Annotated in this window: 48 protein-coding genes and 1 tRNA gene (1 of these 49 cut by a window edge); 25 read left to right on the forward strand and 24 right to left on the reverse strand. The window is 69.1% G+C overall.

What is annotated here, in order from left to right; translation table 11 throughout:
• Positions 1-743, reverse strand: the 5' portion of a protein-coding gene (locus ACTWQN_RS26740) for an ABC transporter ATP-binding protein (RefSeq protein WP_443206334.1). The gene continues 352 nt to the left of window position 1, outside the view; 743 of the gene's 1,095 nt are visible here — the first part of the coding sequence; it begins with the start codon at positions 741-743; its stop codon lies beyond the left edge, outside the window.
• Positions 744-930: 187 nt separating this feature from the next.
• Between ACTWQN_RS26740 and ACTWQN_RS26745 the strand changes: the two genes are divergently transcribed.
• Positions 931-2,031 carry a LacI family DNA-binding transcriptional regulator gene (locus tag ACTWQN_RS26745; protein WP_443206335.1) on the forward strand — a complete coding sequence of 367 codons (1,101 nt, stop codon included), beginning with the start codon at positions 931-933 and terminating at the stop codon, positions 2,029-2,031.
• 199 nt (positions 2,032-2,230) lie between these two features.
• Here the strand turns inward: ACTWQN_RS26745 and ACTWQN_RS26750 are convergent, their stop codons facing one another.
• From ACTWQN_RS26750 to ACTWQN_RS26785, 8 genes are all read right to left on the reverse strand, one after another.
• Positions 2,231-3,874: a polyamine aminopropyltransferase gene (locus tag ACTWQN_RS26750; protein ID WP_443206336.1), complete on the reverse strand. Its 1,644-nt coding sequence runs from the start codon at positions 3,872-3,874 to the stop codon at positions 2,231-2,233.
• 13 nt (positions 3,875-3,887) lie between these two features.
• On the reverse strand, positions 3,888-4,313 hold the full coding sequence (locus ACTWQN_RS26755; RefSeq protein WP_443206337.1) for a DUF350 domain-containing protein: 426 nt from the start codon (positions 4,311-4,313) through the stop codon (positions 3,888-3,890).
• Positions 4,314-4,346: 33 nt separating this feature from the next.
• Positions 4,347-5,357: a hypothetical protein gene (locus ACTWQN_RS26760; protein ID WP_443206338.1), complete on the reverse strand. Its 1,011-nt coding sequence runs from the start codon at positions 5,355-5,357 to the stop codon at positions 4,347-4,349.
• Entirely contained in the window at positions 5,354-5,791 is a 438-nt protein-coding gene (locus ACTWQN_RS26765; protein WP_443206339.1) for a DUF4247 domain-containing protein, read from the reverse strand. Before ACTWQN_RS26765 ends, ACTWQN_RS26760 begins: the two co-directional genes overlap by 4 nt.
• A 3-nt stretch (positions 5,792-5,794) precedes the next feature.
• The gene (locus ACTWQN_RS26770; RefSeq protein WP_443206340.1) at positions 5,795-6,406 is read right to left on the reverse strand and encodes a DUF4178 domain-containing protein; all 612 of its coding nucleotides are present in this window, start codon (positions 6,404-6,406) and stop codon (positions 5,795-5,797) included.
• A 174-nt stretch (positions 6,407-6,580) separates the two neighbouring features.
• Positions 6,581-9,130 carry a trehalose-phosphatase gene (gene otsB / locus ACTWQN_RS26775; protein WP_443206341.1) on the reverse strand — a complete coding sequence of 850 codons (2,550 nt, stop codon included), beginning with the start codon at positions 9,128-9,130 and terminating at the stop codon, positions 6,581-6,583.
• A 136-nt stretch (positions 9,131-9,266) separates the two neighbouring features.
• Positions 9,267-10,706, reverse strand: coding sequence for an alpha,alpha-trehalose-phosphate synthase (UDP-forming) (locus tag ACTWQN_RS26780; protein WP_443206342.1), 1,440 nt, complete (start codon positions 10,704-10,706; stop codon positions 9,267-9,269).
• A gap of 142 nt (positions 10,707-10,848) precedes the next feature.
• Positions 10,849-12,288, reverse strand: coding sequence for a threonine/serine exporter family protein (locus tag ACTWQN_RS26785; RefSeq protein WP_443206343.1), 1,440 nt, complete (start codon positions 12,286-12,288; stop codon positions 10,849-10,851).
• A gap of 232 nt (positions 12,289-12,520) precedes the next feature.
• On the opposite strand from ACTWQN_RS26785, the gene ACTWQN_RS26790 reads away from it, so the two are divergent.
• The 5 genes from ACTWQN_RS26790 (at position 12,521) to ACTWQN_RS26810 (ending at position 14,799) form a co-directional block, all read left to right on the forward strand.
• Positions 12,521-12,593, forward strand: a tRNA-Thr gene (locus ACTWQN_RS26790).
• 159 nt (positions 12,594-12,752) lie between these two features.
• Positions 12,753-13,229, forward strand: coding sequence for a DUF2127 domain-containing protein (locus ACTWQN_RS26795; RefSeq protein WP_443206344.1), 477 nt, complete (start codon positions 12,753-12,755; stop codon positions 13,227-13,229).
• Positions 13,230-13,342: 113 nt separating this feature from the next.
• Positions 13,343-13,816 (forward strand): helix-turn-helix domain-containing protein, encoded by a 474-nt coding sequence (locus ACTWQN_RS26800; protein WP_443206345.1) that lies wholly within the window; start codon positions 13,343-13,345, stop codon positions 13,814-13,816.
• 6 nt (positions 13,817-13,822) lie between these two features.
• Positions 13,823-14,374, forward strand: coding sequence for a VapC50 family PIN domain-containing toxin (locus ACTWQN_RS26805; RefSeq protein ID WP_443206346.1), 552 nt, complete (start codon positions 13,823-13,825; stop codon positions 14,372-14,374).
• Positions 14,375-14,517: 143 nt separating this feature from the next.
• On the forward strand, positions 14,518-14,799 hold the full coding sequence (locus ACTWQN_RS26810; RefSeq protein ID WP_443206347.1) for a DUF3099 domain-containing protein: 282 nt from the start codon (positions 14,518-14,520) through the stop codon (positions 14,797-14,799).
• A 179-nt stretch (positions 14,800-14,978) separates the two neighbouring features.
• Here ACTWQN_RS26810 and ACTWQN_RS26815 read toward each other — a convergent pair whose 3' ends face one another.
• On the reverse strand, positions 14,979-15,755 hold the full coding sequence (locus ACTWQN_RS26815) for a VOC family protein (RefSeq protein ID WP_443206348.1): 777 nt from the start codon (positions 15,753-15,755) through the stop codon (positions 14,979-14,981).
• 203 nt (positions 15,756-15,958) lie between these two features.
• On the opposite strand from ACTWQN_RS26815, the gene ACTWQN_RS26820 reads away from it, so the two are divergent.
• The 5 genes from ACTWQN_RS26820 to thpD all read left to right on the forward strand — a co-directional run bounded on the left by ACTWQN_RS26820 (position 15,959) and on the right by thpD (position 20,474).
• Positions 15,959-16,684: a S1 family peptidase gene (locus ACTWQN_RS26820; protein ID WP_443206349.1), complete on the forward strand. Its 726-nt coding sequence runs from the start codon at positions 15,959-15,961 to the stop codon at positions 16,682-16,684.
• A 394-nt stretch (positions 16,685-17,078) separates the two neighbouring features.
• Positions 17,079-17,579, forward strand: a complete 501-nt coding sequence (gene ectA, locus ACTWQN_RS26825; protein ID WP_443206382.1) for a diaminobutyrate acetyltransferase — start codon at positions 17,079-17,081, stop codon at positions 17,577-17,579.
• An 87-nt stretch (positions 17,580-17,666) separates the two neighbouring features.
• Positions 17,667-18,914 carry a diaminobutyrate--2-oxoglutarate transaminase gene (gene ectB, locus ACTWQN_RS26830; RefSeq protein WP_443206350.1) on the forward strand — a complete coding sequence of 416 codons (1,248 nt, stop codon included), beginning with the start codon at positions 17,667-17,669 and terminating at the stop codon, positions 18,912-18,914.
• Positions 18,915-18,953: 39 nt separating this feature from the next.
• Positions 18,954-19,364, forward strand: coding sequence for an ectoine synthase (locus ACTWQN_RS26835; RefSeq protein WP_443206351.1), 411 nt, complete (start codon positions 18,954-18,956; stop codon positions 19,362-19,364).
• Positions 19,365-19,571: 207 nt separating this feature from the next.
• Positions 19,572-20,474 (forward strand): ectoine hydroxylase, encoded by a 903-nt coding sequence (gene thpD / locus ACTWQN_RS26840; RefSeq protein ID WP_443206352.1) that lies wholly within the window; start codon positions 19,572-19,574, stop codon positions 20,472-20,474.
• A gap of 83 nt (positions 20,475-20,557) precedes the next feature.
• On the opposite strand, the gene ACTWQN_RS26845 is transcribed toward thpD, so the two are convergent.
• Entirely contained in the window at positions 20,558-21,841 is a 1,284-nt protein-coding gene (locus ACTWQN_RS26845) for an alginate O-acetyltransferase AlgX-related protein (RefSeq protein ID WP_443206353.1), read from the reverse strand.
• A gap of 43 nt (positions 21,842-21,884) precedes the next feature.
• A complete protein-coding gene (locus ACTWQN_RS26850) occupies positions 21,885-22,928 on the reverse strand; it encodes a 2,3-butanediol dehydrogenase (RefSeq protein WP_443206354.1) in 1,044 nt (347 codons plus the stop codon).
• Positions 22,929-23,064: 136 nt separating this feature from the next.
• Here ACTWQN_RS26850 and ACTWQN_RS26855 point away from each other — a divergent pair, with 136 nt between their 5' ends.
• Together ACTWQN_RS26855 and ACTWQN_RS26860 are read left to right on the forward strand one after the other, a co-directional pair.
• Entirely contained in the window at positions 23,065-23,424 is a 360-nt protein-coding gene (locus tag ACTWQN_RS26855; protein WP_443206355.1) for a VOC family protein, read from the forward strand.
• A 253-nt stretch (positions 23,425-23,677) separates the two neighbouring features.
• Positions 23,678-23,842: a hypothetical protein gene (locus tag ACTWQN_RS26860; RefSeq protein ID WP_443206356.1), complete on the forward strand. Its 165-nt coding sequence runs from the start codon at positions 23,678-23,680 to the stop codon at positions 23,840-23,842.
• Positions 23,843-24,101: 259 nt separating this feature from the next.
• Here ACTWQN_RS26860 and ACTWQN_RS26865 read toward each other — a convergent pair whose 3' ends face one another.
• Complete coding sequence (locus ACTWQN_RS26865) at positions 24,102-24,704, reverse strand: TetR/AcrR family transcriptional regulator (RefSeq protein ID WP_443206357.1); 603 nt, start codon at positions 24,702-24,704, stop codon at positions 24,102-24,104.
• 67 nt (positions 24,705-24,771) lie between these two features.
• Here ACTWQN_RS26865 and ACTWQN_RS26870 point away from each other — a divergent pair, with 67 nt between their 5' ends.
• Complete coding sequence (locus tag ACTWQN_RS26870) at positions 24,772-25,449, forward strand: class I SAM-dependent methyltransferase (protein ID WP_443206358.1); 678 nt, start codon at positions 24,772-24,774, stop codon at positions 25,447-25,449.
• On the opposite strand, the gene ACTWQN_RS26875 is transcribed toward ACTWQN_RS26870, so the two are convergent.
• The 8 genes from ACTWQN_RS26875 to ACTWQN_RS26910 all read right to left on the reverse strand — a co-directional run bounded on the left by ACTWQN_RS26875 (position 25,446) and on the right by ACTWQN_RS26910 (position 32,719).
• Positions 25,446-26,879 carry an MBOAT family O-acyltransferase gene (locus ACTWQN_RS26875; RefSeq protein WP_443206359.1) on the reverse strand — a complete coding sequence of 478 codons (1,434 nt, stop codon included), beginning with the start codon at positions 26,877-26,879 and terminating at the stop codon, positions 25,446-25,448. The genes ACTWQN_RS26870 and ACTWQN_RS26875 overlap by 4 nt on opposite strands.
• Positions 26,880-27,217: 338 nt before the next feature.
• Positions 27,218-28,171, reverse strand: a complete 954-nt coding sequence (gene rlmB, locus ACTWQN_RS26880; RefSeq protein ID WP_443206360.1) for a 23S rRNA (guanosine(2251)-2'-O)-methyltransferase RlmB — start codon at positions 28,169-28,171, stop codon at positions 27,218-27,220.
• Between the two features lie 3 nt (positions 28,172-28,174).
• Positions 28,175-29,569: a cysteine--tRNA ligase gene (gene cysS / locus ACTWQN_RS26885; RefSeq protein WP_443206361.1), complete on the reverse strand. Its 1,395-nt coding sequence runs from the start codon at positions 29,567-29,569 to the stop codon at positions 28,175-28,177.
• A 72-nt stretch (positions 29,570-29,641) separates the two neighbouring features.
• Positions 29,642-30,322 (reverse strand): HAD family hydrolase, encoded by a 681-nt coding sequence (locus ACTWQN_RS26890; RefSeq protein WP_443206362.1) that lies wholly within the window; start codon positions 30,320-30,322, stop codon positions 29,642-29,644.
• 251 nt (positions 30,323-30,573) lie between these two features.
• Positions 30,574-30,774, reverse strand: a complete 201-nt coding sequence (locus tag ACTWQN_RS26895) for a hypothetical protein (protein WP_443206363.1) — start codon at positions 30,772-30,774, stop codon at positions 30,574-30,576.
• Between the two features lie 214 nt (positions 30,775-30,988).
• Positions 30,989-31,471 carry a 2-C-methyl-D-erythritol 2,4-cyclodiphosphate synthase gene (ispF, locus tag ACTWQN_RS26900; protein ID WP_443206364.1) on the reverse strand — a complete coding sequence of 161 codons (483 nt, stop codon included), beginning with the start codon at positions 31,469-31,471 and terminating at the stop codon, positions 30,989-30,991.
• Positions 31,468-32,211, reverse strand: a complete 744-nt coding sequence (ispD, locus tag ACTWQN_RS26905) for a 2-C-methyl-D-erythritol 4-phosphate cytidylyltransferase (RefSeq protein WP_443206365.1) — start codon at positions 32,209-32,211, stop codon at positions 31,468-31,470. Before ispD ends, ispF begins: the two co-directional genes overlap by 4 nt.
• A gap of 19 nt (positions 32,212-32,230) precedes the next feature.
• Entirely contained in the window at positions 32,231-32,719 is a 489-nt protein-coding gene (locus ACTWQN_RS26910) for a CarD family transcriptional regulator (RefSeq protein ID WP_132623361.1), read from the reverse strand.
• 300 nt (positions 32,720-33,019) lie between these two features.
• Between ACTWQN_RS26910 and ACTWQN_RS26915 the strand changes: the two genes are divergently transcribed.
• From ACTWQN_RS26915 to disA, 3 genes are all read left to right on the forward strand, one after another.
• On the forward strand, positions 33,020-33,607 hold the full coding sequence (locus tag ACTWQN_RS26915) for a copper chaperone PCu(A)C domain-containing protein (RefSeq protein ID WP_443206366.1): 588 nt from the start codon (positions 33,020-33,022) through the stop codon (positions 33,605-33,607).
• Between the two features lie 200 nt (positions 33,608-33,807).
• Positions 33,808-35,187: a DNA repair protein RadA gene (gene radA / locus ACTWQN_RS26920; protein WP_443206367.1), complete on the forward strand. Its 1,380-nt coding sequence runs from the start codon at positions 33,808-33,810 to the stop codon at positions 35,185-35,187.
• The gene (gene disA, locus ACTWQN_RS26925) at positions 35,184-36,296 is read left to right on the forward strand and encodes a DNA integrity scanning diadenylate cyclase DisA (RefSeq protein ID WP_443206368.1); all 1,113 of its coding nucleotides are present in this window, start codon (positions 35,184-35,186) and stop codon (positions 36,294-36,296) included. The genes radA and disA overlap by 4 nt, the downstream gene beginning before the upstream one ends.
• 257 nt (positions 36,297-36,553) lie before the next feature.
• Here the strand turns inward: disA and ACTWQN_RS26930 are convergent, their stop codons facing one another.
• Entirely contained in the window at positions 36,554-37,138 is a 585-nt protein-coding gene (locus ACTWQN_RS26930) for a hypothetical protein (RefSeq protein WP_443206369.1), read from the reverse strand.
• Positions 37,139-37,470: 332 nt separating this feature from the next.
• On the opposite strand from ACTWQN_RS26930, the gene ACTWQN_RS26935 reads away from it, so the two are divergent.
• The 6 genes from ACTWQN_RS26935 to ACTWQN_RS26960 all read left to right on the forward strand — a co-directional run bounded on the left by ACTWQN_RS26935 (position 37,471) and on the right by ACTWQN_RS26960 (position 43,175).
• A complete protein-coding gene (locus ACTWQN_RS26935) occupies positions 37,471-38,376 on the forward strand; it encodes an iron-sulfur binding domain-containing protein (RefSeq protein ID WP_443206370.1) in 906 nt (301 codons plus the stop codon).
• Positions 38,376-38,900, forward strand: a complete 525-nt coding sequence (locus tag ACTWQN_RS26940) for a 2'-5' RNA ligase family protein (RefSeq protein WP_443206371.1) — start codon at positions 38,376-38,378, stop codon at positions 38,898-38,900. The genes ACTWQN_RS26935 and ACTWQN_RS26940 overlap by 1 nt, the downstream gene beginning before the upstream one ends.
• A 131-nt stretch (positions 38,901-39,031) precedes the next feature.
• Positions 39,032-39,700 carry an ATP-binding cassette domain-containing protein gene (locus ACTWQN_RS26945; RefSeq protein ID WP_443206372.1) on the forward strand — a complete coding sequence of 223 codons (669 nt, stop codon included), beginning with the start codon at positions 39,032-39,034 and terminating at the stop codon, positions 39,698-39,700.
• Positions 39,697-41,637 (forward strand): YhgE/Pip family protein, encoded by a 1,941-nt coding sequence (locus ACTWQN_RS26950; protein WP_443206373.1) that lies wholly within the window; start codon positions 39,697-39,699, stop codon positions 41,635-41,637. The genes ACTWQN_RS26945 and ACTWQN_RS26950 overlap by 4 nt, the downstream gene beginning before the upstream one ends.
• Positions 41,638-41,684: 47 nt before the next feature.
• The gene (locus ACTWQN_RS26955; RefSeq protein WP_443206374.1) at positions 41,685-42,644 is read left to right on the forward strand and encodes a DUF1444 domain-containing protein; all 960 of its coding nucleotides are present in this window, start codon (positions 41,685-41,687) and stop codon (positions 42,642-42,644) included.
• 222 nt (positions 42,645-42,866) lie between these two features.
• Positions 42,867-43,175 carry an antibiotic biosynthesis monooxygenase family protein gene (locus ACTWQN_RS26960; RefSeq protein WP_443206375.1) on the forward strand — a complete coding sequence of 103 codons (309 nt, stop codon included), beginning with the start codon at positions 42,867-42,869 and terminating at the stop codon, positions 43,173-43,175.
• A gap of 72 nt (positions 43,176-43,247) precedes the next feature.
• Here the strand turns inward: ACTWQN_RS26960 and ACTWQN_RS26965 are convergent, their stop codons facing one another.
• A complete protein-coding gene (locus tag ACTWQN_RS26965) occupies positions 43,248-44,249 on the reverse strand; it encodes an endonuclease/exonuclease/phosphatase family protein (RefSeq protein WP_443206376.1) in 1,002 nt (333 codons plus the stop codon).
• A gap of 104 nt (positions 44,250-44,353) precedes the next feature.
• Here ACTWQN_RS26965 and ACTWQN_RS26970 point away from each other — a divergent pair, with 104 nt between their 5' ends.
• Both ACTWQN_RS26970 and ACTWQN_RS26975 read left to right on the forward strand, forming a co-directional pair.
• The gene (locus ACTWQN_RS26970) at positions 44,354-45,304 is read left to right on the forward strand and encodes an ATP-binding cassette domain-containing protein (RefSeq protein WP_443206377.1); all 951 of its coding nucleotides are present in this window, start codon (positions 44,354-44,356) and stop codon (positions 45,302-45,304) included.
• Entirely contained in the window at positions 45,301-46,119 is an 819-nt protein-coding gene (locus tag ACTWQN_RS26975) for an ABC transporter permease (RefSeq protein ID WP_443206378.1), read from the forward strand. Before ACTWQN_RS26970 ends, ACTWQN_RS26975 begins: the two co-directional genes overlap by 4 nt.
• A 182-nt stretch (positions 46,120-46,301) precedes the next feature.
• Here the strand turns inward: ACTWQN_RS26975 and ACTWQN_RS26980 are convergent, their stop codons facing one another.
• Positions 46,302-49,445, reverse strand: coding sequence for an ATP-binding protein (locus tag ACTWQN_RS26980; RefSeq protein ID WP_443206379.1), 3,144 nt, complete (start codon positions 49,443-49,445; stop codon positions 46,302-46,304).
• Between the last annotated feature and the right edge of the window lie 271 nt (positions 49,446-49,716).

Genomic DNA, 49,716 nt, shown 5'->3' on the forward strand with positions numbered 1-49,716 from the left:
GGCACCGTCTTCAGGTTCATCGCGGGCGAGCCGATGAAGCCGGCGACGAAGGCGTTCGCCGGGTTCTCGTACAGCTCGCGCGGCGTGGCGACCTGCTGCAGCAGCCCGTCCTTGAGCACCGCCACCCGGTGCCCCATGGTCATCGCCTCGACCTGGTCGTGGGTGACGTAGATCGTGGTGGTGCCCAGTCGCTTCTGCAGCGCGGCGATGTTGGCGCGGGTCTCCACCCGCAGCTTGGCATCGAGGTTGGACAACGGCTCGTCCATCAGGAACACGCTCGGCTCGCGGACGATCGCGCGGCCCATGGCCACCCGCTGCCGCTGACCACCGGAGAGCGCCTTGGGCTTGCGGTCCAAGTACTTCTCCAGGTCGAGCATCTTGGCGGCCTCGGTGACCTTCTCCTTGATGACGTCCTTGGGGGTCTTGCGCAGCTTGAGCGCGAAGCCCATGTTCTCCGCCACCGTCATGTGCGGGTACAGGGCGTAGGACTGGAACACCATGGCGATGTCCCGCGACTTCGGCGGGGTGTTGGTGACATCGTTGCCACCGATGGTGATCCCACCTTCGTCGACGTCTTCCAGACCGGCGAGCATCCGCAACGCCGTCGACTTGCCGGAGCCGGACGGGCCGACCAGCACCAGGAACTCGCCGTCAGCGACATCCAGGGCGAGCTGATCGACAGCGCGGACCGGCGGGTTCCCCTGGTAAACGCGCGAAGCGTTGACGTATGCAACCTCAGCCATCTGTGACGCACCTTTCACCGAATCGGTCCCGAAGAACGTAACCGCAAAACGGCTCGCGGTCAGCCCCTCGAATGAACCATTTCGGAGCGTAGTTACTCTGCGTCGCTCCGTGTTCGTGATTCGAACGTGAGTGGGATATGCATCATGCTCGCTTCACCCTACGGTACTGAACCGTTACGGTTCCTCCATGGCGCGGTCAACGAATGCCCGGCGGCCTGCGACGCTCGCCTCGCTTGCTGCAGAACTCGGGGTCTCCCGGACCACGGTGTCGAATGCGTACAACCGTCCGGACCAGCTCTCCCCTGAGCTGCGCAAGCGGGTCCTCGAAACCGCTCGGCGGCTCGGCTATCCGGGACCGGACCCGGTGGCCAGATCGCTGCGCACCCGGAAGGCCGGTGCGGTCGGACTGCTGCTGACCGAGAACCTCTCCTACGCCTTCCGCGACCCAGGCGCCGTGGGCTTCCTCGAAGGACTTGCGCTGGCCTGCGAAGACGCTGGTCAGGGCCTGTTGTTGATCCCGGCGAGTCCAGAACGCGAGGACGTCGCCGCGGTGCACCGCGCCGGGGTGGACGGCTTCGTCGTGTACTCCGTGCCGGAGGACGACCCGCACCTGGCCGCGGTGCTCGAACGCCCGGTTCCGGTGGTGGTCTGCGACCAGCCCCGGCTGGACAACCTGGACTGGGTCGGCCCCGACGACGGGAAGGCCATCAAGACCGTCGCCGATCACCTGATCGGGCTCGGGCATCGCCGGATCGGGGTGCTGTGCATGCGCCTGGCCCGGGGTCGCAACGACGGGCCCGCATCGGTGCAGCGGCAGGCCAACGCCAGCTTCCACGTGCAGAAGGCCCGGTTGACCGCGCTGGCCGAGGTCTTCAGCGAAGCCGGGGTGGACTGGACGACGGTGCCGGTGGTCGAGCGATTCGACCACACCACGGCCTCCGGCGCGTCGGCGGCGGCGCAGCTGCTGGAGATCGATCCGGAGATCACCGCGATCGTGTGCACCTCGGACATCCTGGCGCTCGGCGCGCTCAGCGAGGCCCGCAACCGGGGCCTGCGGGTGCCGGAGGACCTGACCATCACCGGCTTCGACGGGATCCCGGATGCGGAGCGGGTGGGCCTGACGACGGTGCGCCAGCCGTGGCTGGAGAAGGGCCGCGCCGCCGGACGGCTGCTGCTGGAGGCCAGCGAACCGGGCCGACCCCGCCACATCCAGCTGGAAACCCAACTCATCACCGGCAACACTGCGGCGCCACCCCGCTCAGCAGAAGAACGCTGGTTCGGCCCTTAATAGCAGTCTCCGAACTCATTTTGCGTAGCGGCGCGGGTAGCGGAACCTCGGGCAGTGCCTGCGCGGGGACACCCCGCACCCCGGGCGATCTCGCTTCGGGATCCCCGACGTCATGTATCCCCCGCTCGACATCGCCGCTTACCGACTGGTGGGAGTTCCCCCGGCACATGCCGGAAATCGGGTGCCGGGCTCGGAGGCGTCAGTAGTTCGCCCACTCGCCTTGGGCGTACTGGAGGATCGTCGGGTGCATCAGCGTGGAGGGCTGCATGTCGGGGATCCGCGACCGGTCCGGCGGGAACGTCGCGGCGGCTTGCAGCGTCGCCGCGTCCAGCGAGCGCAGCGGCGGAGCGTCCGGGGGCAACCGCAGCTGCGGCGCGCCGGGGGAGGCGAGCGCGCTACCGCCAGCCGCCGCACCCGCTGGCGGCGCACCGGTGGCCGAGCCGAGGTGGAAACCCCACTCGCCGAAGCTGGGCACCGACACCTCGTACGGCACGGTGGTCAGCCCGGCCGTGCGCAGCGTCGCCTCGATGCACCAGAACGCTTTCGGGGCGAAGAACGGCGACCCCGCCTGCACCACGACGCGCGCATCCTCGGACATCACCTGCTGGACGAGCCCGTAGAACTCGGCCGAGTACAACTTCGCCGTGGCGGTGGAGTCCGCGTCGGGCATGTCGACGAGCACCACGTCGTAGCGTTCGCGGTTGTCCCGCAGCCAGCTGAACGCATCCGCCGACACCGTCCGGACCCGCGGATCCTCGAAGGCGTGCGAGTTCAAAGTGGACAGTCGCGGATCGGTGCGGGCCAGTGCCAGCACCGCCGGATCCAGCTCCACCAGCGTGACCTCGCGGACGTCCGGATAGCGCAACAGCTCCCGCAGCGCGAGTCCGTCCCCGCCGCCGAGCACGAGCACCCGCCCGTGCGGCCCGGCCATCGCCGGATGCACCATCGCCTCGTGGTACCGGTACTCGTCCACCGAGCTGAACTGCAGATCCCCGTTGAGGTACAGCCGAGTGTCGTGATTCCCGGCCAACGACACCGATTCGGTCAGCACGACGTCCTGGTACGGGGTGCGCTGCGAATGCACCACCGGGTCGGCGTAGAGCGCTTGGCGCGCGGTGACCTCGAAGTCGTCGGCGAACAGGTAAGCACCCACGAGCACACCGCCCACCAGCACGGATGCACCGGTCAGCAGCAAAGTGGCGCGTTTGGACAGTTCGCGGCGAAAAACCGTCAGCACCAGCGCGAGCCCGGCTGCGGCGTTGAGCATGCCGACCAGCAACGCACCCTGCACCTGACCGAACAGCGGCAGCAGCAGGAAGGGGAAGGCCAACCCGCCGACGAGTCCGCCGACGTAGTCGGCCGCGAACAGGTCGGCGACCGCCGAACCCGCGTCCTGCCGACGGATCCGCTGCAACAGCACCATCAGCAGCGGGATCTCGGCACCGATCAGCACGCCCAGCACGAGCGCGGTCGCGATCAGCGCCGGGGTGTACAGGCTCAGCCACGCGAACGCGGCGTACAGGCCGAGCACGCTCAACCCGCCGAGCAGCGCGAGCAACAACTCGATGCCCGCGAAGGCCGGAGCCGCCCAGCGCTGCAGCGGTTTCGCGGCCAGCGCGCCGATGCCCATCGCGAACACCATCAGCGACAGCACGATCGACGCCTGGCCGACGGTGTCGCCGATCAGATAACTGCCGAGCGCCACCAGCGCCAACTCGTAGACCAGGCCACAAGCGGCGCAGATGAACACCGCCACCAGCACCGCGGTGCGGGCGACCCGGCCGCGCCGCGCCCCGGGGGCGTCGGGCGGCTCGGCTGCACCGGCGGCGGGCTCGGCGCTCACCGACACGCGCTGATCACCAGATCGCGGCGGCGATGAGCACGGCGATCACCACGTGCGCGGTCGCCGACACCCAGCTGGCCGGGTGCAGGTTCGAAGCAGCCAGTTCGTCGCCGAGCTTGCCCGGGGTCACCGCGTCGATGAGCAGGAAAGACAGGCTCATCAGGACGAGTCCGAGGATCCCGTAGGCGAGGGTGCCGATCAGTCCGGCGACCAGGTCGTCGGCGCTGGCCGCGATGGCGGTGGTCAGGATGATCCCCACCCCGAGCAGCCCGGAGACCAGCAGCAGCGCGGCGTTCGGATTGCGGCGCACCCAGATCAGGTCGCGGAGCTTGCCCGGCGTGGCCAGGTCGACGAGCAGGTAGCCGAGCGCCATCATCGCCACGCCGATCACCCCGTAGGCGACCGCGGCGAGCAGCCCGGTGAGCAATTCCTGGAGCAAGGTGGTGCCCTTCTCGTGTCGTGGTCGGTGCGGTCAGCGTCGAGGGCCCGCCGACGGCGGCCCCTGCGGTGGGGGTGGTGGCCAGGGCGGCGGTGGACCACCACGCGGTGGCCCAGGACGCAGTGGCCCAGGACGCGGTGGCCCAGGCGGCGGAGGCCCAGGCGGCGGACCGTACGGCGCGGGGCCGGGCGGCGGGCCGGGCCAGCCCGGTTGTTGCCCACCGCCGGGCGGCGGTGGGGGCCCCGGTGGCATCGGAGGCTGCGGGGGTCTCGGGGGCGGCGGACCGACCGGGGTGTCCGATGTGGACTTCTGCTTGGCGCGGGCCCGGAAGCCCAGCAGCAGACCGAGCAGCACGACGACGCCCAACCCGGCGAGCCACGCCCAGGTCACCCAGTTGGAACCCGAGCCGTCACTCGGCGGCAGCGGCGAAACCGAGGCGTTGCCCGGCGCGGTGTCCGGCACCCGGGGTGCGTTCAGCGCGCCGCCCTCGACCATCAGCAGCGGCAGCCCCAGCGCGGCCTGCCCGGTCACCGTCACCGGGTCCGCGGCCAGCGTGTCCGCGGTGACGCCGAGGCTCACGAAATCCGTGTTGTTCGGCGCCGAACTGAAGCCGTCCGAGGCCTCGACCTTGATTTCGGCCGCGGCCTGGTCGTCGTCGGAGGACGCGGCGGCGACGAAGACCTGGGTTTCTGCCCAGCGCGGGCAGGTGTTGGCGGGCACGTTCGGGCCCCGGCTGGAGCCCTGGTCGAATTGCTTCGAAGATCCGTCGACGAGCTTCCAACCGAAGCACACCCCGTGCAGCTTCTCGGCCTCGGCCAGGCCCTGCGCCAACTGCTGCGCATCGGCCGGGGTGAACCGCTGGATCGGCGGTCCCGAGTAGGTCTGCGTCTCGGAGTAGTAGGTGGTGTCGTCCGAGGTGAAGGTGCCCTGCGCGGAGCTGCCGAACAGCCCGGAAATGCTGACCGCACCGACTACCAGGAAGAAGCCGACGACGATCGCGACGATCCACCAGCGGCGCGCTGGTCTCTTGATGGTGGTGGTCATTTGCCGACCCCCGGTCCTCTGCCGCGGAAGCTCTCGCCGTGCGGGCTGCTCCAACCCCAGAACCCGCCGACGTGGCTGTAGTAGCGGCGGTAGGCGTGGTCGACGTCCATCACGTGGATCACCGAACCGGGCGCCTGCGGCTTGATCACCACGGCGTCGTCGGAATACCGCAGGTAGATGCCCGACGAGTCGACGTACTGCGACTGCGGCCGCCACTTCGAGGTGATCTGGCTGGCGACCGCGCTCGGTAACAGCGCACTGGTGTAGGCGCGGTTGTCGGAGTCGCCGGGCAGATCCAGGTGGGCCGCGCGGGTGTAGGTGTTCGCGACGTAGCCGCGCGGTCCGGTGCCGGTGGAGAAGATCGTCACCAGCCCGATGATCAGCGCCAGCACCGCGGCGGCACCGGCCAGCACGAACCAGAACTTGGGTTTCATGGGTCAGTCCGCCGTCGGGTAGATGAGCACGTCGTAGCGGCTGAGCTCCTCGCCGGTGCTGGCCTCCCAGTCGGCGTCGCCGTAGGCCTCGAAGCCCAGCTTCGAACCGTCCGAGGCCTGGTAGTCGTGGTAGCGCACGGTGCCCTGCTCGGCGAGGCCGGTGGTCGCCTCGCTGCGGAACTGCGCGGTCCCGGACTCCTCGGAGTGGTAGGTGCGCCCGGCGAAGTCGATGGTCTTCGGCCCGGGTTCGCCAGCATCGGCGACCGGCGTCCACAGCGACAGGATCAGATCCGGGTCTTCCTCCACCGCCAACCACACCTGGGTGCCCTTGGCGTCGTCGAGCAGGTGCTCCGCCCAGCTCCAGCCGCCTTCGGAGAGCCGGAGCGTGCCGCGCACGGTGTAGGTCAGGCCGCGCACCTCGACGATGTCGCCCGCCTTCAGCGCCCGCGGATCGCCGCGCAGCGAGTCCTGGTCACCGGTGTGGAACGGGTCGGTCGCCCGACTTTCCGGTTTCGGGGCAGCACGTTTGGCGCGCAGCCCCAGGATCACGGCGACCGCCGCGACGATGATCAGCACGATCACCAAAACGATCAGCGTTGCGGTCAGTCCGTTCACCCGTCCGCCTTCCCATCGCGTGTCCGGTCCATCGCGTGTACCGGCGCAGAGCGTATTAGTCGCCCCTCGACGGGATGGCCTATTCGCCCAAATCGTGATCGAGGTCAGAACGAGGTGAAGGGCACCTTTCACCAAGTAACTTGGCGAAAGGTGCCCTTCACCTCGTGGAACGGGCTATGCGGACAGCAGTTGGGCGCAGCGGATCAGGCCCAGGTGCGAGTAGGCCTGCGGGTGGTTGCCCAGGGAGCGCTCCGCGATCGGGTCGTACTCCTCGGACAGCAGTCCCGTCGGGCCAGCGGTGTCGACGATCTGCTGGAACAGCTCCTCGGCCTCGGTGCGCCGACCGATCAGCAGGTACGCCTCGATCAGCCACGCCGCGCACAGGTGGAAACCGCCCTCGTCGCCCGGCAATCCGTCGTCGCGGCGGTAGCGGTACACAGTGGACCCGCTGCGCAGCTCCGACTCGATCGCGGTGACGGTGGCCTGGAACCGCTCGTCAGACGGGTCGATCAGCCCGGCCAGCCCCACGTGCAGCGAGGCCGCGTCCAGGTCCGAACCCTCGTAGGCGGTGGTGAACGCCTGCACGTCCGGGTGCCAGCCGTTCTTGACCACGTCCTGGCAGATCTGGTCGCGCAACGGCTCCCAGGACGGATCGGCCTCGCGGCCGTAGGCGGTGGCCAGCTTCAGCGCCCGGTCCAGCGTCACCCAGCACATCACCTTGGAGTACACGTGGTGCCGCGGCACGTCGCGCTCTTCCCAGATGCCGTGGTCTGGTTCGAACCAGCGGTGCGAGACGGCCTCGGCCATCGCCGTGACCAGTTCCCAGTCGACGTCCCGCACCCGGCCGGTGGCCTGCGCCAGGTGCGCGATCAGCTCCACCACCGGACCGAACACGTCCAACTGCACCTGCTGGTCGGCGAGGTTGCCGACGCGGACCGGCCGCGACCCGGCATAGCCGGGCAGGCTGTCGATCACGGCCTCCGGGCCCAGCCCGGTGCCCTGCAGGGTGTACAGCGGGTGCAGCCGCTCCGGTCCGGGCAGCGTCTCCAGCACCCGGTGCAGCCAGTTCAGGAACGCCTCGGCCTCGGCCGTGGACCCGAGCGTGACCAGCGCCTGCGCGGTCATCGCGCCGTCGCGCAGCCAGCAGTACCGGTAGTCCCAGTTGCGCACACCGCCGATCTCCTCGGGCAGCGAGGTGGTGGCGGCGGCCATGATGCCGCCGGTGTCGGAGTTGCACAGGCCGCGCAGCGTCAGCGCGGACCGGGCGACCAGGTCGCGTTCGACCTCGGGCAGCGACAGCATGCCCATCCAGTCCGACCAGTAGTGGTTGGCCTCGGACCGGCGCTCGAACTCAGCCCCGGCGGGCGACAGGTCGTCGGTGCCGCAGCGCATCTCCAGCACGATCGGGTTGTCCTCGCGGGGATCGACCACGGCGTGCGCCGATTCGTGCATGCCGTCGGAGGTGATCTCCCACTGCACGCCCGGCGAGTACAGCACCATCGGCTCGGAGGTGCCCTGCACCCGCAGCCCGCCCGCCTCGGCCGTCAGCCGCACCGGCACCTGCCCGAACTCCGGGCGCGGCGCGAACTCGACCGCCGCGCGGGTGCTGCCGCTGATCACCCGGACGAAGTCGGTTCGGTGACCGCCGGTGCCGTGCGCCAGGTAGTCCGTGACCAGCATCCGCGACCAGCGCGTCTCCACGATCATGGTGTTCGGGACGTAGCGCTGCCCCAGCGGCAGCGGGCTGCGCTGGGCGCCGTTGCCGCCCTGGGGGCGGATCGAGAAGTGACCCGCGCCGGGGCCGCCGAGCAGATCGGCGAACACCGCCGCCGAATCCGGTCCCGGGTGGCACATCCAGGTCAACCGCGCGTCCGGGGTGAGCAGTCCGACGGTGCGCTCGTTGGACAGCATCGTCAGCCGCTCGATCGGCGGCGCCTGCTCGCCGTAGAGCCAGGTGCGCCGCTCCTCCATCAGGAACGCCAGCACGGTGGCGACCTCGGTGGTGCTGGCGATCCGGTACGTCGCGAGCGTATCCCCTTCGCCGACCTTGATGCCCAGGTCGGGGCCGTGCAGCCGGGCGAAGGCCTTCTCGTCGGTGACGTCGTCGCCGAGGAAGACGGCCGCGGTGGCGCCAACTTGATGGCGCAGCGCGTCCAGCGCGTTGCCCTTGTCGGTCTGCACCACGGCCAGCTCGATGACCTCTTTGCCTTCGGTGACCTGCACACCTGCCCAGGTCGCCGGGCCGGTGCGGACGGCCTCCAACACCTCCTCGGCCACCTCGTGCTCGGCGCGCCGGACGTGCACCGCGACGCTGGCCGGCTTGGCCTCCAAGGTGACGCCGAGCTTGCCGCGCACGATGTCCTGCAGGCCGATCTGCAACTCGGTGCGCAGTTCGGTGGCTTCCGGTTCGAGCTCGTGCACGAAGCCGACGTCGAACTCCGAGCCGTGGCTACCTACCAGGTACACCTCCGCGGGCAACCGGGACAGTGTCGCCAGGTCGCGCAGCGCGCGGCCGGAGATCACCGCGGTGGTGGTCGCGGGCAACGCGGCCAGCGACCGCAAGGCGTGCACCGATTCGGGCAGCGGCTTGGCTTGGGTCGGGTCCGCCACGATGGGGGCCAGGGTGCCGTCGTAGTCGCAGGCGACCAGAAGTCGCGGCGTCCGCGCGAGCTGCACGATCACGCGACGCAGCTCCGCAGGCAGGGCTTCGGCGGTCAACGCCATACTCCTAAAGGGGGCGCGGGTCAGTGGATGTGGATCGATCCGGGTCGTGTCGTCGATTGGTGACCGTTGACGGCGACCGGGTTCAATCAGTATCGCTGAAGCTTTGGTGTCCGTGTTGCGGACCGGTTACTCGCAGCTAGTCCGCGAGGGGTGTGCCCAGTGCTTCGAGGAACGACCGCGCCCAGCGGTCGACATCGTGGGTGAGCACTTGCCGACGCAGTGCGCGCATCCTACGGCGTCCCTCGGCGTCGTCGATGTCGAGGGCCGCGAGCAACGCGTCCTTCACACCGTCCAGGTTATGCGGATTCACCAGGAACGCACTCGTGAGTTCCGCCGCAGCACCAGCGAACTCGCTCAACACCAACGCGCCGCCGAGGTCGTACCGGCAGGCCACGTATTCCTTGCACACCAGGTTCATTCCGTCGCGCACCGGGGTCACGACCATGACGTCGGCGGCGCAGTAGAAGGCCACCAGGTCCTTGCGGTCCACCGAGGTGTGCAGGTAGTGCACCGCGGGATGGCCGACCCGGCCGAATTCGCCGTTGATCCGCCCGACCTCGCGCTCGATGCCCTCGCGCATCTGCTTGTAGTGCTCGACGCGTTCCCGGCTGGGCGTGGCGATCTGGATCATCGTCACGTCCTCGGCCTTGATGTGGCCTTCGGCCAGCAGCTCGTGCATCGCGTACAGCCGCACGTCGATGCCCTTGGTGTAGTCGAGGCGGTCGACCCCGAGCATGATCTTGCGCGGGTTGCCCAGCTCGGCGCGCAGCTTCCGGACGCGTTGCTGGATCTCCTTGGTGCGGGCCAGCCGGTCGAGTTCGGTGGCGGCGATGGAGATCGGGAACGCGCCGACCCGCACGGTGCGGTCGCCGACCTGCACCACACCGGGCCGGGACCGGACCCCGACCTGACCTCGACTGGGTTCGAACCCGGCCAACCGGCGGGCCAGCCACAGGAAGTTCTGCGCCCCGCCGGGCCGGTGGAAGCCGACCAGGTCGGCGCCGAGCAGCCCGCGCACGATCTCGGTGCGCCACGGCAGCTGCATGAACAGCTCGACCGGCGGGAACGGGATGTGCAGGAAGAACCCGATCCGCAGGTCGGGCCGCAGTTCCCGCAGCATGGCGGGCACCAGCTGCAACTGGTAGTCCTGCACCCAGACCGTCGCGCCTTCGGCGCTGACTTCGGCGACGGCCTGCGCGAAGCGCCGGTTCACCCGCCGGTAGGAGTTCCACCAGGCTCGCTCGAACACCGGCGGCACCACCACGTCGTGGTACAGCGGCCACAACGTGGCATTGGAGAAGCCCTCGTAGTACTCCGCGAATTCATCCGCGCTCAACGGCACCGGATGCAGCTGCAAGCCGTCGTCGGAGAACGGCTCGACCTCGGTGTCGGCGACGCCGGGCCAGCCGACCCATGCGCCGCGCCGGGCGCGCAGGAACGGTTCCAGCGCGGTGACCAGCCCGCCTGGGCTGTGCTTCCACCGCTCGGTGCCGTCATCGAGGCGTTCCAGATCCACCGGCAGGCGATTCGCGACTACGACGAATTCCGCTCGGTCGGGCGTGCTGGCCCTGCTCACCGGTAATCCTCCCGCCGTGTCGTCCACCTGTCGCGAGGCTAGCTAATCCTGCCTGCCATTGCGTACTGCGTGTGGTGCAAACACCGTTGCCCACCGGTGAGTCGTTTGGCCTGCGCAAGCGAGCCGAAAGCCGCACGGCCGTTCAATCCAACCGCCGCCTCGCGGGGCGCAGCGGGCCGGACATTCGCGGCCCGGAGATACGGCGTTCCAACCTACCGAGACTGGTGCGCACCGGCTGGGCGAGGTACTCCCCGAGCACGACGCCAGCACCGAGCGCGAGCCCGGTGGCGACCGCCAGCATCAGCGTGGCCACTCCCGCCGGGCTGCCCAGCACGGACAGCTCGTACAACCCGCGATAGGTCGCCAGACCGGGCAACAGCGGCGCCACCCCGGAAACCGCGATCACCAGCGCGGGAATCCGCAGCCGCCGCGCGATGATCCCACCGACGAAACCGACCACGGTGGTCGCCGCCGCGCCGGCCAGCACGGTGTGCACGTCGGCCAGCGTCAGCAGCGCGTGCACCGCCGCCGCGACCGCGCCGCCGATCCCGGCCGCCAGCAGCGGTCGCGGCGGCGCGTAGCTGGCCAGCGCGAAGCACGCCGATGTGGAGGCCCCGGCGAGCATCTGCACGGGCAGGTGCAGCACCGGCGCCAGCACCTCGGCACGCCCGATGGACTGCGCGTCGAGGCCAGCGACGGTGCCACCGCCGACGCGCAGGCTGACGTAGAGCGCCAGCACCACCCCGGCGATCAACCCCGCCGACATCAGCGCGAGCTCGGCGATCCGGCCAGCCGCGGTCACGTTGTACCCGGTGATGGCGTCCTGCATGGAGCCGACCACGGTCATCCCGGACAGCAACACGATGATGCTCGCCGCCACCGCCAACGCGGCGTTGTCCAGCCACCCGAGGGAATAGCAGCCCAGCGCGACGCTGGTGGCGACCGCGCCACCGACGACCTGCTGGAAGAAGAACGGCAACGCGCGCTTGTTCAGCAACCGGCCGAGGCGGTCCACCAGCGCGGTCGCCGCGGCCGCGATCAGCGGCAGCATCGGGTCGGTGCCGCCGCCGAGCAGCACCGCCAGCGAGGCGGCCATCCCGGCCCAGGACAGCGTCGCGACCCAGCGCGGGAACGGGTGCGGCGCGGTGGTGATCCGGTCCAGCTCGGCGTAGGCGTCGGCGGCGTTCAGCTCCCCTGCGGTGATCCGCCGGAGCAGTGCCTCGACGTCGGCAAGCCGGGTGTAGTCGATGGACCGGTTGCGGACCACCCGCAGCGAGGTGATCGGCGGCAGGTCGGTGCCCCGGTAGCAGGACACCGTGATCGACGTGTAGATCACGTCGACTTCGCAGTGCGGCAGACCGTAGGCGTTGACCACAGCGATGATCGTCGCGGTGACGTCCGAGGCACCCGCCCCGCTGGCCATCTGCACCTCACCGATGCGCAGGCCGAGGTCCAGGACGAGGTGGACGGTGGATTCGTCGGGCAGGGCCGGCCCGTAGACGACGTTGCGAGCTCCCGGCGGAAGGGTGGCCTCCGGATCGCGCCGCCGCAGCACACCCCGGGCGCGCTGCGTGATTCGCACTGCTGGTCTTCCTTCCTGCCGCGCCGCCTCATCGGCGGATCGCCGTGCCTGATCTTCCCCTCGGGCATCGCCTGTCATGAGCCGACCGTTGCACCCACCATCTGTGGCGTCCATCACTGAATTTCGCCGAGCTGCCGCCGCGACGACGGCCATCGTCCGCCCGGAGTCGTGCGGCCGCTTTCCAGCCGCACCGGATCGACGCTTACGATGTCCCCGCACGAAGAAAGTGCGTGCCGCTGTAGCTCAGCTGGTAGAGCGCCCGCCTTGTAAGCGGACGGTCAGGGGTTCGAGTCCCCTCAGCGGCTCCGAGGCTACCTGGCCAGGCCTTTTGACGAGGCTCTCCGATCTGTCAGCTATCGCACATTGGTCGGGCGCCGACGGCGTCGCATCGGGCTGAATTCGATCGGCCTGCTCGTCCCTCGGACAAGATCGCCGAGTCGGGTCGCTGAGCGCATGATGGAGCGATGGGTGCGCCGAGCACGCTGACCGACAGGCTGTTCCGCGTCGCCGTGTGGCTCAAGGGGCTGGACGGCGCGACGCAGCTGATCGCCGGAATATTGCTGGTCTTCCTGCCCCCGGCCGCCGTCAGCCGGTTCGCGCACGCCATCGTCACGCGCGATCTGCTGGGGCCGCCCACCGGCGTGCTCGCCGGGCACTTCGAGGTGGCGGTGCAGCACTTCGTGGGCGGCAGTCGCACGTTCGTGATCATCTACCTGGTGCTGCACGGGTTGATCAAGCTCGGCCTGGTGATCGCGTTGCTGCGCAAGATCGTGCCGATGTACCCGGTGGCGATGACCGCGCTGGGGATCTTCGTCGTCTTCGAACTACTCCGAGCGATCCAGACCCACTCCGCACTACTACCCCTGTTCGCCCTGCTGGACGTACTGATCATCATCCTCGTCCTCAGGGAGTACCGCGAGCTGCGTCGTCAGCCCTCGTGATGGCGCTTCGGGTCTTGCGACCGCACCAGCAGCAGAGCTCACACGCGAGGCGGCTTTCGAATTTTTCGAATATGCGTAGACTGGGGTGGACCGATCAGCATCAGGGAGGCGAGATGACTGTCGCACTGGAACGAACGGTCCTGCCGCCGGATTCGGATCCGAACCTCACCGACCTCGCCAGGGTGCTGGCCAGCGAAGCAGCGTCCAAACGCGGGGTTGCGGTGCTTGTCGGTCCGGATGGGAATCCGACTCCGCTGCCGGATGCCGTCTTCGACGTCCTGCGGGTCGTGGTCGACGTGCTCGCGCGCGGAATGGCGATCACGATCGCACCGCACAACACGATGTTGACCACCCAGGAAGCTGCGGACCTGCTCGGAATATCTCGACCAACGTTGGTTCGCCTGCTCGAAGGCGGTGAGGTTCCGTTCGAAATGCGCGGACGGCACCGCCGGGTCCGGCTGGCCGATCTAGTCGAATACCAAACCCGCACCCGTCGGGACAGGGAGCGAGCGCTTGGCGAGATGGCCGAGCGCGGTGAGAAAGACGACATCTACTCGGCCACGGTCGACCCGACGTTCACCCGGTAGGAGCGTGTGGCTTTCCCGGCCCTTCTGGACACCTGCGTCCTCTTCCCCCAATACCTGACCGACACCCTGCTGCGGCTCGCAGCCGCGCAGACGTTTCGGCCTCTTCGGTCGGCCGACATCCTGGCCGAACTGCGCCGAACCGTTGCGGCCAGAGTCGGCGAGCAGGCCATCGACTACCGGATCAACCAGATGCGGCAGAGCTTTCGAGATGCCGAGGTCGTCGGGTACGAAGCGTTGATCCCGACGATGGACAACGACGAGACCGATCGTCATGTCCTGGCGGCTGCGATCCGTGGCGGCGCAGAGGTGATCGTCACCTACAACGTCAAGGATTTCCCGGACGAAGTTGTGCGCAAGTACGACGTAGCCGCGGTCCATCCCGACGATTTCCTGCTCGACCAACTGGACCTCTTCCCAGGATGCACGCTCGACTGCCTTCATCGGCAGGTCGGGGGCTACCGACGCCCGCCGCAAACCGTCCCCGAACTGATGGCGATCTTCGGCACCCGTTGCGGGCTGCCGCGGTTCGCCGACGAAGTCCGACGACATCTCCGGTGACACTGATCCTCGTCCTCAAGGAGTACCGCGAGCTGCGTCGTCGGGCGTAGCGTTGCTGCTTCGGGCGGGTTCGCGCCGGGTACGCCTTGGTGTGGCTTGCTTTGGAGATGGCCGTGCGGCGTAGGCGGCATGCTGACGAACCGGTGTTGATCACTGATGCGACACCGTCGTTCGATGCTGAGCAGCGCCACCGCAAGCGGGTCTACGCCGTTTTGATGGTGGTGCACCTGGTGGGCTTCACCGCCGCCGGACTGCTGGCGCACATCTGGTGGCTCGCGCTCGGCATCGTGATCGTCACCGGGGCACTGCCGTGGGTCGCGGTCGTCATCGCCAACGACAGCACCTCTCGCCGCGGGCAGCGTCGGCTGTACCGCAGCCAGCAGCGGGCGATCGAAGACCAGCACCACGACCAGATCGACATCTGACCGCCACCGCAGCTCTCGACGCACATCAAATATCCACAGTGGACAACAAGTGCGTCTGCATCGGGGTGCGTGCCGCTGCGGCTCGTGAGTGGTCGTTCCGGTGATAACTGGGATTTCCACTCACGAGCACGTATCGGCCAGCCCAGATCCGCGCGTCTTCGAAATCTTCCGGCTGCGGTTCAGGAACCCTCTTTGAGCTTGATGATGGCGAAAGCGGCGCCCTGCGGATCGGCGACCACGGCGAACCGGCCCGGGCCGATGTCCTCGGGGCCGAAGAACACCGCACCGCCCAGTTCGCGGACGATTTCCACGCCGGTGTCGGCGTCGTGCACCGCGAAGCACACCATCCAGTGCGGTGGCACCTCGGCCGGCCAGTTCTTGCCCATCTTCATCATGCCGCCGATGGGCCGTTCCCCGTCGCCGAGGTGCCACATCGTGTAAGGGGTCGCCCCCGTCGGCATTTCGCTGGTGGACCAGCCGAACACCTTGCCGTAGAAGTCCTTCGCCCGCGCCGGATCGCGGGTGTCGAGCTCGTTCCAGCACACCGCACCCGGCTCGTTGGCGAGCCCGGCGCCCGGCATCTTGACGGGCTGCCAGGCCGCTACCACCGCCCCGGTGGGATCGGCGAAGACCGCCATCCGCCCCTGGTCCATGACGTTCATCGGTTCCATGAACACCTGGCCGCCCGCATCGCGCACCGCGCGTGCCGTGGCATCCGCGTCGGAGACGGCCAAGTAGGTCGTCCACACGGCCGGGATGCCCTTCTGGAACTGCGGTCCCAGACCCGCGACGTACTTCCCGCGCACCGTGGCCAACTGGTATCCACCGGATTCCGGCGCGGTGTCCTCGTAATCCCAGCCGAGCAACTGGCTGTAGAAGTTCTTCGATGCCGACAAGTCGGGGCTCCCCATATCGGCCCAGCACGGCATGCCCGGCGGGTACGAGACGATCTCCATCGCGGTTCCCCCTCATTACGTGAAATACGGGAATTCGATCCGATTGTTCGGCCGGGGCGACCAGCGGGCATCTTGATCAAATTCGATCATTTCACGGCAAATTGGCGAGTTGTGCTCAAGCGATGGACAGCGTCACTCGATCGAGTGAAGAGTCAGTTTTCGGTTCGAACCAGCTGTGTCCTTGCGAACCGAAGGAGATCAGCGTGTCGCTCGCCCGAAATCTCGCCGGTGTCACCGGGGTGGCGTTGGCCGCCGCGGCGTTCGCCGTTCCGGCCCAGGCCCAGGAAACCCCGCCGCCGGACGTGCACACCAACATCATCGACGGACGGGAGGTGGACAGCGCGCCGTGGGCGGCGCGGTTGTTCGTCGACGGCCAGGAGAACTGCACCGCCACGATCATCGCCCCGGAGTGGGTCCTCACCGCGCAGCACTGCGTGGAAGGCGCCGGAGACGCGGTGAGCTTCAACATCGGCAACGTCGACCAGACGCAGGGCGAGCAGGCCTCGGCCAAGCCCGGCGGCGTGCACATCCACGACACCGCGGACCTGGCGCTGGTCAACATCGACCACGCGGTGCAGACCGAGTACTCCCCGCTGGGCTCGGTCGGCGACGTCCAGGTCGGCCAGACCGTGCAGACCTACGGCTGGGGCGCGACCTGCACCGATCGCCCCGAGATCGAGTGCCAGTCGCAGATCCTCAAGGTCGCCGACGTGAACGTGACCGACATCGCGTGCAGCGACTACCGCGGTGGCACCGCGGTCTGCGCGAGCCGCGGCGACGGGATCCCGGCCGGCGGCGACTCCGGCGGCCCGATGTTCGCCGGGAACGTGCAGGTGGGCGTGGCTTCTACCAGTGACCGGCAGACCACCACCGCCTACACCAACATCACCGAGTACCGCGACTGGATCCAGTCCGTCGCGGGCGTGTAGCACCAGCACGCGCAGGCGGTCCGTCCGGTCCCGGGCGGGCCGCCTGCGCATTGATGTTCACCCGATTTGAGCAGTTATTTCAACTATCGAAATTCCACCCTTCCGACATCTGGGAAACGATCTGCGAAATTCAACGTTTTCGCAGGTCAGCGCCGCGTTGAATGTATTGATCACGGAAAGCGACAGCGGCCGGGTAGCATCGCGTCGGAGCACATAGCAACGTTTCTGTAGCGCTTCTCACGTGTAAAATCGCGTCTCGGCTGGTAGATGGATCAGCAAACGCGTGAGAACCTGGCGCGTTACGGATGTTCTGTTAAGTTGGCAAAGCATGACCGGCGATAAACCGAGCCATGACATCGACGAACGGAATGGCGGAAGCGGTTCAGCCGGGCGGTTGGAGATCGACACTCCGGTCGTCGCGGACGGCCCTGAGCTCTACCGAATCACCCGTGATTCGGCAGTGCTCGACGTGAACTCGTCCTACGCATATTTGTTGTGGTGCCGGGACTTCGCGCAAACCTCCGCGGTGGCACGCATCGACGGTGCGGTGGTGGGATTCGTCACCGGATACATCCGGCCGGACGCGCCCGACACATTGGTCGTGTGGCAGATCGCCGTCGATGCCTCCCAGCGCGGTGGTGGCGTGGCAGGTCGACTCCTGGGCCACCTGGTGGATCGCGTGCTGCCGCGCGGGGTGCGGTACCTGGAGACGACGATCACCGCGGACAACGCTGCATCGATCAACCTGTTCGCCGCGCTCGCGCGCAAGCGCGCGGCGAACCTGGCGCGCAGTGAACTTTTCGCCGCTGAACTGTTCCCGAATGCGCACCTGGGGGAGGACTTGTACCGCATCGGGCCGTTCGCGGTGGCCCCGGCCGTCGCGGCCGGATCTTGACCGCCACTGCCGCCTGCATCCGGCACGAAATCTTGTTCTTGAAGTGCCGGGGCGCGCTACCCGCGCCACCCGGCCGAACGGAGGATCGTGAACGACATCTTCGCAACCCTGGAATCGGAAGTCCGCAGTTACAGCCGAACCTGGCCGACGGTCTTCGACCGCGCGGGCGGCAGCTACCTGTACGACGAAGACGGCCACGCATACCTGGACTTCTTCGCCGGCGCCGGTGCGCTCAACTACGGCCACAACAACCCGCTGCTGAAGCGGAAACTCATCGACTACATCGAACGCGACGGGGTCACCCACGGCCTCGATCAGTCCACAGTGGCCAAACGGGAGTTCCTGGAGACCTTCCGGGACAACGTGCTCAAGCCGCGCGGGCTGAACTACAAGGTCCAGTTCCCCGGCCCGACCGGCACCAACTCGGTGGAATCGGCGCTCAAGCTGGTCCGCAAGATCACCGGGCGGGAATCGATCATCAGCTTCACCAACGCCTTCCACGGCATGACGCTGGGCTCGCTGTCGGTCACCGGCAACTCGATGAAGCGCGGCGGCGCCGGTATCCCGCTGGTGCACGCCACGCCGATGCCCTACGACAACTACTTCGACGGCCAGGTCCCCGACTTCCTGTACTTCGAGAAGCTGCTGGAAGACAGCGGCAGCGGACTCAACGAACCGGCCGCGGTGATCGTCGAGACGCTGCAGGGCGAGGGCGGCATCAACTCGTCGCGGCCGGAGTGGCTGCGCGGGCTCTACGAGCTGTGCCAGAAGCACGACATGCTGATGATCGTCGACGACGTGCAGATGGGCTGCGGGCGCACCGGCCCGTTCTTCAGCTTCGAGGAAGCCGGTATCCAGCCCGACATCGTGTGCCTGTCCAAGTCGATCGGCGGCTACGGCCTGCCGCTGGCGCTGACGCTGATCAAGCCGGAACACGACGTCTGGGAACCGGGTGAGCACAACGGCACCTTCCGCGGCAACAACCCGGCGTTCGTCACCGCCACCGAGGCGCTGAAGCTGTACTGGGCCGACGACGAGCTGGAGAAGTCCACCATCGCCAAGGGCGAGCGGGTCGGTGCGGTGCTGACCGACATCGCCGCCGAGCACGGTGGTGCGGTGGCCAAGGGCCGCGGGCTGGCCCGCGGGCTCGGCTTCGAGGACACCAACGTCGCGGGCAAGGTCTCCAAGGCGGCGTTCGACCGCAGGCTGCTGATGGAGACCTCCGGCCCGGTCAGCGAGGTCCTCAAGATCATGCCGCCGCTGACCGTCTCGGATGACGAGCTGGAGCAGGGGCTGCAGATCGTGCGCGATTCGGTGCAGGCTGTCCTGGCCTGACCCCCGCGCAGAACCGACCGAAGATCCACTGGAGGAAATGTGATCGTCCGGCACCTCTCGGAGATCGAGGACACCGACGCCGACATCAAGACGGAGAACTGGCGCAGCAAGCGCATCGTGCTGGCCAAGGAGCGGGTGGGGTTCTCGGTGCACGAGACCACCCTCTACGCGGGCACGGTGAACGATTTCTGGTACGCCAACCACATCGAAGCGGTGTTCATCGTCGAAGGTGAGGGCGAGATCGAGGACAAGGCGACCGGCGAGGTGCACCAGCTGCAGCCGGGTTCGCTTTACCTGCTGAACAACCACGACAAGCACCAACTCCGGCCGCGGACCCGGATGCGCACGGTGTGCGTGTTCAACCCGCCGGTGACCGGGCGCGAGGTGCACGACGAGAACGGCGTGTACCCGCTGGTCATCGAGGGCGACGAGACGCCTGTCGCGGGCTGATCCGCGGATCGCGCTTGTGAATCGCACGTGGCGGGTAACCAGGGCCGGTTACCCGCCACGTGCGATTCACGGTCTTCCCCGCGCGCTGCCGCGGGGAATCGCGGGCGCATGCTGCATGCGCCGCTTCTAACCGAGGAACCGAGAAATGGCGGCGGTGCCACCCGGCACCAGCCGCTCCGGCGGGAATTCGCGAAGGAGGCGCAACCCATGACCGTCGCTGATCTGAGCACCCAGGATCGTTATCCGACCCGGGTGGGCGCCGAGTCGGCGCTGATCGGACGTGCCGATCCCACCGTCTGGCCAGGTGTTACGGCGGGCCCGGCGACCGCTGAGGAGCTCGCGGCCCACGAGGCCAAGGGCTTCCACGTCGTCGAGGGCCTGCTGTCCCCGGCCGAGGTGCAGACCTACTGGCAGGAGCTGACCCGGCTCACCCAGGACCCGCAGGTGCGGGCCGATGAACGCACCATCGTCGAGCGGACGTCCAACGAGGTCCGCTCGATCTTCGAGGTGCACCGGATGAGCGAGCTGATCGCCGAGCTGGTGCGGGATCCTCGGGTGCTGGACCGGGCCCGGCAGATCCTCGGCTCGGAGGTGTACGTGCACCAGAGCCGGATCAACTACATGCCCGGCTTCCGCGGCACCGGCTTCTACTGGCACTCGGATTTCGAGACCTGGCACGCCGAGGACGGCATGCCGGCGATGCGCGCGGTGAGCATCTCGATCGCGCTGACCGACAACCACCCCTTCAACGGCGGTCTGATGATCATGCCCGGTTCGCACCGGACCTTCGTGTCCTGCACAGGTACGACGCCCGATGACAACTACAAGTCGTCGTTGAAGGAGCAGCGGGTCGGGGTGCCGACCGAGGACGACATCACCAAGCTCGCGTACGAGTACGGCATCGAGCAGTTCACCGGCCAGGCCGGATCGGCGCTGTGGTTCGACTCCAACTGCATGCACGGATCGGGCAACAACATCACGCCGTTCCCGCGTTCGAACATCTTCATCGTGTTCAACAGCGTGGACAACGCGCTGGTCGACCCGTTCGCGGCGCAGCGCCCACGCCCGGGATTCATCGCCTCCCGCGAGGCGGCCCCGGTCCTGCGCTGACCCGCGTCCAGGAGTGCCCGGCCACCGCGGCGGGGCACTCCGCTACCACCATCCGGAACTCTGGTCCCGTCCGCATCGGAAGGTCAGCGGATGGGGTGGGCGGCGAGGACGGCGCCGACCTGGTCTGCGACCGCTGGATCGAGCATCGGGTAGCGGCCGCCCGCGACGAATCGTTCGGAGAGCTCGAAGGTGACGATCTCGCCTTCGGCCAGCAGCTGCCCGGCCGCCACCGGGTCGGCCGCGACGGTGTCCGGGTGCACGATCGTGGTGTCGCAGAAAGTCGCGGCCAGGTACGGGCTGGCGAACTGGCTGAACGAGTCCCCGACCATCCGCATCGGCCGGGTGATCATGCCCGGCTTCGGCGCCGATTCGAGGTGCAGCGGCTGGTGGAAGTCGCTGGGGCGGAACTGGGTGTTGTCCTGGCCACCGCCGTCGGGCGCCAGCGAGTACGCCTGGATGGGCACGGTCCGGTCCTGCCCGAGCAGGTCCGGGATGTCGGCGCTGTGCGGGTACCGCCGGGACGGCAGCACCTTCCAACTGCTCGTCACGCCCGGCTGCAGCCGTTCGGCGAGCTGGTAGACCATGGCGATGCCGCCCTCGTGGGTCCAGTGCGTGTCGATGTCGTGGTAGATCGGCCGCTGGTTGCGCGCCGCCACGGTGCGCAGCTGGCCGCGCAGGTCGACCGCGCCGGTCGCCGAGGGCACCCGGCGCCAGAACTCGTCGCGGACCCGTGTGGAGCAGTCCTTCCCGGCGTAGTCCTTCGGCATGTTCTCCGGGTACACGGTGGACTTGTCCGGGGCGATGACCAGCTGGAACTTGCGCCCGGACGCCTCCACCACGGTGCGCCAGCGCCGCAGCCCGGCGATCACCTGGTCCAGGGTCCGCCGCGGCACGCACCGGTAGGACACGTCGTGCCCGAGGTAGAGCCAGCCGTTCGCGCCCTCGATGACGGAGGGGAACACGCTCTCGTCGATCGGGGGCTTCGCGTCGACCTGCCCGGCACCGATCGGCGAGGTGTGCGAGCCGCCGCTGAGCCGGGCGGGTTCCCCGAACATCCCGCGGCTGAGCGCGTCGACGGATTGCACCGCGTTCTTGCGGAACGGCAGGTGGTCGGTGGCCCACGAGTTCAGGCCGGTGAAGAACCCCCAGCCGTCGGTGACGCTGGGGAACGCCGCCAGCGGCCGGTTCTCCAACTGCTCCGCGCGTGCCCCGAACACCCAGCTGACCACCGGGGCGGTGAAGAACAGCACCGCGCACACCAGCGCGGCGAGCTGCCGCTTGCCGTGCCGGGGCCGGTGCAGCGGATGTTCCCGCGGCAACCACGCCTCGTGGACCGGGGGAAGATCGGAGCGCTGCTGCCGCGACACGACCTCCACGTTATCCGGGCACGCAGTGCGATCGATCGAAAACTCATGGATCGACCAGGACTTTCATCTTCCGCCCGGCGCGCAGCGCCGCGAAGCCCTCTTCGACGACCTGCTCGATCGGGATGTGGCTGACCCAGCCGGTGGTGTCGTAGTGGCCGCGTGCCATCAGGTCGATCACGGCGCGGTAATCGACCGAGGTGTAGCAGAGAGAACCCTGGATCAACGACTCGTTCATGATCAACTTCAGCAGCTCGGTGCGCACCGGCTGTTCGCGGATCGCCACCGCCACCAACCGCTTGCGCGAGGCCAGGCAGGACAGCGCGCTCGAAACGCTGGACGCCACCCCGGCGGTGTCGAACGCCGCGTCCACCCCGTGCCCTCGGGTGCGCTGCGCGATGTGCCTGGCCGGATCGGTCCGCGCCGGGTCGAGCACGTCGATCGCCCCCAGCGCGGTGATCGCCTCGCGGCGGGTCGGGGAAGGCTCGACGATCGTGACGGCCTCGACGCCGATGCCGCGCAGCGCGAACCAGATGCCGATCCCGATCGGGCCCGCGCCGAAGATCACCGCGCTGTTGCCTTCGTGCACCTCGCTGAGCCGCGTGGCGTGGTAGGCGACCGACATCGGTTCGACCAATGCACCCAGCTCCGGGCTGATCGAGTCCGGCAACCGGTACGCCATCCACGCGGGCACCACCGTGTACTCGGCCATGCCGCCGGGCGCCATCAGCCCGTGGAAACCGATCTGCTGGCAGATGTTGTAGTGCCCGAGTTGGCAGGACGGGCACTTGCCGCAGCGGTAGATCGGCTCGATCGTGACCCGGTCGCCGACGGCCACGTTGCGCACGTCCGCGCCGATTTCGACGACGGTTCCGGCGAATTCGTGGCCCAGGGTCAGCGGCAACTGGTACCCGGTCAGCGGATGCGGCTCGGTTGGCACGTAGAACGGCCCGGCGTAGAACTCGTGCAGGTCGCTGCCGCAGATGCCGTTGTGCGCGACCCGCACCTTGATCGAGCCGGGCACGCAGTCCGGCTCGTCGACATCCTCGACGGTGAGCTGCTCCCGACCTCGGTACACCGCAGCGCGCATGAGCTCCTCCTCCAGCCGTCACCCCAGCACACTGCCTTTCCCACCCACCGGCAACCGCTGCGAGGGTGCCACCCGCGAGCGGCGGGCCCGGTTCGGGTGAGCGAGAAATGTCCGGGTCCGGAAGTAGCGTCCACGCATGTTCCGCGAAGCCTTCCCGATCCTGTCGACGCCCGACCTCGGGCGCGCCGTGCGCTTCTACCGCGATGCGCTCGGATTCCAGCCGGAGTACCAGTTCCCCGCCGAGGGCGAGCCCGAGTTCGTGACGCTCCGCCTGGAGGCCCTCACGCTCGGCCTGGGCAAGGACACCGCCGCGAGGCCCGGTGGCCACTTCGCCCTGTGGCTCTACACCGACGACGTCGACGAAGCGGTGGCCGACCTCCGCGCCGCCGGTGTCCCCGTTCTCCAAGAACCCCGGGACATGCCATGGGGCGAGCGCGTGGCGACCGTCGCCGACCCCGACGACAACCCGATCCACATCGGAGCGAGCGAAGTCTGACCCCTGGGGCACGTCACCCCGCAGCGCGCCTCGGTTCACCGTTGCTCGTCCAGCGGCAGCACCTCGATCAGCACAGCGCGCATCAGCGACCGGGGCCCAGTTCGGGTGATTCTCCGACGGGAAATCCGCTCGATCGCGGTGGCCGCATCACAATCCGGTCGAATCGGTCTGATTCGTCATCCGTGTGATCGACACGATGAATTCGGCTTACGATGCGAATTGTTCAGCCCGTACTCGCAGGGAGGAGACGAGCATGGACTCAGGATCCAGCGGCGCGTCCAGCTCGATCGGCGACCCGGACGACGACCACCCGAACCCAGTCGGCGACGCCGTGGTGAAGGGCGTGCGGGCTGTGTTGAACAAGGTTGGCCCGGTGGGCAAGAAGGCGGCCAAGCACCTGCCGAAGGACGACAAGTAACTGGTGAGCGCCGGTTCCTACGCCTGCGAGCCGACTCAAGTTCGGGGTAACCGGGATCATCCTGCCCGCTCAGCCCGGTGATGAGTCGCGCGGGCGCCAACTTCACCACCCGCGGCAGCACATGGACGAAGTTCAGAGACAGGCTGTCAGAACTTGGTAGTACAGAAACGGGCTGAAGGAACCGGTGGCGACGAGCAGGCCCGCGTAGCCGAGGCCGAGGGTCAAGACCCCTAGACCGTTTCGTCCCGGCGGACGACGATCAGCAGGCGGCGCCGAAAAGATCGTTGAGGTGCAGTTCCAGAGCCAGTCGCGCCTCCGCCGGGGAGTGGTGCTCAACCAGCGCGTGCGCGGTCAGCCCGTCCAGCATGGCGAGCAAGGCCACCGCTTCCCGGCGCGCGTCGCGATCGGCGGCGACCTGGCCGAGTCGCTGGCCGACCTCGATCTGCTCGGTCAGGAAGTCCCGGAATTGGTCGTAACCGGCGCGCAGCACCTCGGCCAACGCCGGAACCACGGCGGCCCGCGCCAGGAACGCGAACGCCACGTGCGCCTCCGTTCGGCGTTGCTCGTCGAGGGGCAGCATTTCGACCAGCACGGCGCGCACCAGCGACCGCGGCCCCGACTCGGCCGATTCCGCGATGCACGCGCCGATTCGAGCACCGAGCTCTTCGCTGACCCGTTCCAGGGCCAACATCAGCAGCTCGTCCTTGCTGGCGAAGTAGTGCTGGACCTGCCCGAGCGAGACACCGGCTTCGGCGGCGACATGGCGCATCGTCACGGCTTCCAAGCCGTGCCGCACGATCAGGCGCCACACCGCGTCCACGATGTCCGCCCGCCTTTTCGGGTGATCGACCTGTCTGGGCATGGCCCCCTTTCCAATACGAGTGTACCGTCCTCGATGTAATACATACGTATTGATGGGGGGATCTCGTATGACCGCCGAAACCAGACCAACCCGCGGCCACCGCATCTGGGACCTGACGAGTTCCACGATGGGCGTGGCCGAGCGGTTACCAACAGCCCGGACCATGCATCGGGCCATGCGCAACGCCACCGGACTCCGCCCCGGCGCTGCGGTGCTCGACCTGGGCTGCGGAACAGGTTCCTACTTCGAACCGCTGCGCGAGGCGATCGGCCACGAGGGGCGGCTGCTCGGAGTCGACAGCAGTCCGGGAATGCTGCGGCGAGCTCGGAACCGCGTGCACCGGCACGGCTGGCAGAACGTCGATGTGCAGCAGGCCGACGCGACCGCCACGGATCTGGGGGTCGCGGAGTTCGACGCGGTGTTCGCGATGTACTCGCTGAGCGCGATGCCGGACATCGCCGCCGCGACCCAGCGGATCCACACCTCGCTGCGACCAGGCGGTGTGCTGTTCCTCGCGGACGTGCGGCTCGTCCCGGAAGGTCGTGCCGCCGACCTGGTCCGCCTGCTCCGCAGCGCGTACCGGAAGTTTTCGCACGCCACGGGAGAAGACGTCGTCCCGCACCTCCGCCGGGTCTTCGGAGCCATCCAACCGGTCGGCCGCGATGGCGACCCCGGACCGGATGACCTGACGTCCTGGCCTCCACTGGTCATGTTGATCGCGAGGAAGGAGACCGAGCAGGACTAGAACTGGTAGTACAGGAACGGGCTGAAGGAGCCGGTGGCGACGAGGAGACCCGCGTAGCCGAGGCCGAGGGTCAGGACCCCTAGGCGGAGGGCGTACGCGCGACGGGTTCGGACCGCTTCCAGGAACGGACCGGTGCCCGAGTTCGCCGGGAGCACCACGACCAGCAGTGCCAGCAGCAGGAACACCAGGCGTTGGTTGGTCACCGAGGCCGCCACGATGTCCGTCACGCCCGCGAAATCGGGTACCAGCATGTGGCCCAGCATCACGAACGCGCTGCCCAGATCCGGCGATCGGAAGAACACCCAGCCGACCACCACCAGCAGCAACGTCAGCGCGCGGCGACCGATGAGGGCGCGCCGGTCGGTCGGTGCGTGCGACCAGCCGAAGGCGCGCTCCACCACCAGCAGCGCGCCGTGGTACAGCCCCCACACCAGGTAGGTCCAGGCCGCGCCGTGCCAGAACCCGGTCAGCACGAAGATGATCGCCAGGTTCCGGTAGGTGCGTGCGGTGCCCCGGCGGTTGCCGCCGAGCGGGATGTAGACGTAGTCCCGGAACCAGCGGGACAGCGACATGTGCCAACGCCGCCAGAACTCCGTGATGGTCACCGACGAGTACGGCCGGGCGAAGTTCTCCGGCAGCCGGAACCCCAGCATCCGGCCCAGCCCGATCGCCATGTCCGAGTAGCCGGAGAAGTCGAAGTACAGCTGCATCGCGTAGCCGATCGCGCCGAGCCAGGCGATGGCGAAGGTCATGTCCTCGTTCGGGGTGGCGAAGCAGGCGTCCACCATCGGCGCCAGCGTGTCGGCGATGACGACCTTCTTGGTCAACCCCCACGCGAACCGGGGGAAGCCCGCCGCGATGTCGTCGAGCCGGTGGGTGCGCCGCTGCGGGAGTTGGTCGGCGATCTCCCGGTAGCGCACGATCGGACCGGCCACCAACTGCGGGAACATCGCGATGTAGGTGACGAACGAAACCGGATCGCGCAGCGCCGGGCGCTCCCCCCGGTAGATGTCCACCACGTAGGAGATGTGGTGGAAGGTGTAGAAGGAGATCCCGATCGGCAATGCCAGGTGCAGCACCGGGAAGTCGCCGCCGAACCACTGGCTGAGCACCGCCAACTGCGCGGTGGCGAACCCGGCGTACTTCCACACCGCGAGGATCACGAGGTTGAATCCGATGGTGCCGATCAGCAGCAGCCTCCGCCGCTGCGCGCCGAGTCCCCACTCGTCGGGCTCCAAGCGCCGCCCGGCCAGGAAGTTCACCAGAATGCAGGCCAGCAGCAACAGCGTCGTCCCGCCCGCGCCGCTGACGTAGAACAGCAGGCTGGCCACGGCGATCACGGCGTTGCGTCCGCTGCGGGGTGCGATCAGCACGACCACGAGCACGACCGGCAGGAAGTACCAGAGGAACAGCGGACTTGCGAACGACATCGGGGGGCCTCGGGGTACGGGAGGCCCGCGCCTCCCCTTTTGCTGCGGTGCTGAGCTGTCTTGCCCGCTGGGACTCTAACCGAGTTCGCACCGTCACCAACCCAGAACGCAGGCGGCTCGAACCCCAATCCGCCCCACACCCAAAGCGAAACCGAGCTGAAGGGCACCTTCCACCAACTTACTTGGCAAAAGGTGCCCTTCACCCACCACCCGATCAATGGGAAACCGCCCCACAGCAGCAGGTCCACCCGGATCCACCCGGCGGTAGCCGAGTGAAGGGCACCTTTGACCGACTATGCCGGTCAAAGGTGCCCTTCACCCACCAGGCTTTCGGGTGATCAGAGGCGTCGGCGGCGGGCGATCTCGGCCAGGACGACGCCTGCGGCGACCGAGGCGTTGAGCGACTCGACGCCCGCTGCCATCGGGATCGAGACCGTCTGGTCGCAGGTCTCGCGGACCAGTCGGGACAGCCCGCGCCCCTCCGAGCCGACGACGACCACCAGCGGTTCGGTGGCCAACTCCAGCTCGTCCGAGATGATGTCGGCATCGGCGTCGAGCCCGACGACCATCAGCCCCTCGTCCTTGAGATCACGCAGCGTGCGGGTCAGGTTGACCACCTTGGCCACCGGCAGCTTCGCCGCCGTGCCCGCGCTGGTACGCCAGGCCACCGCGGTGATCCCGGCGCTGCGCCGCTGCGGCACGATCACGCCGTGCGCGCCGAAGGCCGCCGCAGACCGGATCACCGCACCGAGGTTGCGCGGATCCGTCACGCCATCGAGCGCGACGATCAGCGGCGGCATCCCGGAGTCGTGCGCGGCCGCGAGCACATCTTCCGGATGCGCGTACTTGAACTGCGGCACCTGCAGCGCGAGGCCCTGGTGCACGGCGTTGTTCGTCATCCGGTCGAGCTCGGTGCGCGGCACGTCGAGCACGGAGATCCCGCGCGCCTTCGCCTCTCGCACCGCCTCAGTGACGCGATCGTCGATGTCGATGCCCTGCGCCACGTACAGCCCGGTCGCGGGCACATCGGCCCGGATGCACTCCACCACGGGGTTGCGCCCGGCCACCAGCTCCGGCTGCGTCTCCCGCACCGCCTGGCGCTTCGCGCGCTGCTGCTCCGCGTTGCTCTTGGCGTCCGCGCGCCGCTTCGCCGGGTGGCTGACCCGGTCCGCCGCCTTCGGCGTCGGTCCCTTGCCGCGCAGACCCCGACGCCGCTGCCCGCCGGAACCGACGACCATGCCCTTCTTGTTGCTCTTGCGCAAGCCGCCGCGGCGCCTGTCGTTGCCAGCCACGTGTTACCCGTCCCTCAAAGTCCACATCGGACCGTCGGGGGTGTCCTCGACGGCAATCCCGCTGTCCTGCAGCCGATCGCGCAGCAGGTCGGCGGTGGCGAAATCACGCTCCTGGCGGGCCTGCCTACGCTGTTCCAGCATGGCAGCCACCAGTTCGCCCAGCGCGTGGTGCGCGGCGTCGTCGGTGCCGGCATCGTCGGCCCACTGCTCGGACAGCGGATCCAGCCCGAGCGCGTCGGTCATGGCCCGCACCGACGCCGCCGCATCGCGGGCCGCCTCGTCGTCGCCGCGGTCCAGCGCCGCGTTGCCTTCCCGGACCACGTTGTGCACCACCGCGATCGCCTGCGGCGTGGCCAGGTCGTCATTCATGGCCGCGGCGAACTCCGGGCACACCGTGCCCCGCTCGACGCTGCCGGTGCGCTGCTCGACCCGGCGGACGAACGACTCGATGCGGCGATACGTTGCGACCGCCTCGGCCAGTCCCACCTCGGAGAACTCGATCGTGGAACGGTAGTGCGGGGTTACCAAGTAGTAGCGCAGCTCGACCGGGCGGGCGCGCTGCAGCACCGCCGGGATGGACAGCGTGTTGCCGAGCGACTTCGACATCTTCTCGCCGCTCATCGTCACCCAGGCGTTGTGCATCCAGTACCGCGCGAACCCGTCCCCAGCCGCGTTCGACTGGGCCAGCTCGTTCTCGTGGTGCGGGAACACCAGGTCCAGGCCACCGCCGTGGATGTCGAACTCGCTGCCGAGGTAGAAGGTCGACATCGCGGAGCACTCCAGGTGCCAACCGGGACGGCCGTGACCCCACGGCGTCGGCCAGCTCGGCTCGCCCGGCTTGGCGGCCTTCCACAGCGTGAAGTCGCGCGGGTCGCGTTTGCCACTGGCCAGGGTCTCGCCCTGCTGCACCTCTTCGACGCGCTGTCCGGAGAGCTTGCCGTAGTCATCGGCGTAGGACCCGACCGAGAAGTAGACGTCGCCGCCCGCGGCGTAGGCGTGGCCCTTGTCGATCAGCCGCTGGATCAGGTCGACCATCTGCGTGATGTGCCCGGTCGCGCGCGGCAGCACCGACGGCGGCAGGCAGCCGAGCTGGTCGTAGGCCCGCTCGAAGGCGCGCTCGTGGGTGGCGGCCCACTCCCACCAGGGGCGCCCCGCCTCGGCCGCCTTGTTGATGATCTTGTCGTCGATGTCGGTGACGTTGCGGACCAAGCGCACGTCGTAGCCCTCGTGCTGCAACCAGCGGCGCAGCACGTCGAAGTTCAGCCCGCTGCGGACGTGACCGACGTGTGGGATGCCCTGCACGGTGGCACCACAGATGTAGATCGACGCCACTCCGTCGCAGCGCGGCTGGAATTCGCGCGTCGTGCGGGTCGCGGTGTCATGCAGGTGCAGGCTCACGTCTGTAGATGGTACGGGGGCAGGTCGACGCCCAATCACGACAGGGGCCGTCGCGTCAAGTGGGAGTGATGGTCAGCGCAGCACGTCGCCGACCGCGGTGAGCAATCCGTCCGGCCGATCGGCGGTGGGCACCGGATCGACGATCGCCACCCGGCAGCCTACCGCCGCTGCCGCACCGTCGGCCTCCTCGCTGTCTCCGACCATCAGCGCCTGCTCCGGCGCGACACCCAGCCGCTCGCAGGCGCGCAGGAACAGCTTCGGGTTCGGCTTGATGATGCCTTCGAGGTAGGACAGCAGGAACTCATCGACGTACCGGGTGACGCCGATCCGCTTGAAAGCGGGACGGATGTCGAAGGCGATGTTGCTGATCACGCCGATCTTGATGCCCGCGTCGTGCAGTCGGCGCAGCACCTCGGCGACGTCCGGGTACGGCGTCCAGAAGTCGGTGTCGATCATCCGGTCGTACAGCTCGGAAGCCTGCCCGTCCAGCACGCCGGAGCTGCGCAGCACCTCCACGTACACCTTGCGGTGCAGGGCCGGGTCCAGGTCGCGGTTCTCCCAGGCGTCCTGGAATTCGGGGGCGAGCTGGACGACCTGGCCGACCGGTGCGGTCATCCGGCGCATGACCTCGGTCTGCGCCGCCAGGTCGAACGGAATGCCGTCAGCATCGGCCAGGTCGGCGAACCAGGACTCGTCCTCCTCAAGGCGGAACAGCGTGCCGGAGAAGTCGAAGAGCACCGCGCGCACAGTCACACCGACAACGGTATGTGGACTGGACCTCACCAACCACCGACATGCGGCCAAGCTCACGATCAGCCCGATAAACACCGACGGCGGTTTTGCCCAAAATCGGCGCCGCCCCGCGTTCGCGGCGGTGCAACCCAATCCATTGCGAGCTGATTCAAGGACAGGCGTTGAATCCGGCTCCAAATTTGGGCGAATTCTAGGTCAGTTTTAGACAAAACGGGCATGGACGACGCCACTCTTCCGCATCGCGGAAGAGCTCAGCAGCGTCGGGTCTGTTGGTTGTGCATCGGGACGACGATTGCCGCGATGCAGGTGGATGTACTCGCCCAGAGCAGGATCACCGCCACCGCGAGCCGGAGACCACCACCCTCGGACCACAACAGGAACGACACTGGCCACACCACCACCGGCTGCGCTACGAGCAGACGACGCAACCACCGGTTCCGCTCGATCACCATGCGTCGAGCATGGCGCGCACCAACCCCGGCATTCCAGGCCGCAAACCCTGAGTTTTCCCCGACTCCGCCTACCTGTTACACCCAAGTCCCGAGGCGTTCGCCAGCAGGGCATTTCGATCGCGAAAGCTGGCGGACAAGCCTCGCGGTGCGCATGTTCCCCGGGTGGATCCCGCAGCGCGCCGGAACCCGCCACGACTCGTGGATTCAGGCGACGCTACGAAGTCGGGACGACCAGCGCGGTGGCCACCGCGGCGATGCCCTCGCCGCGACCGGTGAGACCCAGGCCGTCGGAAGTCGTGCCCGACACCGACACCGGCGCGCCGACCGCCTCCGAAAGCACCTGCTGCGCCTCCGCACGGCGCTTGCCGATGCGCGGGGTGTTGCCGATCACCTGCACCGCGGCGTTGCCGATGCGAAAACCGGCCGCGGCGACCCGTTCTCGCACCTCGATCAGGAAGTCCACTCCGTGGGCGCCCGCCCAACGAGCGTCGTCGGTGCCGAACACCGCACCGAGATCGCCCAACCCGGCCGCCGACAGCAGCGCATCGCACAGCGCGTGCGCCGCGACGTCGCCGTCGGAGTGCCCGGCGCAGCCGTCCACGCCGGGCCACAGCAGACCGGCCACCCAGCAGTCGCGACCAGCCTGCACGGGATGGACGTCGACGCCCTGGCCGACCCTGGGCAGCAGCTCGGTCACTCGTTGTCTCCAGCATCTCGCGGAACACCCGACCACGAGCGGGAAGCGTCGCCCGCGTAGTCCCTGGGCGCGGCCAGCACCGATTCGGCGATGGCCAGATCGAAAGCGGTGGTTATCTTCAACGCGCGGGGATGCCCGTCGACGGTGTGCACCTTGCCGCCGATGCGCTCCACCAGTCCGGCATCGTCGGTGGCCACCTCACCGGCCGCGGCGTAGGCCGCCCGCAGCACGTCGATGGCGAACCCCTGGGGAGTTTGCACGGCCCGCAGCTGCGAGCGGTCCACGGTCGACACGACGTCGCCCGCCTCGTCGACCTGCTTGATCGTGTCGGTCACCGGCAGGACCGGGATCACCGCGGGAGCGCCCCGCTCAACCGCGGACACCACATCTCGAATCACCGAAGCCGGGGTGAAGGCCCGTGCGGCATCGTGCACCAGCACCACTCGCGCATCCGGCGCCACCTGCTCGACGGCGTCGAGCGCGCGCCGCACCGAGTCGGTCCGCTCCGCTCCCCCGACGACCACGTGCGCGGACGGCAGCTCCACCAATTCCGCCGCGACGACCTCCACCTGATCGGCCGGTGCCGCGACCACAACGTGCTGCACGCAGCCCGCGGCCAACAGGCCGCGGACCGCGCGCAACAGCAACGATTCACCGTTCACCGGGACCAGCGCCTTCGGGATCCCGGCGCCCAAGCGCACCCCGCGACCGGCCGCGGGGACCAGCGCGACAACGCTCACGCTCGTCTATTCCTGATGATCACACTGCGGCGGCGAGGACTTCGTCCAGCAGGGTTTCTGCCTTGCCTTCGTCAGTACCCTCGGCCAGCGCCAATTCGCTGACCAGGATCTGCCGCGCTTTCGCCAGCATTCGCTTCTCGCCTGCGGACAGGCCACGATCCTTTTCGCGTCGCCAGAGGTCGCGCACCACTTCGGCCACCTTGTTCACATCGCCGGAGGCGAGCTTCTCAAGGTTGGCCTTGTACCGTCGAGACCAGTTGGTGGGCTCTTCGGTGTGCGGGGCCCGCAGCACATCGAAGACCCGGTCGAGTCCTTCCTGACCGACAACGTCCCGGACGCCGACGATCTCGGCGTTGTCCGCGGGAACGCGCACGGTCAGATCACCCTGCGCGACCTTGAGCACGAGGTACTGCTTTTCCTCGCCCTTGATCACACGAGTCTCGATTGCTTCGATGAGCGCGGCACCGTGATGCGGGTAGACGACGGTCTCTCCGACCTTGAAAACCATGTGTCCTCTGCCCCTTTCGCTATGCCCACTTTAACACGTAGGGCAACTGGCCCTCGACCACCTCACCATCCGTAATCGCAGGTCAGACGATGGGTAAGGCTTGACAAAGGATCCCCTGACGTGCAAGGAGACACCTTTCGACCCACTGAAATCGTCCACTATGGACATTTTGACCGGGTGACCGGCCGGGTCACCGATGCCCCCGATATAGGTAGCTCGACCAGCCCCTGGAACGGCCCCGCGCGGGCGGGGATTAAGCTCATCCGCGGTTGTCCGGCAATCAGGAAGGACGCTGCAACCGTGAGCCGCCCTCAGCACTTCAAGGCCGCCCGCCTGCGGTTGATCCCGGCCGCGATCGGGCTCGGCGCCGTTGTCGCCCTCGCTGGGTGCAGTGCCGGTCAGGTCACCGAGACCGACACCCAGGTCTCCGCCGTGAACGGCGGAAGCGGCGATCTCAACCGGATCGCGATCCGCAACGCCACGTTCACCTTCCCGACCAGCGGTGTGCTCTACCCGGCCGGGTCCTCCGCCCCGGTGCAGCTGGTGCTGACCAACGACGGCCCGGACGACAAGCTGGTCCAGGTCTCCAGCCCGTACGCGAACTCGGCCACCCTCGGCGGCATCACCGACCTGCCGAGCCGGACCGCGCTGCACGCCACGGGCGGATCGACACAGGTCCAGCAGGCCGAGACGGTCGGCGACCGCGAGGTCGAGATCACCCTCAACGGGTTCAAGCAGGACATCGGCCCCGGTGTGACCATCCCGGTGACCTTCGTGTTCGAGAAGGCCGGCGCGGTCACCGTGCAGGTTCCGATCGGTCCGGACCACAAACCGCGCGCGGAGCACGGCAGCCCCGTTCCGGGAGCCGAGCAGCAAAGCGGTCATTGATCCAGACTTCCCCAGATCGGGCCGTCTGCGCACGCGGACGGCCCGATTCGCATCTCATGATCCACTCGATGGTGGCAAATCCGTCCCGGCTGAGACCCGCTGAACGGCCGGTGCTCGCAGGCGAACGGCGAGCTCACCGGTTGACGCCGAAGATCGGGGACGGCAGCGTGCCTGTCACCGCGGGCGGCTAGCCTCGCCACGTGCCCCCCAAGAACGCCCGGCCCGTGCGTCCCGGATACCGCTGCGCCGACTGCGGCCACGAGGTCGCCAAGTGGGTCGGCCGCTGCCCGAACTGCCAGGCGTGGGGAACCGTCGAGGAGACCGCCCCGGCCCGTCCGGCGCTGGCGAAGGTCACCGCAGGTGCCCCGGCCACCCCGGCCCGTCCGATCGCCGAGGTCGACCTCGACTCCGCCCGCGCCGTGTCCACCGGCATCGGTGAACTGGACCGGGTGCTCGGCGGCGGCATCGTGCCGGGTGCGGTCGTGCTGCTGGCCGGTGAGCCCGGGGTGGGCAAGTCCACGCTGCTGCTGGAGGTCGCGCACCGCTGGGCCGCCGGTGCCTCACCGGGCCCCTCGCTGTACGTCACCGGTGAGGAATCCGCAGGCCAGGTGCGACTTCGTGCGGAGCGCACCAACTCGGTGCACCCGGAGCTCTTCCTCGGCGCGGAGAGCAACCTCGCCGCGGTGCTCGGACACGTCGACGCGGTGAAACCCGGTCTGCTGATCGTCGACTCGGTGCAGACCGTGCAGTCGCCCGAAGCCGAGGGCAGCCCCGGCGGTGTCACCCAGGTCCGCGCGGTCACCACCGCGCTGGTGGGGCTGGCCAAGGAGCGCGGCCTGCCGGTGGTGCTGGTCGGGCACGTCACCAAGGACGGCGCGGTGGCCGGTCCGCGCGTGTTGGAGCACCTGGTCGACGTGGTGCTGCACTTCGAGGGCGACCGGCACTCGGCGCTGCGGATGCTGCGCGGCGTGAAGAACCGGTTCGGTCCCGCCGACGAGGTCGGCTGCTTCGAGCAGCGCGACGACGGCATCGCCGAGGTCCGGGACCCGTCCGGGTTGTTCATCAACCGCCAGGAGACGCAGGTCGACGGCACCGCGGTGACCGTCATGGTGGAGGGCAAGCGCCCGCTGCTGGTGGAGGTCCAGTCGCTGGTGATGAAGACCCAGCTGGCCATGCCGCGGCGTTCGGTGAGCGGCCTGGACTCCGCGCGGGTGTCGATGATGCTGGCGGTGCTGGGCAAGCACGGTGGGGTCTCCACCGGCGAGCACGACGTGTTCGCCGCGACGGTCGGCGGCACGCGGGTCCACGAACCTGCCGCGGACCTCGCCATCGCGCTGGCCATCGCCTCGTCCCGGCGGAGCAAACCGCTGCCGTCGAACCTGATCGTGGTCGGCGAGGTGGGGCTGGCCGGGGAGATCCGGCGGGTCAGCGGCGTCGGGCGGCGGCTGACCGAGGCGGTCAGACTCGGCTTCGACCGGGCGCTGGTGCCGCCGGATGCGGGGCCGCTGCCGAAGGGCGTGCGGGCCACCGTGGTGTCCAACGTCGGCGAAGCGCTCAAGATCGTGGAGAAGGGCAGATGAGCCACGAACAGCTGCGCGGCACGCTCGCCCGACTGGCTCCCGGGACCGCGTTGCGGGACGGGTTGGAGCGCATCCTGCGCGGGCGCACCGGCGGGCTGATCGTGCTCGGCTACGACCCGGCGGTCGAGGCGCTGTGCGACGGCGGGTTCCACCTGGACGTCGAGTTCAGCGCGACCCGGCTCCGCGAATTGTCCAAAATGGACGGATCAGTGGTGCTGTCCACCGACGCCGCGCGGATCATGCGGGCGAACGTGCACCTGGTGCCCGATGCGAGCACCCCCACCGAGGAATCCGGCACCCGGCACCGCACGGCGGAGCGCACCGCCATCCAAACCGGGTATCCGGTGGTTTCGGTCAGCCAGTCGATGAGCATCATCAGCATCTACACGCAGGGCCACCGGCACGTGCTGATCGGCTCGCCGGAGATCCTCTCCCGCGCCAACCAGGCGCTGGCCACCCTGGAGCGCTACACCGCGCGGCTGACCGAGGTCGCCCAGACGCTGTCCGCGCTGGAGATCGAGGACTACGTGACGTTGCGCGACGCGATGACCGTGGTGCAGCGGATGGAAATGGTGCGGCGGATCGCCGACGAGATCCAGGGCGACGTCATCGAACTCGGCAAGGACGGTCGGCTGATCGAACTGCAACTGGACGAACTGGTCGGCGCGTCGTCGCGGGACGCCCGGAGCCGACGGGGGCACGCCAGGGACGGCATCGACCTGGACCGCGAACTGATCGTGCTGGAATACCTGCCCACCAGCGGCGCGATGCCGACTTCGGAGCAGGTCGAGACGGCGCTGCGCAAGCTCGACGGGACGGAACTGCTGGACCTCACCGCGATCGCCGGGGCCTTCGGGTACCCGGACACGCCGGAGGCGCTGGAGGAGCACCTGGCCCCGCGCGGATACCGCCTGCTGGCCAGGGTGCCACGGCTGCCCGCGACCATCCGGCGGCAGCTGGTGGAGCACTTCGGCTCGTTGCAGGGCCTGCTCGCCGCGAGCGTGGCCGAGCTGCGCGAGGTGGAGTCGGTCGGTGACGCGCGGGCGCGCCTGATCAGGGAGGGTCTGTCCCGACTCGCCGAATCGTCCATTGTGGACCGATTCGCCTGAGAGCCTGTCTTTGATCTTGTTTTTGAAGCGGCGCCAGCCGCTTAGCCCACGTACGGCGCTTGCACCGCCGCGGGTTCTCAGACTGTGCCCACTCGCGTTCTCCGGGAGGCCTGCCTCGACGTGGTGTATCGGACATACATGAGTCGGGGATCCCGGAGCTAGATCGCCCGGGGTGCGGGGTGTCCCCGCACAGGCACTGCCCGAGGTTCCGCTACCCGCACCGCAAAACAAAACGAGTTCAGAGACAGGTTCTGAGCTCAGGACGTCAGGCGGAATGGGGTGGGGGCGCTGTTCAACGCGGCGTTCCTGGCCACCACCTGGTAGTCACCGGCCGGGGCGCGGCCCTGGTCCGAGCACTCCGGTGTGGACATCTGACCGGACCACATGACGTCGTTGCGCACCGACTGGCCCGGCTGCAGCAGCGGCCGCTCGTTGGTCGACTCCGAGTAGCAGTCATTGCTGGACCACACGTGCTTGCCCCCCGGCGTCGTCACGATCAGCTCGCGCAGCATGCGGTTGGTGTCGCGCAGGCAGGCGCGGTCGCCCGCGTTCGTCACCACGATGCTCATGCCGACCCGGTCGCCGACGCGGTACTCGGGGTGGGTCACCTCGGCGACGACGCGCATCGCCTGATCCGCGCACGGCGTCGGCGCGGCGTCGGCCGCCACCGCTACCGGCGGGCCTGGCGGTGGCCCCTGCGCCCCGTGCGGTTTCAGGACGCCGCTGGCCAACGCCACCACGCCCCACCCGAGGAGGACCATCGCGAGCAGGACCGCACCCAACGCCACCACGCGGCGACGCCAGTACACCGCGGGCGGAAGCGGCCCAGTCGGATCAATCACGCAACGACAGTAACTCGGCGACTACTCCGAACAGCGCTACTGGTGATCGCCCGATCGGGGGCTTCGCAAGAATTCTGGGCCGCCCGAGAACCCCGCCCGACCCGACCAGCGGCACGGGAACGCGACTTCGCGAGGAACGCCCACTCGCCGGACTGGCGCACATTTCTCGTTCAACCGCACCCGAACCGCCAACCGAGCCGGGTCTTCGCAGGTGATCAAGGCTGTTTCGATTGGAGATAGGTCGAAGTCCGACCAGTGGGCGGGGTTGCTTCGCCGGACGTCCCGGACGTGGTTTCCCGCGGCACCGGGCACCTGGCAGGATCGGCAGTGCCATGAAGAGCACCGCCGCGCATCCCGCCGCCCCAGCCCTGAATCCGGTCGAGTTGATCGACTGGTTCGCCGCCACCGCCCGACCGCTGCCGTGGCGCGCACCCGGCACGACCGGTTGGGGCGTGCTGGTCAGCGAGACGATGCTGCAGCAGACACCGGTCAACCGGGTGCAGCCGATCTGGGAGGAGTGGATGCAGCGCTGGCCGCGTCCCTCCGACCTGGCCGCCACGCCGCAGGGCGAGGTGCTGCGCGCCTGGGGCAAGCTCGGCTATCCGCGCCGCGCGCTGCGGCTGCACGAGGCCGCCGCGAAGATCGCCGCCGAGCACGGCGACGTCGTGCCGTCCGACGTCGACACCCTGCTGGCGCTGCCCGGCATCGGTGCCTACACCGCCCGAGCCGTGGCGGCCTTCGGCTACGGCAAGCGCGCCCCGGTGGTCGACACGAACGTCCGCCGGGTGGTCGCGCGCGCCGTGCACGGTGCCGGAGACGCCGGTCCGCCGTCGACCAAGCGCGATCTGGACGACGTCGATGCCCTGCTACCGGCCGATGACAGCAGCGCCGCGAAGCTGTCGGCGGCGTTGATGGAGCTCGGCCAAGTGGTGTGCACGGTGCGTTCGCCGCTTTGCGAGGCCTGCCCGATCGCGCCCGACTGCGCGTGGCAGCACGCGGGCCGACCGGCCTACGCCGGACCGCCGAAGAAGGTGCAGAAGTTCGCCGGCACCGATCGCCAGGTGCGCGGCAAGTTGCTGGACGTGCTGCGCGATTCGGCCGATCCGGTGCTGCGCGAGCAGTTGGACGCGGTCTGGTCGGATGCCGGTCAGCGGGACCGCTGCCTGGACTCCCTGCTGGTGGACGGGCTCGTCGAGCAGACCGAGGACGGCCGATTCGCGCTGCCGGGCGAGCACTGATGGCGCACGCGCTGGCGGCTTTCTTCGACGACACCGCGGAAGCCGAGATTCGCACGCTCTGGCGGCGGCTGGACGATGCCGGGGTGCCGAGCCTCGGCGCCCGGCCCGGCGGGCACCGGCCGCACGTGACGCTGGCGGCGGCCGGTGGCATTCCGGCTGCCGCGCGGCAGGCATTGCGCGCTGAGCTGCGGCTGCTGTCCATCCCGGACCTCTGGCTGCACACCCTGGGGACGTTCCCCGGCGAGGATCGGATCCTGCTGCTGGGTGCGGTCGTGGACACCGAGTTGTTGGCGGTGCACTCGGCGGTGCACGACGCGCTGGCGGGCAAGGTGGCGCACCCGTCCGCCTACTACTTCCCCGGCGCCTGGATTCCGCACTGCACCCTCGCCCAGGGCATCACCGACGACCAGCTGGCGGCGGGCTTCCGGGCCTTGCAACCGCCCGAGCCGGTGCGCGCGGGCGTCAGCGAGATCGCCATCGTCGACACCCGCACCGGCGACGCCGAAACCGTCCTGACCCGCTGAGCCCGCGCAGGTACTGGCGATTTCGCCCGAAATCGAGCACCGACTGCTCCACTTTGGACTCGTCTTAGGAGTTGCAGAGCACCGCGCGAGCGGCCACTTTGGACCAGCAGGCCCGCACGAGGGGGTGGCTGGTGGACGTCGACGGTGTGAGCATCCTGGCCCGCGGAATCGCCGCCGAGGGGCCGGAAGGCACCGTGTTCGCCAACCTCGACCTGCGCGTCGAGCCCGGCACGCTCACCGTGGTGGCCGGTCCCGGCGGCACGGGCCGCACATCGCTGCTGCTCGCCCTGTCCGGTCGCTTGCCGCTGATCACCGGGCACCTGGACGTCTCCGGGCACGTGCTGCCCGCGCAGGCCAAGGCGGTGCGCCAGCTGATCCGCCCAGCCCGGCTGCGGCCGGGCTGCGAACTGGAGGACAAGCACCGGGTGCGCGAGGCGATCACCGAACGCCGCCTGATCAGCGGTGTCGCCGACGCCGCCATCGCCGACGCGTTCACCCTGGTCAGAATCGCCCCGGACCGCGCAGCCCTGGTCGGCGACCTGCACCCCGCCGAACGGCTGCTGCTCGCGGTGGCGCTCACGATCGCGTCGGTACCCGCCGGGATCCTCGTCGACGACGTCGACGTCGGGCTCCCGGTGCCCTCGCGCGCCCGGGTGTGGGCCGCGCTGCACGAGGTGGCCCGCACCGGGATGACGGTGCTGGCCAGCGCCACCGACCCGCCCTCCGGCGACGTCGAGGTGATCCGCCTCCCGGAGCGATCAGCGAAGCCGCCCGACCGGCAGGAAGAGGTCACCCCGTGAAGGCGATCAACCTGGCCTGGCTGGAGCTGCGGCGCTTCCGCGGGCCGCTGCGCCGTTTCGTGCCGCTCGTGCTGATCCTCGTTCCGCTGCTGTACGGGTCGCTGTACCTGTGGTCAAACTGGGATCCCTACGGTCGGCTGCGCCACGTGCCGGTCGCGGTGGTCAACTCGGATGTGCCGGTCGACAGCCGCGGCGAGCACATCAACGCCGGCAAGCAGTTCATCCAGCAGCTCAAGGCGACCAACACCTTCGACTGGCGCTTCGTGGACGCCGCCGACGCGCGGCGCGGGCTGGAACGGGGCCAGTACTACTTCACGATCGAGGTGCCGCGAGATTTCAGCGCGAAGCTCGCCAGCGCGGGCGGCGACGATCCAGCACGCGCGGCACTGCTGATCGTCAAGAACGACGCCAACGGCTTCATCGTCGGAATCATGGCCGACACGGTGAAAACCGAGTTGCAGAACCAGATCAACGCCGCCGCGCACGCCAGCTACGCCCGCGCGCTGTACGGCGAGCTCGGCCAGGCGCGGGAGAAACTGCAACTCGCCTCGGGAGCGTCGAAGCAGCTCGTGGAGGGCACCGACCTGAGCAAGCAGAGCTCCGCCGCGCTCAACAAGGGACTCGGCGGGGTCCGGGACGGCACGGGCGAGCTTTCGCGCGGGGTGCAGGACATCTCGGACGCAACCGCGCAGCTGGACCAGCAGCTGTCCGCGATCGGCGGCCTCACCGCCGAACGGCTGCCCCGCGCGGTCAACGCCCTGGTCAACGCGAGCAACATCGCGGTCAACAGCCTGAGCACGATCAAGACCACCACCGGCTTCCTCAGCCAGCGCGCCGCGGAAACCCGCGCGGCCGTGGAGGAACTCGGCCGCCAGCATCCCGACATCGCGGCCGAACCCGGCTACCAGCGGGCCCTGGACAGCGCGCGCCAGCTCGGCGACGCCGGGGCGACCGCCGACGCGGATGCCGGGCGGGCGCTCACCACCGCGCAGGACGCCAACAAGCAGGCGTTGGACCTGCAGAACAGCATGGGACCGCTGCAGAACCAGATCCGCGCGATCACCGCGCCGGCCGACACGCTGCGCGCGGCGGCCGCGGAACTCACCGGTGGCGCCAACGGGATCACCAACGGTCTGGACACGCTGGTCGCGAGCAGCGGCGTGTTGCAAACCGGCGCCGGACAACTGGGCGACGGCGCGAAATCCCTGCAGGGGCTGGTCGACGACACGATCGGCAAGATTCCGCCGACGAACCCCACCGAGGTCGCGCAGTCCGCCGACATCATCGGATCGCCGACCGAGATCCGCACCGACAACCTCAACCCGGCCCACGTCTACGGGCGCGGCATGGCGCCGTTCTTCTTCGCCATCGCGCTGTGGGTGTTCGGCCTCTTCGCGTATCTGCTGCTCAAGCCGGTGAATCTGCGCGCCCTCGCGGATCGGGTGAATTCGTTGACCATCGCGATCGCCGGGTTCCTGCCAGCCGCGGCGCTGGGCGTCGTCGGCGGGTTGGTGCTGTACGCGGTGGTCGATTTCGGCCTCGGGCTCGACCCGGTGCACGTGTGGTGGACGATCGGGTTGCTCAGCCTCGCGGCGCTGGCGTTCGTCGCCATCGACCAGTTCCTGCGCACCTCGCTGGGCGCCGTCGGCGGCCTGCTGTCGCTGGTGCTGCTGATCGTCCAGCTCACCGCCTGCGGCGGGCTGTACCCGCTGGAGACCACCCCGGTGCCGTTCCAGGCGGCGCATCCGTTCCTGCCGATGAGCTACCTGGTGGACGGACTGCGGGTGACGATCTCCGGCGGTTTCACCGAGCACCTGCTGCGCGACACGGCGGTGCTGGCCGGGTTCCTGGTGGCTTTCCTGGCCCTGACCACCCTGGTCGTGCAGGGCCAGCGCACCTGGACCGTCGGCCGCTTGCACCCGCAGATCGAGTTGTAGCGCCCATCTCGCCGAAACGTCACCGGGTTCCGCTAGCGTTCGGCCGTATGGCACAAACTATTGCTGCGGAAGAAGTCCCCACTTGGTGCGGCTTCTTCGACGTCGACCAGTTCGAGGCGTTCCGCGAAGAGGTCGACGATGCCTGCGACTGCTTCGGGGCTGCGGGGCAGGAGATCGAATCGGGGTTCGTCGAACTTGCCGCCGGTGTCCACTCGGACATCTACGCGTTCTCGCTCGCGCAACTCGCCAAGCGGTGCGCGGCGGAGCCCCGGGAGGACTGGGAGGGTCTGATCTTCGGCCAGATCGACGACTGGAGCGCGGCGGAGGCCCAGGCGGAGTGGTTGGAGCAGGCCACGTTCGAGCAGGTCCGGGACAGCCTGCGGATCCACCTGTTCGACGGCAGCCCGCGTTATGACGACGAGCCCGAGGAAGCCGAGGAGGTCGACGAGGCCTACGAAGCCGAGGACTGGTTCCGGCTGCCGCTGGCCGACGGGCTCTGGATCGGGCTGGTCGTGGCGGGCACGCCGTCGACCGACGAGGACGAGGACGAGCCCGAGATCGACACGCAGGTGCACAACGCGGCGGTGCAGGCCTGGGGGGTGGAGCCGGACCGGCTGGTCGAGGTGGCCCTGGCGAACCTGCGCCGCGAGGAGGGGATGCCGACCTGGGAGGAGTTGGTCGTCGAAGTCTCCGACGAAGACGGGCAACAGGTCGAGACGATCACCCTGCTCACGGCCGAGAACGCCGCGTGGGTGCTGCTGCTCGACGAAGTCGCGCCGGAGCTGGCGGAGCGCGGCGTGGTGCTGGCCGTGCCCTCGCAGGACACCTTGCTGGTGGCGGAGGCGGCCGAGCCCGACGCGTTGGACCTGGTGGTCACGGCGGTCGCCGACGTGGCGCGCGATCACCTCGACGAGGCCGAGGTCGGCTACGGCCTCAGCGACGACGCGTACTGGTACCAGCAGGGCGCGCTCAGCGTGTTCGAGGAGACCGACCCGGACGCCGACTAGCGATCTCCGTGGTGCGCCTTGGAGTCCGGCGCGGACATCAGTGCGGTGCGGCCGCCGTCGACGCTGGCGGTGGAGCGGATGGGGCGGCCGCCTCAGCGGCAAAGCCACGCCTCGACCCAACCTCGGCGACGACCCGCACCACCAGGCGTACCGCTTTGCAGACGGCGGCCCCCGCCTCAGATCACAACAGCGTTCCCCCGTTGCGATGATTAGCCTTGGGGCATGACTGTTGTGAAGATCAACGCGATCGAGGTGCCCGAAGGCGCGGGCCCGGAGCTGGAGAAGCGGTTCGCCGCGCGGCACGGCTCGGTGGACAGCGCGCCCGGGTTCCTGGGCTTCGAACTGCTGCGCCCGGTCAAGGGCGACAACCGCTACTTCGTGTACACCAAGTGGGAGTCCGAGGAGGCGTTCCAGGCCTGGGTCAGCGGCCCGGCGAAGGAGGCGCACGCCGGGGAGGTCAAGAACCCGGTGGCCAGCGGCTCCAGCCTGCTGGAATTCGAGCTCATCCAGCAATCCCATCCAGGCGAGTGAAAATTGCGGGGCACCCGAGCGAACCCGGGTGCCCCCGCCGCCTCCTCGGAAAACCGACCCCGCGCTGCGCGGTCAGCCGGTGATCACGAGTTCGACGAAGATCGCTCGGTGGTCGGCGCCCGCCACGTCGAAGGTCCGGTAGGACTGCGGCGCGACGCCCGCGCTGGTCAGGACGTGGTCGATCGTGACCGGGGGCGGGAACCACGAGCCGGGGCCCGGCCAGGTCGGATGCAGCCCGCCGCCGGTCGCCGCCGCGGCGTCGGTGTAGCCGCGACCGATCAGGTACTTGAGGCGGGTGTGGTCCAGCGTCGCGTTGAAGTCGCCCGCCAGCACCCGCGGCGTGTCGTCCTCAGGAGGCGCCGGTAGCGCGGCGAGATCCCGGGCCCAGACCTCGGTCGTGTCCCGGCCCATCGGGTACAGCGGGTGCACCGCGACGAACTCGACGTCCTGCGCACCCGGCAGGTCCACCCGCGCCGAGGGTTGGGCCAGCGTCGTCTTCGGCACCAGCGACAGTTCCCGCAGCGGATAGCGGGAGGCGAGTCCCGAACCGTCCGCCTTCGGCCCCGCCTGGAACACCCGGTACGGCAATTCCCCGGCGAGCCCGGCGGCATCCAGTGCGCTCACCATTTCGGGCGTCAGTTCCTGCAGGCTGAGCACGTCGACCCGGCTCTGCCGCACCAGACCCACCAGCTGCGCCGCATCGGCCCCGCCGACGTAGGTGTTCAGCGACAGCACCCGCAGCGGCACCCCCTGCGCCGGAGTCGTGTCGGGAATGGCGCGCGGCGCGACGAAGAGCACCAGGGCAACCGTGACCAGACCGACCACCAGCGCGGTCAGCCACCGGCGCAGCAGCAGCCCCAGCAGCGTCAGCACGATGCCCGTCAGCGCCGCGTACTGGGTCAGCGCGACCAGCCCGACGGTGTACCTGTTGGTGTCCAGCCCGGCCAGCGGCAGCGCGGCCCAGGCCAGGAAGCCGAACGCGGCCAACAGCAGCAGCGCGGTGACCGCGACGCCGCCCGGCTTGCGCCGCGGCTGTTCCGCCCGCTCGGGCTCGGCCAACCGGGTCCGATCCATGTGATTCCCCTTGTCGTCCGCGCCACCCAGCCTGTCAGCGACCTGTGCGCGACCTGTCAGGACCCCCGCCGATATTGGGATGCACCAGCCCCGAAGGAGGTTGCATGGCACTGGCCATCCAGGCTGAAGGCCTGGTCAAACGATTCGGCTCCACCACCGCGCTGGCCGGGGTGGACCTCGCCGCTCCCACCGGGACGATCCTCGGCGTGCTTGGCCCCAACGGCGCGGGCAAGACCACCGCGGTGCGCATCCTGGCCACCCTGCTGCGCCCGGACGCCGGGCGGGCGACGATCGCCGGGTACGACGTGCTGCGCCAGCCGGTCGCGGTGCGCAGCCGCATCGGGCTCACCGGCCAGTACGCCTCGGTCGACGAGGAGCTGACCGGCCTGGAGAACCTGGTGCTCATCGGTCGACTGCTGGAAATGCCGCGCGGCGACGCGCGGACGCGGGCCGCCGAACTGCTCGACCGCTTCGGCCTGACCGAGGCTGGCGGGCGTGCCACCAAGACCTATTCAGGCGGGATGCGGCGCCGCCTGGACCTCGCGGCGAGCCTGGTCGGCCGCCCCGAAATCCTCTACCTGGACGAGCCCACCACCGGGCTCGACCCGCGCAGCCGCAACCAGGTGTGGGACATGGTTCGCACGCTCTCCGCCGAGGGCGTCACGGTGCTGCTGACCACCCAATACCTGGAGGAAGCCGATCAGCTGGCCGACCGGATCAGCGTGATCGACCACGGCCGGGTGGTCGCTGACGGCCGAGCCGACGAGCTCAAACGCCGCGTCGGCGGGCAGACCCTGCAGGTGCGACCCACCGATCTGGCGAACGTGACAGCGGTGCGCCGGATCCTCGCCGAACTCACCGGCACCGAGCCGACCACGCGCGACGACAGCGGGCTGCTCACCACATCGGTCGACGACCCGGTGCTGCTGTCCACCCTGGTGCGTCGGCTGGACGACGCCGGGATCACCGCCGACGAGCTCGCGCTGCGCCTGCCCAGCCTGGACGAGGTGTTCCTGGCCATCACGGGCAAAGCAGTCGAGGAGGACGCCGCATGACCGCCACGCTCGAACACTCGCCGACCACGCCGACGACGGCGCCGGAACGCATCGGCCTGGTGCGCACGATGCGGCACGGGCTGACGCTGGCCGGTCGCAGCGCCCTGAAGATCCGCAAGTCGCCCGAAGGCCTGATCGACGTCACCATCCAGCCGATCCTGTTCCTCGTCATGTTCGTCTACCTCTTCGGCGGGGCGATCGCCGGGGACACCGGCTCCTACCTGCAGCTCACGCTGCCCGGGGTGATGGCGATGAACATGGTCTTCGCCAGCCTCGGCACCGGATGGCAGCTCAACACCGACATCTCCAAGGGCGTGTTCGACCGGTTCCGAAGCCTGCCGGTGGCCCGCTCGGCTCCGCTGATCGGCGCGGTGCTCGGCGACATCGTGCGGTACCTGGTGTCGTTGGCGGTGCTGCTGGTCTTCGCAACGATCATGGGCTTCCGGATCCAGACCGATCCGCTTTCCGCGCTGGCCGCGATCGTGGTGGTGATCGTCTTCGCCCTGGCGATGTGCTGGATCACGGTGTTCCTCGGCATGTTGATCAAGAGCCAGCAGGCGCTGCCCGGGGTGGCGATGGCCTTCATGTTCCCGTTGACCATGGGCAGCAACGTGTTCGTGCCGACCGAGACGATGCCCGGCTGGCTGCAGGCGTGGGTGAACGTCAACCCGGTCACCAAGCTCGCGGACACCACGCGCGGCCTGATGATCGGCGGCCCGGTCGCCGGACCGCTGACGGCCACCGTGATCTGGATGGTGGCGATCGTCGCGGTGTTCTTCCCACTCGCGATGTGGGCCTACCGCCGCCGGGTGTGAACGCTGGGTCGTGAGAGAGCCCGTCTTCGAGCTCGTTTTGCGTTGCGTAGCGGGCGGGTGGCGATTTCGCGCGAAGCCGCCACCCGCTCCTCACGGGAAGCGGCGATTTCGCGCGAAATCGCCAACACCGCCATCCGCACCGGCACGCGGAACACGACCGAAGACATGGCGGGACTGAACGCTCAAACGCCGAGCGCGTCGCGGAGCTCGGCCAAGGCGTCGTCGCGCGGCTGCGCCGCCGCGCTGTCGCGCTCCGCGCAGTGCTCCCCGTCGAGCTCGCGCCGCAGCGCTCGCACCTCCGGGTCGCCTTCGTCGAGCAGCCCGCGCAGCGCGACGGCGACGCCGAGCAGGCGTGCCGCCCGCTCGGGCTTGCCGCCGACGAACTCCGCTCGGGCCGCTTGCTCGGCGAGCGTCGCGTTCATCGGCATGTCCCGGACGTCCAGGCCCGCGACGAGGGCTTCGGCGAGCTTCGCCTTCGCCTCGTCGAGCCGGTTCTCGTCGATGCACAGCCGCGCCTCGCAGGTCAGCTCCAGTTGTCGGAACGGCTGCGGGGCCACCGTCGTCTCTCCCAACGCGGTTCGCGCCTTGGCCAGGTATTCGCGGGCCGCTGCTCGATCACCGGAGATCCGGGCTGCTTCGGCAAGTCCGCTCAGCGTCCCGATCCGGTGGTAGGAAACCGCGTTTCGGCCGATTTGCTCGGCGTGCCGCAGATCGGACCACGCGGCTGCGACGTCCCCGGCGCGCAGCCGCTCCATGCCGATTCGCACCAGCACCGGCACCAGGTCATCGGTGGACCGCAGTTCGCGCAGCGTCGCGGCGGATTCCTGGAGTGCTTCGATGGCGCCCTCATGATCGCCGCGCCGCGACCGGTACTCGGCGATGCTGGTGATGGCGCTGGCGGTGCCCCACCGGTCACCGATCTGCTGGAACTCGGCCAGCGCGGCCAACATGTCCTTCTCGCCGTCCGCGGGATTCCCGGTGTGCTCGGCGCCGAAGGCCCGGCAGAACAACCCCGCGCTGCGCACCCACGGATGTGGATGCCGCAGCGACCGCTCGACGCAATCGTCCATTTCGGACAGTTCGTCGGTGAGCAACCAGCCGACCGGCTCCATGATCGCCGCGTACAGGTACCGGGACTGCGCGTCGGTGTCGCGGACCACCGTGACTGCCGACTGGAGCCGCTGGAACCAGTCCGGGGTGTTGCTGGTGATCACCCGCATCAGGTCGATGATCGCCCGACTCGCCGGTGGCGCGGCGCCCGGCAGCGCCGCCACCGCGTCCAACCGGCTGTTCAATTCGCCGTGCTGCGCGGCCATCGACCAGTACCAGCACAGCGCCGCACCCAGCCGAATCGCGCGGTCCGCGTCGCCGGACTCGGTCGCCCAGTGCAGGGCCGCGATGATGTTGTCGTGGTCGGCGTCCAACCGGTCCAGCCACTCGATCTGGTCCGCGGCGTGCAGGTTCGGCGCGGCGGTCTCGGCGAACTCGACGAAGTGCACCGCGTGGGAGGTGCGCAGGACGTCCCGCTCTCCGGCCGCGTCGAGTTGCTCGGCGCAGAACGCGCGCACCGTCTCCAACATCCGGTACCGCATGCCCAGCTCCGAATCCACGGCCTCCACCAAGGATTTCTCCACCAGCGAGATGAGCACGTAGAACACCTCGGCGGCGGGCAGCCCGGCGTCCGCGCACACCGCGGAGACCGCGTCGGCCGATGCGTTCCCGGCGAACACCGACAGGCGCCTGGCCAGCACCTGCTCCGGAGGGGTCAGCAGATCCCAACTCCACTCCACCACCGCGCGCAACGTCCGGTGCCGCGGCATCGCGGCGCGGTTGCCGTTGGTGAGCAAGCGGAATCGGTCGTCGAGGCGATCGGCGACCTGCCGGACGCTCATCGCCCGCAGCCGAGCCGCCGCCAGCTCGATCGCCAACGGCATGCCGTCCAGCCCACGGCAGATCGCCACGACATCACCGGTGTTGCGCTCGTCGAGGACGAAATCGGGCCGGGCAGCGGCTGCCCGATCGGCGAAGAGCCGCACCGCGGCAGTCTCCGGCGCCGGATCGTCGGACTGCGGCAACGCCAAGGGCCCAACGGGCAGCAACTTCTCCCCGGTCAACGCCAACGGCTCCCGGCTGGTCGCGAGCACCCGCAGCTGCGGAGACCGGCCCATCACCTCCTGCACGAACTCGGCGGCGGCGTTGATCACGTGTTCGCAGTTGTCCAGCACCAGCAACGTCGGCTCGGCCGAGCACACGTCCGCCACCCGGCTCAACGCATGGGTCTTCGGCGCTTCCAACAACCGCGTTTCGCGGACCCCGAGCGCGGTGAGCACCGCCGACGTCACGTCGTGCGCATCGCGCACCGGCGCGAGCTCAACGAACCACACCCGCTGATCCGAAACCCCGGCGGCCGCCTCGATCGCCAGCCGCGTCTTGCCAGCACCACCGGGGCCGAACAGCGTCACCAGCCGCGAATTCGCGAGCTCCGACCGAACCAGCTCGATCTCGCGTTCCCGGCCGACGAAACTGCTCAACCGCGTCGGCAGCACCGGCTGGCTCGGCTCCCGGCGAGACTCCGGGCGCGGCGCCAGCGCCGGATCACCGCGCAGCATCGCCACGTGCAGATCCTTGAGCTCCTGCGACGGCTCCACGGCTAGCTCGTCGTCCAAGCGGCGGCGCAGCGTCTCGTAAACCGCGAACGCATCAGCCTGCCTGCCGCAGGCGTAGAGCGCCCGGATCCGCAACGCCGCGAGCCGCTCGCGCAGCGGATAGCGCGCGCAGAGACCTTCGAGCTCAGGCACGAGATCGACATGACGACCAGCCTGCAGATCCGCATCCACCCGGTCTGCGAGCGCAGCGAGACGAAGTTCCTCCAACCGCGCGGCCTGCGCTTCGACGAACGGCGCGTCGACGAAGTCGACGAGAGCGCCACCCCGCCACAGCACCAGCGCCTCGCGGAGCGTGCCCGCGGCAGCGTCGACGTGGCCAGCGCGCAGCAGGCGGCGGCCATCGGCCGCGAGCCTGGCGAAGCGGATGGCGTCGACATCGTCGGGAGCGACCTGGAGGGCGTAGCCCGACTGGTCCGAGCGCAGCTCCAGCGACCCGGCGAGCGCGCGGCGCGCGCGAGACACCAGGGACTGGAGCGCGTTCAGCGCGCCGGAGGGTTGGGCGGAGCCCCAGAGGTCCGCGATGAGGACCTCGGTGGCGACGGTGCGGCCAGCGTCGAGCGCGAGTCGCGCGAGGAGCGTGCGCACCCGGAGGCCGCCGACCTCGACCGCGCGGCCATCGGGTGCGCTCAGCCGGAAGGGCCCCAGCATCGCCACGCGCACCCGACCAGCTTCCCAGAAACCGCAGGACCAGCGCCCACGATTAATGGGGTCGGCACCGGCCGGTGCGACCCCAGCTCACCGCCGGGACCGCCAGTTCGGCTACCGGCGCGCCGACGTGCCGTAGTCGCAGGCAGATCTGGCATCTCCGGGTCGCTGCGCTTCGGCCATCGTTGTTATGCCTCGAACCTCGTGCCGGTGCAGGTAGGAGAACTGGCGATTTCGCGCGAAACCGGCACCTCCACCCCACGAGACGTGGGCTTGTCTCGCGAAA

Origin of the sequence: Saccharopolyspora antiqui, from assembly GCF_052246905.1 — a bacterium.
In the GTDB taxonomy this organism is placed as follows: domain Bacteria; phylum Actinomycetota; class Actinomycetes; order Mycobacteriales; family Pseudonocardiaceae; genus Saccharopolyspora.

Coding starts and splice junctions, on each gene's coding strand:
- ACTWQN_RS26745 (WP_443206335.1), top strand. CDS start 931: ATGGCGCGGTCAACGAATGCCCGGCGGCCTGCGACGCTCGCCTCGCTT.
- ACTWQN_RS26760 (WP_443206338.1), bottom strand. CDS start 5,357: ATGACCACCACCATCAAGAGACCAGCGCGCCGCTGGTGGATCGTCGCG.
- ACTWQN_RS26765 (WP_443206339.1), bottom strand. CDS start 5,791: ATGAAACCCAAGTTCTGGTTCGTGCTGGCCGGTGCCGCCGCGGTGCTG.
- otsB (WP_443206341.1), bottom strand. CDS start 9,130: ATGGCGTTGACCGCCGAAGCCCTGCCTGCGGAGCTGCGTCGCGTGATC.
- ACTWQN_RS26795 (WP_443206344.1), top strand. CDS start 12,753: ATGGGTGCGCCGAGCACGCTGACCGACAGGCTGTTCCGCGTCGCCGTG.
- ACTWQN_RS26800 (WP_443206345.1), top strand. CDS start 13,343: ATGACTGTCGCACTGGAACGAACGGTCCTGCCGCCGGATTCGGATCCG.
- ACTWQN_RS26815 (WP_443206348.1), bottom strand. CDS start 15,755: ATGGAGATCGTCTCGTACCCGCCGGGCATGCCGTGCTGGGCCGATATG.
- thpD (WP_443206352.1), top strand. CDS start 19,572: ATGACCGTCGCTGATCTGAGCACCCAGGATCGTTATCCGACCCGGGTG.
- ACTWQN_RS26850 (WP_443206354.1), bottom strand. CDS start 22,928: ATGCGCGCTGCGGTGTACCGAGGTCGGGAGCAGCTCACCGTCGAGGAT.
- ACTWQN_RS26855 (WP_443206355.1), top strand. CDS start 23,065: ATGTTCCGCGAAGCCTTCCCGATCCTGTCGACGCCCGACCTCGGGCGC.
- ACTWQN_RS26860 (WP_443206356.1), top strand. CDS start 23,678: ATGGACTCAGGATCCAGCGGCGCGTCCAGCTCGATCGGCGACCCGGAC.
- ACTWQN_RS26865 (WP_443206357.1), bottom strand. CDS start 24,704: ATGCCCAGACAGGTCGATCACCCGAAAAGGCGGGCGGACATCGTGGAC.
- ACTWQN_RS26870 (WP_443206358.1), top strand. CDS start 24,772: ATGACCGCCGAAACCAGACCAACCCGCGGCCACCGCATCTGGGACCTG.
- ACTWQN_RS26875 (WP_443206359.1), bottom strand. CDS start 26,879: ATGTCGTTCGCAAGTCCGCTGTTCCTCTGGTACTTCCTGCCGGTCGTG.
- ACTWQN_RS26895 (WP_443206363.1), bottom strand. CDS start 30,774: ATGGTGATCGAGCGGAACCGGTGGTTGCGTCGTCTGCTCGTAGCGCAG.
- ACTWQN_RS26910 (WP_132623361.1), bottom strand. CDS start 32,719: ATGGTTTTCAAGGTCGGAGAGACCGTCGTCTACCCGCATCACGGTGCC.
- disA (WP_443206368.1), top strand. CDS start 35,184: ATGAGCCACGAACAGCTGCGCGGCACGCTCGCCCGACTGGCTCCCGGG.
- ACTWQN_RS26935 (WP_443206370.1), top strand. CDS start 37,471: ATGAAGAGCACCGCCGCGCATCCCGCCGCCCCAGCCCTGAATCCGGTC.
- ACTWQN_RS26940 (WP_443206371.1), top strand. CDS start 38,376: ATGGCGCACGCGCTGGCGGCTTTCTTCGACGACACCGCGGAAGCCGAG.
- ACTWQN_RS26955 (WP_443206374.1), top strand. CDS start 41,685: ATGGCACAAACTATTGCTGCGGAAGAAGTCCCCACTTGGTGCGGCTTC.
- ACTWQN_RS26960 (WP_443206375.1), top strand. CDS start 42,867: ATGACTGTTGTGAAGATCAACGCGATCGAGGTGCCCGAAGGCGCGGGC.
- ACTWQN_RS26965 (WP_443206376.1), bottom strand. CDS start 44,249: ATGGATCGGACCCGGTTGGCCGAGCCCGAGCGGGCGGAACAGCCGCGG.
- ACTWQN_RS26970 (WP_443206377.1), top strand. CDS start 44,354: ATGGCACTGGCCATCCAGGCTGAAGGCCTGGTCAAACGATTCGGCTCC.
- ACTWQN_RS26975 (WP_443206378.1), top strand. CDS start 45,301: ATGACCGCCACGCTCGAACACTCGCCGACCACGCCGACGACGGCGCCG.